54 protein-coding genes and 1 other RNA gene (2 of these 55 running past the window's edge) are annotated in these 57486 nt (G+C 42.7%); 48 read left to right on the forward strand and 7 right to left on the reverse strand.

The features are described from left to right. Both secD and secF read left to right on the forward strand, forming a co-directional pair. Positions 1-1481, forward strand: the 3' portion of a protein-coding gene (gene secD / locus CCS02_RS06310; RefSeq protein ID WP_100636129.1) for a protein translocase subunit SecD. It extends 370 nt beyond the left edge of the window; 1481 of the gene's 1851 nt are visible here — the last part of the coding sequence; its start codon lies off the left edge, out of view; it ends in the stop codon at positions 1479-1481. 9 nt (positions 1482-1490) lie between these two features. Then, positions 1491-2405, forward strand: coding sequence for a protein translocase subunit SecF (secF, locus tag CCS02_RS06315; RefSeq protein WP_100185570.1), 915 nt, complete (start codon positions 1491-1493; stop codon positions 2403-2405). Between the two features lie 72 nt (positions 2406-2477). Here secF and asd read toward each other — a convergent pair whose 3' ends face one another. Further along, a complete protein-coding gene (gene asd, locus CCS02_RS06320; protein ID WP_100636130.1) occupies positions 2478-3338 on the reverse strand; it encodes an archaetidylserine decarboxylase in 861 nt (286 codons plus the stop codon). Positions 3339-3363: 25 nt separating this feature from the next. After that, positions 3364-4842 carry an HDOD domain-containing protein gene (locus CCS02_RS06325; RefSeq protein WP_100636131.1) on the reverse strand — a complete coding sequence of 493 codons (1479 nt, stop codon included), beginning with the start codon at positions 4840-4842 and terminating at the stop codon, positions 3364-3366. 120 nt (positions 4843-4962) lie between these two features. Between CCS02_RS06325 and motA the strand changes: the two genes are divergently transcribed. Together motA and CCS02_RS06335 are read left to right on the forward strand one after the other, a co-directional pair. Beyond that, positions 4963-5817, forward strand: coding sequence for a flagellar motor stator protein MotA (gene motA / locus CCS02_RS06330; RefSeq protein ID WP_072840554.1), 855 nt, complete (start codon positions 4963-4965; stop codon positions 5815-5817). A 39-nt stretch (positions 5818-5856) separates the two neighbouring features. After that, complete coding sequence (locus CCS02_RS06335; RefSeq protein ID WP_100636132.1) at positions 5857-6765, forward strand: flagellar motor protein MotB; 909 nt, start codon at positions 5857-5859, stop codon at positions 6763-6765. On the opposite strand, the gene rsgA is transcribed toward CCS02_RS06335, so the two are convergent. After that, entirely contained in the window at positions 6762-7796 is a 1035-nt protein-coding gene (rsgA, locus tag CCS02_RS06340; RefSeq protein ID WP_100636133.1) for a small ribosomal subunit biogenesis GTPase RsgA, read from the reverse strand. The two genes, CCS02_RS06335 and rsgA, sit on opposite strands and share 4 nt — an antisense overlap. Positions 7797-7870: 74 nt before the next feature. Here rsgA and orn point away from each other — a divergent pair, with 74 nt between their 5' ends. Continuing rightward, on the forward strand, positions 7871-8428 hold the full coding sequence (gene orn / locus CCS02_RS06345; RefSeq protein WP_012070327.1) for an oligoribonuclease: 558 nt from the start codon (positions 7871-7873) through the stop codon (positions 8426-8428). A gap of 105 nt (positions 8429-8533) precedes the next feature. Here orn and CCS02_RS06350 read toward each other — a convergent pair whose 3' ends face one another. Further along, the gene (locus tag CCS02_RS06350; RefSeq protein ID WP_100636134.1) at positions 8534-9283 is read right to left on the reverse strand and encodes a sulfite exporter TauE/SafE family protein; all 750 of its coding nucleotides are present in this window, start codon (positions 9281-9283) and stop codon (positions 8534-8536) included. Positions 9284-9445: 162 nt separating this feature from the next. Between CCS02_RS06350 and tsaE the strand changes: the two genes are divergently transcribed. From tsaE to mutT, 33 genes are all read left to right on the forward strand, one after another. Further along, the gene (tsaE, locus tag CCS02_RS06355) at positions 9446-9916 is read left to right on the forward strand and encodes a tRNA (adenosine(37)-N6)-threonylcarbamoyltransferase complex ATPase subunit type 1 TsaE (RefSeq protein WP_100636135.1); all 471 of its coding nucleotides are present in this window, start codon (positions 9446-9448) and stop codon (positions 9914-9916) included. 86 nt (positions 9917-10002) lie between these two features. Then, positions 10003-11331, forward strand: a complete 1329-nt coding sequence (locus tag CCS02_RS06360) for an N-acetylmuramoyl-L-alanine amidase (RefSeq protein WP_100185563.1) — start codon at positions 10003-10005, stop codon at positions 11329-11331. Between the two features lie 58 nt (positions 11332-11389). Further along, positions 11390-13318, forward strand: a complete 1929-nt coding sequence (gene mutL / locus CCS02_RS06365; protein ID WP_100636136.1) for a DNA mismatch repair endonuclease MutL — start codon at positions 11390-11392, stop codon at positions 13316-13318. Between the two features lies 1 nt (position 13319). Beyond that, positions 13320-14252, forward strand: coding sequence for a tRNA (adenosine(37)-N6)-dimethylallyltransferase MiaA (miaA, locus tag CCS02_RS06370; RefSeq protein ID WP_100185561.1), 933 nt, complete (start codon positions 13320-13322; stop codon positions 14250-14252). Positions 14253-14340: 88 nt separating this feature from the next. Continuing rightward, the gene (hfq, locus tag CCS02_RS06375) at positions 14341-14586 is read left to right on the forward strand and encodes an RNA chaperone Hfq (RefSeq protein WP_012070321.1); all 246 of its coding nucleotides are present in this window, start codon (positions 14341-14343) and stop codon (positions 14584-14586) included. A gap of 35 nt (positions 14587-14621) precedes the next feature. After that, on the forward strand, positions 14622-15911 hold the full coding sequence (gene hflX, locus CCS02_RS06380; RefSeq protein WP_100185560.1) for a ribosome rescue GTPase HflX: 1290 nt from the start codon (positions 14622-14624) through the stop codon (positions 15909-15911). Positions 15912-15951: 40 nt separating this feature from the next. Next, positions 15952-17196, forward strand: coding sequence for an FtsH protease activity modulator HflK (hflK, locus tag CCS02_RS06385; protein WP_100636137.1), 1245 nt, complete (start codon positions 15952-15954; stop codon positions 17194-17196). Further along, entirely contained in the window at positions 17196-18077 is an 882-nt protein-coding gene (gene hflC / locus CCS02_RS06390; RefSeq protein WP_100185558.1) for a protease modulator HflC, read from the forward strand. Before hflK ends, hflC begins: the two co-directional genes overlap by 1 nt. 115 nt (positions 18078-18192) lie before the next feature. Then, positions 18193-18390 (forward strand): DUF2065 domain-containing protein, encoded by a 198-nt coding sequence (locus CCS02_RS06395; RefSeq protein ID WP_012070317.1) that lies wholly within the window; start codon positions 18193-18195, stop codon positions 18388-18390. Between the two features lie 12 nt (positions 18391-18402). Next, positions 18403-19581 (forward strand): ATP phosphoribosyltransferase regulatory subunit, encoded by a 1179-nt coding sequence (locus tag CCS02_RS06400; protein ID WP_100185557.1) that lies wholly within the window; start codon positions 18403-18405, stop codon positions 19579-19581. 38 nt (positions 19582-19619) lie between these two features. Continuing rightward, entirely contained in the window at positions 19620-20918 is a 1299-nt protein-coding gene (locus CCS02_RS06405) for an adenylosuccinate synthase (RefSeq protein ID WP_100185740.1), read from the forward strand. A 208-nt stretch (positions 20919-21126) separates the two neighbouring features. Further along, the gene (locus CCS02_RS06410; protein WP_072840568.1) at positions 21127-21825 is read left to right on the forward strand and encodes a response regulator transcription factor; all 699 of its coding nucleotides are present in this window, start codon (positions 21127-21129) and stop codon (positions 21823-21825) included. A gap of 6 nt (positions 21826-21831) precedes the next feature. Then, a complete protein-coding gene (locus CCS02_RS06415) occupies positions 21832-23139 on the forward strand; it encodes a sensor histidine kinase (protein WP_100185556.1) in 1308 nt (435 codons plus the stop codon). A gap of 95 nt (positions 23140-23234) precedes the next feature. Further along, positions 23235-23583, forward strand: an RNA gene (gene rnpB / locus CCS02_RS06420) — RNase P RNA component class A. Between the two features lie 311 nt (positions 23584-23894). Beyond that, positions 23895-24350, forward strand: coding sequence for a division/cell wall cluster transcriptional repressor MraZ (gene mraZ / locus CCS02_RS06425; RefSeq protein WP_072840605.1), 456 nt, complete (start codon positions 23895-23897; stop codon positions 24348-24350). After that, positions 24347-25285, forward strand: coding sequence for a 16S rRNA (cytosine(1402)-N(4))-methyltransferase RsmH (gene rsmH, locus CCS02_RS06430; protein WP_072840570.1), 939 nt, complete (start codon positions 24347-24349; stop codon positions 25283-25285). Before mraZ ends, rsmH begins: the two co-directional genes overlap by 4 nt. Beyond that, positions 25278-25556 (forward strand): cell division protein FtsL, encoded by a 279-nt coding sequence (gene ftsL / locus CCS02_RS06435; RefSeq protein ID WP_012070310.1) that lies wholly within the window; start codon positions 25278-25280, stop codon positions 25554-25556. The genes rsmH and ftsL overlap by 8 nt, the downstream gene beginning before the upstream one ends. Continuing rightward, positions 25553-27316 (forward strand): peptidoglycan D,D-transpeptidase FtsI family protein, encoded by a 1764-nt coding sequence (locus tag CCS02_RS06440; RefSeq protein ID WP_100185554.1) that lies wholly within the window; start codon positions 25553-25555, stop codon positions 27314-27316. The genes ftsL and CCS02_RS06440 overlap by 4 nt, the downstream gene beginning before the upstream one ends. After that, positions 27317-28783 carry a UDP-N-acetylmuramoyl-L-alanyl-D-glutamate--2,6-diaminopimelate ligase gene (locus CCS02_RS06445; protein ID WP_100636138.1) on the forward strand — a complete coding sequence of 489 codons (1467 nt, stop codon included), beginning with the start codon at positions 27317-27319 and terminating at the stop codon, positions 28781-28783. Then, positions 28773-30119, forward strand: a complete 1347-nt coding sequence (locus tag CCS02_RS06450; protein ID WP_100636139.1) for a UDP-N-acetylmuramoyl-tripeptide--D-alanyl-D-alanine ligase — start codon at positions 28773-28775, stop codon at positions 30117-30119. The genes CCS02_RS06445 and CCS02_RS06450 overlap by 11 nt, the downstream gene beginning before the upstream one ends. 14 nt (positions 30120-30133) lie before the next feature. Beyond that, positions 30134-31216, forward strand: a complete 1083-nt coding sequence (gene mraY / locus CCS02_RS06455) for a phospho-N-acetylmuramoyl-pentapeptide-transferase (protein ID WP_100636140.1) — start codon at positions 30134-30136, stop codon at positions 31214-31216. 9 nt (positions 31217-31225) lie between these two features. Further along, positions 31226-32575, forward strand: a complete 1350-nt coding sequence (gene murD, locus CCS02_RS06460) for a UDP-N-acetylmuramoyl-L-alanine--D-glutamate ligase (RefSeq protein WP_100636141.1) — start codon at positions 31226-31228, stop codon at positions 32573-32575. Continuing rightward, positions 32572-33765, forward strand: a complete 1194-nt coding sequence (ftsW, locus tag CCS02_RS06465; RefSeq protein WP_100185550.1) for a putative lipid II flippase FtsW — start codon at positions 32572-32574, stop codon at positions 33763-33765. Before murD ends, ftsW begins: the two co-directional genes overlap by 4 nt. Next, positions 33762-34835, forward strand: a complete 1074-nt coding sequence (gene murG / locus CCS02_RS06470; protein ID WP_100636142.1) for an undecaprenyldiphospho-muramoylpentapeptide beta-N-acetylglucosaminyltransferase — start codon at positions 33762-33764, stop codon at positions 34833-34835. The genes ftsW and murG overlap by 4 nt, the downstream gene beginning before the upstream one ends. Continuing rightward, the gene (murC, locus tag CCS02_RS06475; protein WP_100636143.1) at positions 34832-36253 is read left to right on the forward strand and encodes a UDP-N-acetylmuramate--L-alanine ligase; all 1422 of its coding nucleotides are present in this window, start codon (positions 34832-34834) and stop codon (positions 36251-36253) included. Before murG ends, murC begins: the two co-directional genes overlap by 4 nt. 1 nt (position 36254) lies before the next feature. After that, positions 36255-37208: a D-alanine--D-alanine ligase gene (locus CCS02_RS06480; RefSeq protein ID WP_100636144.1), complete on the forward strand. Its 954-nt coding sequence runs from the start codon at positions 36255-36257 to the stop codon at positions 37206-37208. A gap of 3 nt (positions 37209-37211) precedes the next feature. After that, positions 37212-37892: a cell division protein FtsQ/DivIB gene (locus CCS02_RS06485; protein ID WP_100185546.1), complete on the forward strand. Its 681-nt coding sequence runs from the start codon at positions 37212-37214 to the stop codon at positions 37890-37892. A 75-nt stretch (positions 37893-37967) separates the two neighbouring features. Then, the gene (ftsA, locus tag CCS02_RS06490) at positions 37968-39242 is read left to right on the forward strand and encodes a cell division protein FtsA (RefSeq protein ID WP_072840582.1); all 1275 of its coding nucleotides are present in this window, start codon (positions 37968-37970) and stop codon (positions 39240-39242) included. Positions 39243-39281: 39 nt separating this feature from the next. Further along, entirely contained in the window at positions 39282-40511 is a 1230-nt protein-coding gene (gene ftsZ, locus CCS02_RS06495) for a cell division protein FtsZ (protein WP_072840583.1), read from the forward strand. A 106-nt stretch (positions 40512-40617) separates the two neighbouring features. Beyond that, positions 40618-41535 (forward strand): UDP-3-O-acyl-N-acetylglucosamine deacetylase, encoded by a 918-nt coding sequence (lpxC, locus tag CCS02_RS06500; RefSeq protein WP_072840584.1) that lies wholly within the window; start codon positions 40618-40620, stop codon positions 41533-41535. 143 nt (positions 41536-41678) lie between these two features. Then, a complete protein-coding gene (gene secA, locus CCS02_RS06505; protein ID WP_100636145.1) occupies positions 41679-44384 on the forward strand; it encodes a preprotein translocase subunit SecA in 2706 nt (901 codons plus the stop codon). A 15-nt stretch (positions 44385-44399) separates the two neighbouring features. Beyond that, positions 44400-45620, forward strand: coding sequence for a bifunctional glutamate N-acetyltransferase/amino-acid acetyltransferase ArgJ (gene argJ / locus CCS02_RS06510; RefSeq protein ID WP_100636146.1), 1221 nt, complete (start codon positions 44400-44402; stop codon positions 45618-45620). Then, complete coding sequence (gene mutT / locus CCS02_RS06515; protein ID WP_100636147.1) at positions 45620-46006, forward strand: 8-oxo-dGTP diphosphatase MutT; 387 nt, start codon at positions 45620-45622, stop codon at positions 46004-46006. The genes argJ and mutT overlap by 1 nt, the downstream gene beginning before the upstream one ends. A gap of 108 nt (positions 46007-46114) precedes the next feature. Here the strand turns inward: mutT and CCS02_RS06520 are convergent, their stop codons facing one another. After that, positions 46115-46912, reverse strand: a complete 798-nt coding sequence (locus CCS02_RS06520; RefSeq protein WP_072840588.1) for a response regulator — start codon at positions 46910-46912, stop codon at positions 46115-46117. Between the two features lie 140 nt (positions 46913-47052). Here CCS02_RS06520 and ppiC point away from each other — a divergent pair, with 140 nt between their 5' ends. Genes ppiC through CCS02_RS06540 form a run of 4 tightly spaced genes read left to right on the forward strand, consistent with a single transcriptional unit; the run spans position 47053 to position 49823 of the window. Continuing rightward, entirely contained in the window at positions 47053-47331 is a 279-nt protein-coding gene (gene ppiC, locus CCS02_RS06525) for a peptidylprolyl isomerase PpiC (RefSeq protein ID WP_072840589.1), read from the forward strand. Between the two features lie 20 nt (positions 47332-47351). After that, positions 47352-47780, forward strand: a complete 429-nt coding sequence (locus CCS02_RS06530; RefSeq protein ID WP_072840590.1) for a TIGR01244 family sulfur transferase — start codon at positions 47352-47354, stop codon at positions 47778-47780. Between the two features lie 41 nt (positions 47781-47821). Then, positions 47822-48433, forward strand: a complete 612-nt coding sequence (locus tag CCS02_RS06535) for a helix-turn-helix domain-containing protein (protein WP_072840591.1) — start codon at positions 47822-47824, stop codon at positions 48431-48433. A gap of 43 nt (positions 48434-48476) precedes the next feature. Next, positions 48477-49823 (forward strand): class II 3-deoxy-7-phosphoheptulonate synthase, encoded by a 1347-nt coding sequence (locus CCS02_RS06540; protein WP_100185543.1) that lies wholly within the window; start codon positions 48477-48479, stop codon positions 49821-49823. 102 nt (positions 49824-49925) lie between these two features. Here CCS02_RS06540 and CCS02_RS06545 read toward each other — a convergent pair whose 3' ends face one another. Together CCS02_RS06545 and CCS02_RS06550 are read right to left on the reverse strand one after the other, a co-directional pair. After that, positions 49926-50627 carry a GIY-YIG nuclease family protein gene (locus CCS02_RS06545; protein ID WP_100185542.1) on the reverse strand — a complete coding sequence of 234 codons (702 nt, stop codon included), beginning with the start codon at positions 50625-50627 and terminating at the stop codon, positions 49926-49928. Positions 50628-50732: 105 nt separating this feature from the next. Then, a complete protein-coding gene (locus CCS02_RS06550; RefSeq protein ID WP_100185541.1) occupies positions 50733-51359 on the reverse strand; it encodes an O-methyltransferase in 627 nt (208 codons plus the stop codon). 238 nt (positions 51360-51597) lie between these two features. Here CCS02_RS06550 and thrS point away from each other — a divergent pair, with 238 nt between their 5' ends. The 6 genes from thrS to pheT all read left to right on the forward strand — a co-directional run. Continuing rightward, complete coding sequence (thrS, locus tag CCS02_RS06555; RefSeq protein ID WP_100636148.1) at positions 51598-53535, forward strand: threonine--tRNA ligase; 1938 nt, start codon at positions 51598-51600, stop codon at positions 53533-53535. An 8-nt stretch (positions 53536-53543) separates the two neighbouring features. After that, positions 53544-54077, forward strand: coding sequence for a translation initiation factor IF-3 (gene infC, locus CCS02_RS06560; protein ID WP_100185539.1), 534 nt, complete (start codon positions 53544-53546; stop codon positions 54075-54077). 93 nt (positions 54078-54170) lie between these two features. Beyond that, the gene (rpmI, locus tag CCS02_RS06565; RefSeq protein WP_012070284.1) at positions 54171-54365 is read left to right on the forward strand and encodes a 50S ribosomal protein L35; all 195 of its coding nucleotides are present in this window, start codon (positions 54171-54173) and stop codon (positions 54363-54365) included. 47 nt (positions 54366-54412) lie between these two features. Continuing rightward, on the forward strand, positions 54413-54769 hold the full coding sequence (gene rplT / locus CCS02_RS06570) for a 50S ribosomal protein L20 (RefSeq protein WP_012070283.1): 357 nt from the start codon (positions 54413-54415) through the stop codon (positions 54767-54769). 129 nt (positions 54770-54898) lie between these two features. Then, on the forward strand, positions 54899-55894 hold the full coding sequence (pheS, locus tag CCS02_RS06575; RefSeq protein ID WP_072840597.1) for a phenylalanine--tRNA ligase subunit alpha: 996 nt from the start codon (positions 54899-54901) through the stop codon (positions 55892-55894). Between the two features lie 22 nt (positions 55895-55916). Then, positions 55917-57486: the 5' portion of a phenylalanine--tRNA ligase subunit beta gene (gene pheT / locus CCS02_RS06580; RefSeq protein WP_100636149.1), read on the forward strand. It continues 815 nt past the right edge of the window; 1570 of the gene's 2385 nt are visible here — the first part of the coding sequence; it begins with the start codon at positions 55917-55919; its stop codon lies off the right edge, out of view.

Raw genomic sequence — 57486 nt, forward strand, 5'->3', positions numbered from 1 at the left:
TAGGTCTTGATTTGCGTGGTGGTGTGCATTTCTTGTTAGAAGTGGATACGCCTGCAGCGTTAAAGCAAAAGCTTGAAGTTAGCGCTAGTGAAATGAAGGCGGCATTGCGAAAAGATCGTGTGCGTTATCGCAGTGTTGATATTGAAGACGGTGTGCTTTCGATTCGCTTCTTGCAGCAGCCTGACTTGGCCACGGCAGAAACCTTGCTGAAGAAAGATTTTTCTGAGTACCGCTATGCTACTCGTGAAGATGGCAGTGATTTTTACTTAGATGTGAGTTTTACTGAAGCTGCTAAGAAAGAAATCGAATCTTATGCGCTACAGCAAAACTTAACGACATTGCGAAACCGTGTAAATGAACTAGGTGTTGCTGAGCCTTTGGTTCAGCGTCAAGGCAGTAACCGTATTGTTGTCGAGCTGCCTGGTGTTCAGGATACTGCGGCAGCGAAACGCATTATCGGTGCAACAGCCAACCTTGAGTTCCATTTGGAAGCGGGTCTGGAGGACAAAGGTGCAGACATTGAAACCTTGTCTTTCCGTGATGGCAGTGGTCGCACAGCGCGTCTAGAGCGTGATCTTATTATCACTGGTGACAGTGTTTCTGATGCAAGTTCTTCTTTTGATGAAAACGGTCGCCCACAGGTAAACATTAGTTTGGATGCCAAAGGTGGTAAGCAGATGAGTAAAGTGACTCGTTCTGCTGTTGGTCGAAATATGGGTGTTGTGTTTATCGAGCATAAGTCTCGTAGTCGTTTTGTCGAGAAAGACGGCAAAATGGAAGAAGTGCGTAGAAGTTACAGTGAGAAAGGCATCATTTCTTTGGCGACAATTCAAACGACGCTGGGGAATTCATTCCGTATTACGGGTCTAGACAGTCCTCGTGAGTCTTCTGAGTTGGCTTTGTTGCTTCGTGCTGGTGCCTTGGCTGCGCCAATTTACTTTGTTGAAGAGCGTACCATTGGGCCTAGTTTGGGTGCAGAGAACATTAAATTAGGTGTTGATTCTGCCCAAATTGGTTTGTTGGTTGTTATGGTGTTTATGCTGCTTTATTACAAGGTGTTTGGTCTTTTTGCCAATATCTCGTTAGCATTAAATATTGTGTTGCTGATGGCGTGTATGTCTTTGCTTTCCGCTACGCTTACCTTGCCAGGTATAGCTGGTATTGTATTGACGATGGGGATGGCGGTGGATGCAAACGTGTTGATTTTCTCGAGGATAAAAGAGGAATTAGCAAGTGGAGTGCCGAATCAGCAAGCGATTCACTCTGGTTTTAACCGCGCATTTACGACTATTTTTGATGCCAATATCACCACTTTGTTGGTTGCTGTGATTTTGTTCGCGGTAGGAACTGGGCCTGTTAAAGGTTTCGCAGTGACATTGTCGCTGGGTATTCTTACTTCTATGTTTACGGCAATCGTTGTAACTCGTGCACAGGTTAATCTTGTGTATGGTGGTCGTAAAAACAAGAAACTGTACATTTAGGAGAACGCCATGAAAGTGACAAATATTCCGTTTATGGCAATGCGTAAGATCGTAGCTGTCTTTTCGCTTACGCTGATACTCATCTCTCTTGGCTCTTTGGCAACAAAGGGACTACAGTTTGGGTTGGATTTTACTGGTGGTACATTGATTGAGGTGTCTTATAAAGAGGCGCCACAGTTAGATGATGTACGTACGCTACTGGGTGATAATGGCTACTCTGATGTCGTTGTGCAGAACTTTGGTTCGCCAACTGATGTTGTGGTTCGTATGGCAAATTCCTACACAGCGACCCTTGGTGATGAAGTGTTATCTACACTTCAAAATAATGGGACGACTGATGTATCTCTACAGCGCTCTGAGTTTGTGGGTGCGCAAGTAGGTGAGGAATTACGTGAGCAGGGTGGTCTGGGTATGTTGCTTGCCTTGGCCATTGTGATGATTTACGTAGCTGTGCGTTTCCAGTTTAAGTTCTCTGTGGCATCCGTTGCGGCTTTGATTCACGACGTAATTATCACGTTAGGGTTCTTTTCTATCTTCGAGGTAGAGTTTGATCTTACAGTACTGGCAGCGTTGCTTGCTGTGGTCGGTTACTCTCTGAACGATACGATAGTGGTGTGTGACCGAATTCGTGAGAATTTCCGTATTATGCGCGATACGAAGCCCTATGATTTGGTGAATGATTCTATCAATCAGACGCTTGATCGTACTTTGATAACATCATTAACAACGTTGTTTGTGTTGGTTGTTTTGTTTGTTATGGGCGGCGAAGCTATTCACAATTTCTCTATGGCGTTGTTGGTAGGGATTGTGATTGGTACTTATTCTTCTATCTTCGTGGCAGCAAATTTACTACTAGCGATGGATGTTAAGCGAGAGGATTTAATCCCCGCGCCAAAGGCGGAATTGGAAGACGATCTGCCTTAGGTGGTGAGTTTATTTTACACATAAAAAAGCCTGCTTCGAGCAGGCTTTTTTATGTGTTTTCTTTTGTGATAGTTATTTATCGGCAATTTTGCCAAAATGCATGCCCATTTTTGTTGGGGTTTCTGCTTGCAGAGATTCCTCCCAATTAACGGCATTTTTTCCAAATAAAACGATAGCTGTTGATCCTAGTTTGAATCGTCCCATTTCTTCGCCTTTTTTGATTTCAATGTTATTTAGTTCTTTGTAGTCCCAAGTAACGACGTTCTTATTGAATGGCGTTACTTGTCCAGCCCATACTGTTTCTATGCTAGCAACTATCATAGCCCCTACTAATATAACGGCCATTGGGCCTGCTTCTGTGTCAAATAGGCATACTGTACGTTCATTGCGTGCGAAGACGCTAGGTATTTGCTCTGCTGTCACTTTGTTGACTGAGAATAGCCTGCCTGGGATGTGGATCATTTTTGTCAGTTTGCCAGTTAGTGGCATGTGGACTCGATGGTAATCTTTTGGAGATAGGTAAACGGTCGCAAAAGAGCCGCCAAGAAATTGATTTGATAGAGAGGCGTCGCCACCCAAAAGGCTTGTTAGGCTATAGTGGTGTCCTTTTGCTTGTAGGATTGTGCCGTGCTCTATTTTGCCAATTTGGCTGATTGCGCCGTCAGCAGGGCAGGCGATGCCGTTATCTTCATCGCAGATTGGGCGTAGCTCTGGGCGAATGGCTCGGGTAAAAAAATCGTTAAAGTTACGGTAAGATAGTGGGTCATTATTGATCGCCTCAGACATATCTACTTGGTATTTTTTTACAAATTGGCCAATAAATGTGTTTTTAACCCAGTTGTTTTCGCATTCGGCTATTTTTCCAATAGCGCGAGACAGTGTTTTTTGCGGGGTGATGTGTTGAGCAAATGCAAAAAGTTGATCTTTAGTCACGTTATTTATCCTGATATTTGTGAATTTATAGTATGTTGTGGCTGATTAAAGACACGATCTGTTTTAGGTTTTTATAATCTATTTCGTTGAATTCGGTGCGGGTTTCTAACCAAAATATCGCTGTTTCATCTTTTGAGGTTTGTGTTGATGCCAGAATAAGGTGGCTATTTGCGTCAATTATTTGATCAGATGTGTGTGGTAAATCTTTTAGTAAATTATCAAGTTTTTGTCCAAATATGTGAATGGCAGAGCGTTTGTCGGACAGTTTTTTAAACACGCTTGATGGTGCGCTCCATTGGATGGCTTTGATGATATCTATATTGTAGCCAAATTGGTACATGGGGGCGGTTTTGTTATTTGAGTGTTTAAAAATAATGCTGTGTTGTGCATTTGGTATAGCTTGCTTGATGGTTTTTAGAGCAAGTCCTGTTTTTTGTTTTGTGTCGTATTCTTTATTTTGCTTGAGTGCTTTTTTGAGTGCTGCAATAGGGGATAAAGATGTTTTAGGTTTTGATCTTGTTTTGCCTAAATATAAATCAGGATCAAGTAATTGTTGCGCAAGTGGGATTTTTCCGCCGTTGTTAAATAAGGTTGCGGCTTCAGTGCTTGCGAAGTGTGCTGTTTTGATGATGTCGCTCAGTCGCTTGTGCATTACCGTGGCAACAACGCGATAGAAAAATGGCAGGTTTTTGGAGTCCCATCGCATTAGGCTGGCTTCATGGGCAACCTTGTTTGCGCAGTACGAAAAAATAAGTGGATTATTTACTAAAATGGTCAGTCTTTTATCTTCGGTGAAACCAGGTAGCTCGTCTGGATGGTTTGCTAGATGTGCCAGTGCTTGTAGCTCCTTTGCGTTCGGTATGTGCTTGGTTAAAAATGATTCTATGACTTTGTTTGGTGTGTGCCAATGGTTGCATAGATGGACGGTGAGCTCATCTATGCGACACCCCAAAATGTTTAGCTCGGCTTGGCTGGCTTTTTCGCCTTGCTGTATTCTTTGCTTTAGGGCTGCCATGGTTGGGTAGGCATAGAACCACAATAGCCACCTTGCAGAATCTCGAAATAGTGTTATCCAGAAAATATCATCTTCTTGGCTGGTTAGTTTTTCAATTGACCAGTGTCTGGCAATGGTTGCTGCTTCATAGCTGGTTTGTATCTCGCTTAAAAAGGCAACTAAATGTGGAGGTTTTTTTTGGGTGTTGAGCTCGTAGGGGGCAAAGTGTGAAAGTAGTTTTGCAATGCCGTTCATTCCCACCATGGCAGCAGCATGAAAAGGCGTTTTTATTTCATTGTTTTTATTCGGTATGATGCGATTTGCTTCATTTAGAATAGCGAAAGCTAGCAGTGGGTCTGAGGCTATATTTGCTTGCATTCCATCAAGAGTGTCTTCTGTTCTTTTAATTTGAGTTTTTAGGCGAGCTAAATTAACTGCTCTAACAGGAAATTTTTTATTTTTAAGAAAATGTAGCCATTCATTTAGGCCAGAAGGTGACTTGTCTATCATAGCTGGTTACATTAGTGACTCGGTTGTAGGTAGTTTTTAAATGCTCTTATATTTTTGATCTCATTAATCATACTGTATATTGAGGTAAGAGCATACTTTGTCGGTATTAAGGAAGAGAATATGTTTGCATTAGCTGGCTTGCTAGTGGTTATTGTTAGTGTGGTATTTGGCTATTTGGCATCTCACGGGAATTTGTTGGCGTTATGGCAGCCTTTTGAAATAGTCATTATTTGTGGTGCTGCTTTAGGTGCTTTTATGGTGGCGAACCCATTTATTGTGCAGAAAAAAGTGTTAACTATGTTGCCCCAAGTTATTTCTGGTAGTCGGCACAATAAGAAATTTTATTTGCAGTTGCTAGGGTTGATGTATTGTTTATTTCAGAAAAGCCGACAGGAAGGTTTTTTGTCCATCGAAGACGATATTGAGTCGCCTTTTACTAGTGAATTATTTAATCGTTTCCCTGATGTGGTTCGTGACCATGAAGTGGTGGATTTTTTGACAGATAACTATCGTATCTTCACATTAACGGGTCTGCCTGCTTATGAAATAGAAGCCATCATGGATAATGAAATTGAGCAAATTCAAGAAGAATTGGTTGCTCCAAGTCATGCTCTAACTCGGGTAGCTGAAGGTTTGCCAGGTTTTGGTATTGTTGCTGCAGTGTTGGGTATTGTTATTACCATGGGATCTATTGGTGGTCCGTTAGAAGAGATTGGGGCGCATGTGGCTGCCGCTTTGGTGGGCACATTCTTGGGTATCTTTTTTGGTTATGGTTTTGTTGGGCCTGCCGCTTCGCACTTAGAGAGCTTGGGGATGCATGAATTGAAAGCCTATTTGTGTATTAAGGCATGCTTGAATTCCATTGTGTCTGGCTATGCGCCGCCTGTAGCTGTCGAGACGGGTCGAAAGTTACTTCCTCCGGAAATGCGTCCAAGTTTTATTGAACTGTCGGATGGTCTTAAGCAATATCGTTAATATGGATGCATCGTGCTGGGTTAATAAGGAGAGTATTGGATGGCCCTAGGTTCTAATGGGTTGGTTATTCGCCGAGTTAAAAAAATCAAAAAAGGCGGTCATCATGGTGGTGCTTGGAAAATAGCGTTGGCCGATTTTGCCTTGGCGATGATGGCATTTTTCTTGGTTTTATGGATTATGAGTGTGGCTTCTCCTGAGGAGTTGAAAAGTATAGAGGGCTATTTTCAAGATCCCATGGGAGCATCTACGGCTGGCTATAGTGCCAATCCTATAGATTTAGGTGGTAGTCCGGCGAAGAGTGCAGATAAGAAATTGGATTTGCAGTTGCCTGAAGCAGGTAGTGCAGATGTTAGGTCAAGAGATAAGCTTCTGGGGAATGGCCCTGATTCTGCGGAGTCTAAGAGCATCAATAATATGCTGCAAGAGGAAATGAGCAAAATGAATGCTTTGATCTCTCAGCAGAAGAATATGCGCATTGAAATTACACCGCTTGGTGTTCGGATTACTCTGTTGGATGACCCTGATAAGCCAATGTTTGAGCGTGGAAGTGCTCGAATGATGCCGGATATTGAGAATACTTTGCTTAGTATGTCACCAATATTTAATAAGGTGACGAATCCGATTGTCATTACTGGTCATACTGATTCTTCTAAGTTTGGTGGTACAGGAAGGGTTGATAACTGGGATTTATCCGCTTTACGAGCGAATGCTGCGCGCCATATTTTGGAAGAAGGAGGGGTTGAAGGTAAGCGTATTGCTCAGGTGATTGGCTTGTCTGATACTATTCCTTACAATAGATTCGATACTGACAGTGCAGAAAATAGGCGTATCAGCATTACCTTGTTAACTGATGATGCTTATAAGAAATTGCTGGATCAGAATCGTAGTAATTTTGGTAATCCTGGCCAGCAATCTGACTTAAATCTCACGCCTGAAACTGTTTTTTAGAATGCTTGATTCTCGCGTATAGAATGCTTGATTCTTAAGAAGCTTTGGAAGCGGTGTTCTGTGATTTCACCTTTTTCTAAGGCTTCTAGAATTGCGCATCCTGGCTCTTTTTCATGGGCGCAATCGCGGAATCGGCAATAGCCAATATGTGGTCGAAATTCTATAAAGCCATTCAACAGCTCGTCTTCCGAAATATGCCACAAACCAAATTCTCGAATCCCCGGGGAGTCAATAAGGTCGCCGCCTTTCGGCATGTGAAATAGTCGAGCTGTGGTCGTGGTGTGTACGCCTTTTTTTCGTTTTTGCGAAAGTTCGCCCACACTAATGTCTATATCAGGAAGTAGTGTACCGATAAGAGAGGATTTTCCTACGCCTGATTGTCCAACAAAAACGCTTGTTTTGTCTTGTAAAAAATCATAAAGCGCTTCCATTCCTGCTTGGTTCTTTATGGATGTTCTGATGATTTTGTAATTCAGATCTTCATAGGTTTTTAGTAACGTGTCTAAATCTGCTTTATTGCTGTCATCAATTAAGTCGCATTTATTGAGCAAAATAACCGGTGGTATGCCAACGGTTTCGGCGGCGACTAAGTAGCGGTCTATTAAGTTAGCGTGTGCGACCGGTTCGGCGGCAATAACAACAATGATATGGTCTATGTTGGCAGCAACAGGTTTTATTCTGCCATGCATGTCAGGCCGAGACAGGGATGTGTGCCTTGGTGTAGTGGCAACAACAACACCACCTTCATTTTGTTTTGGGCGCCAGACAACTTTATCGCCAGTTACTAGTTGACCTAGGTTGGCGCGTAAATTACAGCGTGTAGAGGTGCCAATAAAAGGTTCTTGAGTGCCTTCTACTTCAACTTGTGTGCCGAAGTGAGAAATAATAATGCCTTCAGTTTCAGGTCCGAGATCTGATGACTGCAGGAGCTCTTCGGCGACATCGCCTCGTTTTTGAGTGCGTTCAACGCGCTCTTTGTGAATTCTTTCGATTCGCCAAGTTTGTTGTTTAGTAAGTTTTCGCTTCGACATTAGATTCGTCTGGTCATAAAGTAAGGCGCATAGAGTATAATGCTTGGCATTGATAATAAAGGACTTGGAAGATTATGAGCTTAAATGAAGAGAATTTAGTGTGGATCGATCTTGAAATGACAGGATTGGACCCAGAAACCGATACTATTATTGAGATTGCCACGGTAGTTACGGATAAACATTTGAATGTGTTAGCTAAAGGGCCGAGCCTTGCTATTCATCAAGAAAAAGCGGTGATGGATGCGATGGATGAATGGTGTACGCAGCATCATGGTGATTCAGGGTTAACGGCAAGAGTATTATCTTCAACGATTAGTATGGAGCAGGCAGAAGAAGAGACGATTAAGTTTTTGGCTCAGTATGTTCCGGCTGGTAAGTCGCCAATTTGTGGTAATAGTGTTGGGCAAGATCGCCGTTTTTTATATCGTTATATGCCTAAGTTGGAAGTGTTCTTTCATTATCGCTACTTGGATGTTAGTACCGTTAAAGAACTGGCGAAGCGTTGGAAACCAGAAGCGTTAGAAGGTTTTTCTAAATCAGGTTCGCATCTGGCAATGGATGATATTTTGGAGTCTATTGGTGAGTTGAAGCATTATCGAAAAACTATGTTTGGTTTAGATGATAAGGCTTAAGTAATTTTGCGTTAATTTTTTCTTACGAATTAGCGAGCTTATAAGTTGTTCGAAGCTCGCTAATTGTATTGTTTTTTCGCTCTCTTTTTTTCGTTCGCTTCTTTATTAACTTATTCCTGCTATCCCATCCCATATTAGTTTTATTCCTGTCAAGAAAAGAAAGCTGTACATGGCCTTGAAGAATAATGCGGTAGATATTTTGTAGTGTAACCAAGCACCAAGTTGCACGCCTAAAAAAGCTACCGGTGTGAAGCAAAGTGACAGAAGTATATTTGAACTATTAAGTTGCCCAAGCATCCCGTATGGGATGAGTTTTACATAGTTGATGGCGGTGAAAATAACGGCTGCAGTCGCTACGTATTGTGTCTTATCTAGATTTGCCCTAAGTAAATAAACGCTCATTGGTGGCCCGCCAGCGTGAGCAATAAAGCTTGTAAAGCCGCCAAGTGCACACCAGAATTTTCCTGCAAGAGTACTAAGCGGTTTTTGTTGTGCTGTCCGGCTCTTTTTTGGCCATGAGTTTAGGGTGAAGCCTACCGCAATAATACCTACCATTATTTTCAACCATTCTGCCGAAAACCATGATGCAGTGAGTCCGCCAATAACAACGCCTATTATAGCGGCTGGAATGCATTTGATGAGTTGCTCTGTATTCCATTTTTTCCAGAACTTTTGCACTGTAAATATGTCCATGATGCACAGAATGGGTAACATAATAGCAGCTGCAAGCATAGGTGAAGTTTGCAGTGAAATAAGCGGAACAGCGAGAATGCCAAATGCACCAGAAAAACCACCTTTAGATATGCCTGTAATGAAAACGGCAATGGCAATGAGTGAAATGAAGAGCCAGTCCATATGAGTCCTTTGCTGTGTGATTGTTATTGTGGATTGGGAAGTTGGTTTATTATGAATTATTGGTGCTTGTTTCAAAAGGCTTCTGTATTAGAATTGTCACAAATAAAACGACCGTGTGGTTGGTGTTTGCTCTATTTTGAGTGGAAAAAGGATCGATAGGTAATGCGAATAGAAAAAGATGTTTATGGTGAAGAGGCGATGGAAAATCTAGGTGAGGTTTTTTCATCGGTGTTGAAGTCAGGTGCAGTTGTGTACTTAGAAGGTGATCTTGGAATGGGTAAAACGACTCTAGTAAGGGGGGTTTTACGTGGTTTGGGATATGAAGGGCCAGTAAAAAGCCCAACCTACACTATTGTTGAACCTTATGAATTATCTGATGTTGAGGCTTTTCATTTTGATTTGTATCGAGTGGCGGATGCAGAAGAGCTTGAGTTTATGGGGATTCGCGATTATTTTTCTGATGGAAGTTTGTGTTTAATTGAGTGGGCTGAGATGGGGCGTGGTGTTTTGCCTGAGGCGGATTTACTTGTCTCGCTGAGCTTAATTAGACAAGGTCGTCACGTGTCTTTAGGGGCGCATACAGAAAAGGGTAATGCGGCTCTAAACGTTTTGAAGAGCGCTATAACTTCTTGATGTATAGAAGACTTTACTATAAGTAAGATTGAGATCCATTTAATCAGCAGTTATAGTGTGTCAGATATACTAGCTAGCTGTCTGATATGCATACTAAATTTCATACTTATCTTTTTATTTTTATTAATTTAATCCTGTCTTTGGCGACCTGTAGCGTTTTAGCTGCGGAGGTTCGAGATATTCGCGTTGCTCAGCAAGAGGGGGTGACGCGTTTGGTGTTTGAGCTTTCTGAGGCTGCGGAGCATCGAATTTTCCCTCTTTCAAATCCTGATCGCATTGTTTTAGATATTAGTGGCGTAGATCTGAATGCCTCCGTTGTAAATGGGTTGTCGGCGCTAACTTCTGATGTATTGATGCGCGTGCGCTATGCTCGTCGAGATTCTGGTGTTCGTTTTGTGCTTGATTTGGGTCAGGCTGCAAAGGCTAAAAGCACCGTATTGGCAGCAAATGGTACTTATGGCCCCAGAATACTGGTTGAGCTTGAGTATGGCGTAAGAAAGCCAGCCACGATTGTTAAAAGTTTGGCGAATTTATCTAAAGAGAAGCGCGATATTGTGATTGCAATTGATCCAGGCCACGGTGGTAAAGACCCTGGTGCCTTAGGTCAATATAATGTGCGAGAAAAAGACATTGTGCTCTCTATCGGCAAAGAGTTGGCAAGCCGGATTAATGCTGTAGACGGCTTTAAGGCTGTCTTGACGCGTTCAACAGATACCTATCTTCAGCTTCGAGATCGTTCGCGGGTTGCTCGTGATGCTAATGCGGATTTGATGATTTCTATTCATGCGGATGCGTTTACCAAGTCGAGTGCAAGAGGTGCTTCTGTTTGGGCGTTGTCATTAAGTGGCAAAAGCTCCGAAATGGGGCGTTGGTTAGCGCAGCAAGAAAATTCTGCCGATCTAGTGGGCGGTATTTCACTGGATGATAAGGATCAGCTGCTTGCTGAGGTTCTATTGGATATGTCGATGAACTCTACTATTCAAATGAGTTTGAATATAGGTAAGAGTGTTTTAGGTGAAATGAAGGGGGTTGCTGTTTTGCACAAAGACAGTGTTCAGCAGGCTGGTTTTGTCGTGCTGAAATCGCCAGATATACCTTCTATATTGATTGAGACCGGATTTGTTTCGAATAAAACTGAAGCTAAAAATTTGTCGAGTAAAACTTATCGTGTGAAATTAGCGGACTCTATATCGAGGGGGGTGGTTGAATATTTTACTAAAAATGCCCCAGATGGAACCTTAGTTAATTGGAAGCAAAAGAAAAATTCTGATTATGTTTATACGGTTAGTAAGGGTGATACCTTGTCCGAAATTGCTCGTCGTAACCAGGTGTCTTTGCCCGTTTTGCGACAAGCAAATAGTTTGAGTAATGATGTTATTTGGATTGGTCAGAAGCTTGTTATTCCTGCTGGATAAAATCATATTTGAGTCTCTGTGTTTTTTAAAGAGGCTGTTTTCACATTAAAGGTCGTTCATGCAAAGAATTAATCTTTTATCTCCACGTTTAGCCAACCAAATTGCCGCGGGAGAAGTGGTTGAGCGACCAGCTTCTGTTGTTAAGGAGTTGCTTGAAAATAGCCTTGATGCTGGCGCTTCTCAGCTTGATATAGATGTTGAACAGGGCGGTGTAAGGCGTATCAAAATTCGTGATAACGGCACCGGTATCATGAAAGACGATTTGTCTTTGGCATTAAGTCGTCACGCAACGAGTAAAATTATTACATTGGATGATTTAGAAGCTGTGCGCACGCTGGGGTTTCGTGGTGAGGCACTGGCCAGTATTAGTTCTGTTTCAAGGATGCATCTTACTTCTCAGGCTGAAAACGAAGTGGAAGCTTGGCGTGTTGAAGCGGAAGGGAAAGATATGGCGACTGCCATTCGGCCTGCATCTCATCCGCAAGGCACAACTATCGAAGTGCGAGACTTATTTTTTAACACCCCGGCTCGCCGAAAATTCCTTCGTACTGAAAAAACAGAATTTGTTCACTTGGAAGAAGTGGTAAAGCGTCTGGCGCTGAGTCGTTATGAGACTGGCTTTCGTCTCAGTCATAACGGTAAGCAGGTTTACGATCTTCGTCCCGTTACTGACCAGCTTCATGCCGAGCATAGATTAGCGACTCTGTTGGGTAAAAAGTTTATCGAAAACTCTTTGACGCTAGATGTTGAAGCGGCTGGGTTGCGTCTATGGGGTTGGATTGGTTTACCGACGTTTTCTCGTTCTCAGGCGGATCTACAATATTTCTTTGTGAATGGTCGAGTTGTTAAAGACAAATTAGTCGCTCACGCTGTACGCCAAGCTTATCGTGATGTTTTATACAATGGCCGTCACCCTACTTTTGTATTGTATCTTGAATTGGATCCGTCGACGGTTGATGTGAATGTCCATCCTACTAAACACGAAGTGCGCTTCCGAGATGGGCGTTTGGTACATGATTTCTTATTTAGTCGAATTCATAAAGCGATTGCAGATGTACGGCCTGAGTCTGATGCGGCTCCGACAGGGATGAATAATTCGACGAGCGGTGAACCGGTTGGTTATGGTGCGACGAACATAACAGAGCAATCTGCTTTGCCGTTGTCTAATCGTTCTGCGTCTTCTTCGATGGACTGGATGCGATCTACGTCAAATTCGTTAGGTTCTTCAGAAGTACGTGGACAGCTTGATGGCATGAGTCGTTTGTCTGGTTATGCGCAAGAGTACGTATCTAAAACTGAAGAGGTTGATCCTGAAACGGGCGAAGTAAGAGAGATTTCACCTCCTAGCGCTTTAGGGCAAAGTGAAAGTCCGTTTGTTAGGCCTGAAGGGGATTACCAAGCGGTTCCGCCTTTGGGTTTTGCTGTGGCTCAGTTACACGGCGTGTATATTCTTTCTGAGAGTGAACAGGGACTTATTTTAGTTGATATGCATGCAGCCCATGAGCGAATTGTTTATGAGCGCATGAAAGCGGCATTTTATCAGAAAAATATTTCATCTCAGCCTTTGCTGGTGCCTATTAATATTGCGGTGTCGCAAAGTGAGGCGGATCTCGTTGAAGAGAGTGGTGAGGTTTTTGAAGCTTTCGGTTTCCGTGTAGAAAGAACGGGACTAGAAAGTGCCATGGTTCGCGAAGTTCCCGTTATACTCATTCGAGGTGATGTAGAAGGTCTTGTTCGTGATGTGATTAGTGATCTGTCTGCAAACGGTGTGTCAGATCTTATGGAGTCTCGGGCGAATGAATTGATGGCGTCAATGGCGTGCCATGGTGCTGTTCGTGCAAATCGTAAGCTTACGATTGCGGAGATGAACAGTCTTCTTCGTGATATGGAAGTGACTGAGCGGAGTGGGCAGTGTAATCATGGTCGACCGACTTGGGCACATTTGAGCATGTCCGATTTAGATAAACTCTTCTTGAGAGGGCGTTAATATGGCAAAGCCACACGTTGTTTGTTTGATGGGGCCAACGGCTTCAGGAAAAACTGGCCTGGCCGTTGAGTTAGCTGAGCATCACGATTTTGAAATTATCAGTGTTGATTCCGCTCTTGTTTACAAGGGAATGGATATTGGTACGGCAAAACCTGACGCTGAGTTGCTGGCTAGGGCTCCTCATCGGTTGATTGATATTATTGATCCGCTCGAGTCTTACTCGGCGGCTGATTTTGTATTGGATGCGGTTAAGCAGTCGCAAGAGATTCTTGCCAAAGGTAAAACGCCACTGTTAGTTGGCGGTACTATGATGTATTTCAATGCTTTGCAAAAAGGTTTGGCGGAAATGCCGCAAGCCGATGCGGAGCTTAGGGCCTTAATTGAAGCCGAGGCGGCTGAAAAGGGTTGGGTTGCTATGCATGAACAATTGCAAGCCTTCGATCCTGAGGCGGCGTCTCGCATCCATCCGAATGACCCGCAGCGTTTGCAGCGCGCTATTGAGGTGTATCGGTTGACCGGCAAAACCATGACTCATTTCTGGGCGCAGCAAGAAACTGTTTCTTTGCCATTTGAAATGATCAATATGGCAGTGATGCCTAAAGAGCGCAGTGTGCTGCATGAACGAATTGAGCAGCGTTTTTACGACATGATGGATCAAGGTTTTTTAGCTGAAGTGGAGGGGTTTTATCATCGTGGTGATTTGACGATTGATATGCCCTCCATGCGTTGTGTTGGTTATCGGCAGCTATGGCAATATTTAGACGGTGTTGATTTGCTAGATGATGCTATCTTTAAAGGTGTGGTTGCCTCTCGTCAATTGGCAAAAAGGCAGCTTACTTGGTTGAGAGGGTGGGAGGATTTGATGATTTTTGATAGTTTGTCGAAAGATCTTGTGCCTGAAGCCTTGAATTACATAGAAAGCAGGATTATATAGGGGAAATGGATAAAAATTTGGTGTAGTATCTACAGTATTGTTTTATCAATAATTAATTTAATATTTTTGCTTGTTTAAGGAGATTACAATGTCAAAAGGGCAATCATTACAAGACCCTTATCTAAATATTCTACGTAAAGAAAGAGTGCCAGTATCTATCTTTCTTGTAAATGGAATTAAGCTTCAAGGTCAAATCGAATCATTCGATCAGTTTGTGATTCTATTGAAAAATACTGTTAGTCAAATGGTTTATAAACATGCCATTTCTACAGTTGTGCCTTCCCGTACAATTCGCATCCCGTCTCCTGATCAGCCGGAAGATGACGCTGAATAGTTTGTCTGTAATAAGACAAGCAGAGGAATACTAGATTGTTTTTTGAACGTCCAGATAGTGGTGAAATAGCTGTATTGGTCCATATAGATTTTAACGATCAAAGTGAATCTTATGGGCCGGAAGAGTTTGTTGAGCTTGCTATTTCGGCTGGCGCTGACCCTGTTGCTGTTGTTTCAGGGACTCGCCAGCGTCCAGATGCTAGATACTTTATTGGTACTGGCAAGCTAGCAGAAATTAAAGATATTGTTGATCGAGAAGAGGCGCAAGTCGTTCTTTTTGATCATGCATTATCTCCCTCCCAAGAGCGTAATTTAGAAAGTGTTTTGCAATGTCGTGTACTTGATCGTACAGGGCTTATACTTGATATTTTTGCTCAACGTGCGCGTACCCATGAAGGTAAGTTGCAGGTAGAGTTAGCTCAATTGCAGCATATGTCGACACGTCTTATTCGTGGTTGGACGCACTTAGAACGCCAAAAAGGCGGTATAGGTATGCGTGGGCCTGGTGAGACGCAGCTTGAGACTGACCGTCGGTTACTTAGAGAGCGTATCAAGGCTATTCAGAAAAGATTAGCGAAAGTGGGTTCTCAGCGTGATCAGAATCGTCGATCTCGTGATCGATCTTCTGTGCCAACAGTTTCATTGGTTGGTTATACTAACGCTGGTAAATCTACTTTATTTAATCGTGCGACTGGTGCTGACGTTTATGCGGCTGATCAGTTGTTCGCAACGCTCGATCCAACTTTGAGACGTCTAGATATAGAGCAGATTGGCTCCATAGTGTTGGCTGATACGGTTGGTTTTATTCGTCAATTGCCTCACCGTTTGATTAAGGCATTTCAGGCGACATTGAAAGAGTCGTCTGAGGCAGATTTATTGCTGCATATAGTAGATGCGGCTGATATTTCTCGTGATGAGAATATGAAGCATGTTGACTCTGTATTGGAAGAGATTGGCGCTAACGAAGTGCTAACTTTGACTGTATTTAACAAAATAGATGTATTGCCGACAGCAGAACCTAGAATTGATAGGGATGCTAACGGGAACCCTATTCGAGTTTGGTTGTCTGCTCGTGATGGTCAAGGTATTGATTTACTTAAGCAGGCTATCGCAGAGCTGTTGGCGGAAGATGTCTTTAATGAAACGCTTTGTTTGTCGAGCAAGTATGGGCGTTTAAGGGCCATGTTGTTCGAGCATGGGGCTGTAAAGTCTGAACGCTTTGATGAAGCGGGTCGTTTTGTTCTTGATGTCAAGTTGCCTAAAAAAGATTACTTGCAGATTTTGGCTCGCGCTGGCATGTCTGAGGATCAGATAGAGGCCGTGTAAGTTATACAGGATTATCATTAAAATAAAGTGGAGACGTAGTATGGCCTGGAATGAACCGGGTAATAACGACAATGACCCATGGAATCCAGATAAAAACCGTAATAATGGTGCTGGGCGCCCAGATGGAGATCGTGAGAAAGAGACTAGCAATGACCCTTGGGGTCGTAAGCCTGGAGGTAAGGAGCAAGGTCCTCCAGACTTGGATGAGGCTTTTCAGAAGTTGATGGGGATGCTTGGGGTTAAGAAAACTCGCAAATCCGGCAGCTCTAATGGTGGTGATTCCGGTATGTCTGGCAAATTTGGCGGTGGCATAATTGCCCTTGTTCTGATTGCTTTGCTTGCTTTGTGGGCAGCCACGGGTATTTATCAGGTGGATCAGCAGGAGCGAGGTGTTGTGCTTCGTTTGGGTAAATACCACTCTACTGTTATGCCGGGCCTTCATTGGAATCCGCCGATGATAGATTCTGTTAGCAAGGTGAATGTGACTAAGGTTCGTTCGCATGATCACAAAGCTCTAATGTTGACAGTTGATGATGCCATTGTTGAAGTGGGTGTTTCTGTTCAATATTCTGTTCAAGACCCAAAGGATTTCTTGCTTAATGTTCGTAATCCTGAAGAGTCTCTTGCTCAGGTGACAGAAAGTGCGCTTCGTCATGTGGTTGGTAGCTCTGAAATGGATCAAATCTTAACTGAAGGTCGTGAGTTATTGGCGACAGAAGTTAAGGCGCGTATTCAGGATTACAGTGATGCTTATGGTACTGGCTTGTTGATTTCGAAAGTAAACGTTGAAAATACTCAGGCGCCGACTCAGGTGCAAGAGGCATTTGATGATGTTATTAAGGCGAAAGAAGATGAGTTGAGGGTGCGTAACGAAGCTGAGTCTTATGCAAATGGTATTATTCCTGAGGCTCGTGGTCGTGCTCAACGTATTAGAGAGGAAGCTGAGGCTTACCGATCTGAGATAGTTGCTCGTGCTAGTGGTCAAGCTGATCGTTTTGATCGATTGTATCGTGAGTATACTAAGGCGCCAGATGTAACTCGTCGTCGTTTGTATATCGAGACAATGGAATCCGTTTATAAAGATGTGAACAAGGTTGTTGTTGATACTAAAGGAGGGAATAACATGCTGTATTTACCTTTAGATCAGTTAATGAAGCAGCGTGCGGAATCATCTAAAGGTACTGGATCAGTGAATTCAGGTAATATTGGGGCGTTAACAGATCAAGTTCTTGATGAGATACGTAAGCGCCAAAGTGCAACAGTTCGTAGAGAGGGCAGAAACTAATGAAAGGCTTTTCTTTTTCAGTTTTATTTGTTGTTCTTCTTGGTGTGCTGATTGCTTCCCAGACGCTTTTTGTTGTCAATGAGACAGAGCGTGCAGTGGTGCTTAAGTTTGGTGAAATTGTTCAGGATGATGTTAAGCCTGGCATTCACTTTAAACTTCCGATCATGAATGAAGTTAAGAAGTTTGATGCTCGAATTTTAACAATGGATTCACGTCCTCAGCGTTACTTGACGTTGGAGAAAAAAGCTGTTGTTGTAGATTCTTATGTTAAATGGAAGATAGATTCTGTTTCTAAGTTTTATCAGGCGACGTCTGGTGATGAATTTGTTGCAAATCGCGTATTGTCTTCTCGTGTGGACACTGGACTTAGAAATAAGTTTGGTGAACGAACTATGCATGAGGTTGTCTCTGGGGAGCGTGATCAGTTGATGACTGAGCTACGTGATGACTTGAATAAGGTCGCTCAGAGCGAATTGGGTATCTCTATTGTGGATATTCGAGTTAAGCGAATTGATTTGCCACCAGATGTTAGTGAATCTGTTTACCAGCGTATGAGAACTGAGCGTGAGCGTGAAGCTCGTGAGCATAGGTCGAAAGGTTTAGAGCTTGCTGAAGGTATTCGTGCTGACGCTGATCGTCAGCAAGTTGTACTAGAAGCTGAAGCGCAACGTGATGCTGAAATGATTCGTGGTGATGGTGATGCTAAAGCAGCAGCCATTTACTCTAAGGTTTATAAGCAAGATCCTGAGTTTTACGAGTTTTATCGTAGTCTTCAGGCATACCGTGAAAGCTTCAGCGGTAGCAATGATTTGTTTGTACTTGAGCCTGATAGCGAATTCTTTAAGTATCTGAATAGCTCAACTAGCCGTAGTGCTAAATAGAGTAGATATTCATCAATAATCGTGCATGAAGCCTATTTGTTAAAATGGGAAACATGGTACTATTACACAAACCGGGCCAAGCCCGGTTTTTTAATGGTCAAAATAAAGAGAATCTATGCAGGAATTGTTGCAGTCGCTGCTGGTTGGCGTCAGCCTTTTATTGATCGCCGAAGGTGTTTTGCCTTTTCTCGCTCCAAATATATGGAGAGAAATAATGGTGAAAGCTATCGCGAGCTCGGATTGGAATTTGCGTATTCTGGGCGCGGTTAGTATGTTTCTTGGATTAATGCTTCTTTTGCTGACTCGAAGCTAAGAGGATAATTTAATGACATTAGCAGATCGCTGGTTACTTCCTGAGGGCGTTGACGAGGCGTTGCCTGAGCAGGCCGCTAAGATCGAGCACCTTAGAAGAACTCTGCTTAATCTCCATGAGAGTTGGGGATATCAATTAGTAATACCTCCTCTTTTAGAGTATCTGGATTCCCTTCTTACGGGTGCTGGCTCAGACCTAGAAATTGAAACATTTAAAGTAATTGACCAGTTATCAGGTCGACTTTTAGGTATTCGTGCCGATTTTACATCCCAGGTTGCTCGTATTGATGCTCACTGTCTTAAAGATGATGGTGTGCAGCGTTTGAGTTATTGCGGTAGTGTATTGAGAACAATGCCTGCGGGCTTAGATGGTACTCGTAGCCCTATTCAATTGGGCGCAGAAATTTATGGTCATGGCGGCGTAGAAAGTGATGTTGAAGTTTTGTCTTTGATGTTGCAAACCTTGTCTGTGGCCGGTTTGTCTAACCTTGTTCTTGATCTTGGGCATGTTGATGTTGTTAGTGGTGTGCTTGCTGCTTGTAATCTTAATGCAGATCAAGAAAGTAAATTAATTGAGCTTTACAAGGCAAAAGATTTGCCCGAGCTTGATCGATATGCTGAAGAGCTTGGTTTTCTGAGTGATATTCAAAAGCAATGGCTGGTTGGTTTGCCGCGTTTGTGTGGTGGTAAAGAAGTATTAAAACATGCGACAGATTTGCTTGGTGATGTGAATGAATCAATTCGTGATGCGATTGTATTATTGCAGAAAGTGAGTGATTTCATCTGTAAGCGCTTCCCTCAGGTTGGCCTACATTTCGATCTGAGTGATTTGGTTTCTTATAGTTATCATACGGGTGTGATCTTTGCGGCTTACGTTCCTGGTCATGGTAATGCTATTGCTCGTGGCGGGCGTTATAACAATATTGGGCAAGTGTTTGGTCGGTCTCGTCCGGCTACGGGTTTTAGTACGGATGTAAAGGCCTTGGTTGCTTTGACTGATATTGTGGTCAATAAGCCAAAAACTGTTCTGTCGCCAATTTGCTCAAGTGATGAGCTTTGGCAGAAAGCAAATTCCTTACGTACTGAGGGATATCGAGTGGTAGAGGTCTTGGATGATATTTACGCTGGAGATGCTGATTTTAAGCTGGAATTTGTTGATGAAGCTTGGCAGTTAATGCCGGTTCATAACTAGACTTTTCTTTAAGAACTATCTAAATGAGACCTGAAATTATGGGTAAAAATGTTGTTATTCTAGGCACTCAATGGGGCGATGAAGGTAAAGGCAAGGTTGTAGACCTACTTACTGAAGATGTTGCTGCAGTTGTACGTTTTCAAGGTGGTCATAATGCGGGCCACACCTTGGTTATTGATGGCAAGAAGACGGTTTTGCATTTGATACCTTCTGGTATTTTGCGTGAAGGTGTTCAATGCATTATCGGTAATGGTGTTGTGTTGTCTCCTGCAGCGTTGAAGGCTGAAGTGCTTGAACTGCTTGAGCAAGGTGTTCCAGCAGTTGATCGCTTGAAAATTAGCGCGGCTTGTCCTCTGATTCTTCCTTACCATATTGCTATTGATCAGGCTCGTGAGCTTGCTAGAGGTGAGAAGAAAATTGGTACAACTGGTCGTGGTATTGGGCCAGCTTATGAAGATAAAGTAGCACGACGAGCAATTCGCGTTGGTGATTTATTGGATTCTGAGCGTTTCGCGTCTAAGCTTAAAGAAGTGCTTGAGTATTATAACTTTGTCCTTACTCAGTATCACAAAGTTGAGCCTATCTCTTTTGATGAGGTTTATGCTTCTGGTTTAGAAATGGCAGAATTTCTACGTCCTATGGTGGCTGATACTATTACTTTGTTGCATGACTTGCGTAAAGCGGGTGCGAACATCATGTTTGAGGGTGCGCAAGGTTCATTATTAGATGTCGATCACGGTACTTATCCTTATGTGACGTCTTCAAATACAACGGCCGGTGGTGCTCCAGCGGGTACTGGTTTTGGTCCTTTGTACTTGGATTATGTGCTTGGCATCACGAAAGCCTATACCACCCGTGTTGGCTCTGGTCCTTTCCCAACAGAGCTTTTTGACGAAGATGGTGAGCGTTTAGGTCGTCGTGGTCATGAGTTTGGTGCTACTACTGGTCGTTCGCGTCGTTGTGGTTGGTTTGATTCGGTTGCTTTGCGTCATGCGGTTCAGATTAACTCGGTTTCTGGTATCTGTCTGACTAAATTGGACGTGCTTGATGGTTCTTCTGTCATTAAAGTTTGTGTTTCCTATGCAGATGAAAATGGCAACCCTGTCGCTGGTTCTTTGGTTGATAGTGAAGGGTACGAAAAGGCTAAGCCGGTCTATGTTGAGTTACCTGGTTGGACTGAATCTACGGTAGGTGCTGAAAATTTTGAAGCTTTGCCAAAAAATGCTCAAGATTATATTCGCTTCCTAGAAGAGCAGGTTGGTGTGCCGGTTGATATTATTTCTACTGGGCCAGATCGTAATGAGACAATTGTGATTCGCGATCCTTTTAAACAATAAGTCTAAATTGCTGGATGTATTGTTAAAAAAAGCCGCTTAGTTGCGGCTTTTTTGTTTTTATGGATAGCTAAGTTCATCATATTAGTATTCTTTGTAAATAGAGTGAAAAGAGGGGGAGGAGTTTGTCTGGCGCTAAGGTAATATTTACAATTGAATTTTAGGCGATATAAGTGCCTGCTAAATAATGAAAAAATGAGAGGGAATATTTATGGTTAAGTTATTGCTTGCTGATGATGATGCTCGTTTATCGGATTTAATCAAAGAGTACTTTGATGGCGAGGGTTATGAAGTAGCGCATGCTTGGAATGGTCGTGAGGCATTAGAGCTTATGGCAGCAGACATGCCTGATATTATTATTCTCGATGTAATGATGCCTGAATTAGACGGTTTCGAAACGTTAAAACAGATCCGTAATAAAAGCTCGGTGCCGGTTATTATGTTGACGGCAAAGGGTGACGATATAGATCGTATTCTTGGTTTAGAAATGGGGGCTGATGATTATTTGTCTAAGCCTTTTAATCCGCGTGAATTGTTGGCCCGAATTAAAGCGATTTTGCGTCGAGCTAGCCAAGAGCGTGAAGATGATCCAACAGCAGATATAGATCTTTCTGGTGTTTTATTGCGTCGCAAAGATCGTACTGTGTATCTGGAGGGTGAGTTAGTAGAGTTGACGACATCTGAATATACTTTGCTAGAGTGTATGTTGATGGCGCCAGGTCAGGTACTCACGAAGCAAGAGCTTTCTGAAAAGGCCCTTGGTCGTAAATTAACCATGTACGATCGAAGTTTAGATATGCACATTAGTAATTTACGTAAAAAAATTGGCAATTTAGAAAATGGCGATCCACGAATCAAAACAGTTCGCGGTGTAGGCTATATTTTTGTGTCAAATGAGCAGGGTGCATAGTCTTCTATGAAAAATACTTTTCTACGTGTGTTTCTGGTGGTGTTACTGTCCAATATTGTTGTTGTTAGTATTGGTTTGGCGATGGTTCAGTTTATCCAGAAGCGCAATCAGGTATCAGCTGATTTACTGGGAGATGTCGGTGTTCAGTTGGTGGCTGGGTATGAAAAGTTTGGTATTACTTCATTGCAGGAGGAAACTAAAAAGGCAGAGAAGCGATTGTCCGGAACTATTTATTTGTATCAGGAGAATGGTCGCCCTCTGTTAAAGCCTTTGCCTCGTAATTTTAAGGAGCAAAATACGCCAAGCGTTACTACTCGGCCAGCAGCGGATTTTTTACATAGCCAATTCATTCAGGTTATTGGTGGGAATAATGTTCAGTATCTGCTTATTTTTAAGCCGAATCCTGAAATTAGCTCTCTTGCACCTGAGGCAGTTGTTGGCTTCTCTTTGTTGGGTTTGTTTGTTTCGAGTGGGGTATTGGCGTATTGGTTGCTGGGGCCTTTGCTTAAGTTGCAGCGAGTTGCTCGTTCCTTTGGTCAGGGTGACATGACGGCTAGGGTCGAAAATAAGTTGGCTCGAAGAAGTGATGCTGTTGGTAAATTGGCGCGAGAGTTTAATGAGATGGCGGTCAGGATTGATACGCTACTCTCGTCGAAAGAGAGGTTGATGCGTGATGTTTCTCATGAGTTAAGGACGCCGCTGGCAAGGATTGAAGTAGCACTGACTATAGCGGAAGATAAATATGCAACAGAGGCTCAGAAAGGGTATTTGAGTCGTATTCGTACTGAGCTTCATGAGCTTGATGAGTTGATTGGTCAGGTTCTTACCTTGAGTCGGTTGGAGGCTGCTTCTCTAATAAAAGAGGAGATGGATCTTCAAGAATGGTTAAGTGAAATTGTTGCGGATGTAAGTTTTGAGAGTCAGTTAAAGGGAATTTCCGTTTCTAAAATTGGGCGTGCACCAAAAACAATATTGGGGGATCCTCTACAGTTGCGTCATGCAATCGAAAATGTGCTTCGTAATGCCTGCTTTTATGCGGGTTGTAATGGAGTTATTGAGGTCGAAACTCAAGAAAAAGCCGGAACGGCTTTTATCTATGTGCGTGATAATGGTCCGGGTGTTTCCGATGATAAGTTAGAAAAGATTTTTCACGCTTTTTATCGCTCTTCTGAAGCAAGAGAGGCGAATAGTGGTGGATTTGGTGTTGGCCTTACTATTTCGCAACGTATTATTCGTGCTCATAAGGGGCAGATAATGGCGAGAAATCGGGAGGAAGGTGGTCTTGAGGTGTGTTTTCAGCTGCCTATTGCTTGATTTTTGATCTTTTGGTTTTTTTAATATGCATGAAAATTTTCAGCTTTCGAGAAAGCACTTGTTATTGTCTCTATAGATAAGTAATATGCGCCTCGCAAGTTGGCTAGGCAGTCGCCGCTCAATTTATTGGGGGGAGGAAAGTCCGGGCTTCGCAGGGTAAAGTGCCAGGTAACGCCTGGGGGGCGTGAGCCTACGGAAAGTGCAGCAGAAAATACACCGCCTAAGCAGTTTACTGCCGGTAAGGTTGAAATGGTGCGGTAAGAGCGCACCGCGCGACTGGCAACAGTTCGTGGCTAGGTAAACCCCACTTGAAGCAAGACCAAATAGGAACTCTTTGGCGTGACCCGCGCTGAGTTCGGGTAGGTTGCTAAAGACGTGCAGTGATGTACGTATTAGATGAATGACTGTCCACGACAGAACCCGGCTTATCGGCCAACTTGCAATTTTTTCCTCGCGTTTCGTCTCCTTTTTTATTCTATGAGTGCCATGGTTAGTGGTGCTTTCTGTTTTATTGAATTTCCAAATCTGTTTGCTTCTTCTATCTATCGTTTGTGCTCAATTGCGTGAATGGCTTTTTTTGCCTAAAAAGTGTCGTTTTGTGTTTTTTCTTCTGTTTTAGTCTCTCCATTTGTCTATTTTTTGCCTCTTTACAAAATCATTGCATCTATTTTTGCCTATTTGGTTGGTTTTTTTTTACTCTTTTTCATAAATAGTGTTAAATTGTGGGATAAAGTGTCGATAAGTGGGATATGGCAATGTTTCGTGGGATTCATCAGGTGAGTGTAGATGTGAAGGGGCGAATGTCGCTTCCGGCACGCTTACGCGATGATCTGGCCCAATATGATGACGATGGTGTGGTTGTGACCATTGATCCTGTTTCTCGATGCTTGTTGCTCTATCCCTTATCTGAATGGGAATTGATTCAGCAAAAATTAGATAAGTTGCCCACGTTTCAGCCACAAGCTAGGCGTTTGCAGCGTCTTTTAGTGGGGCATGCGACTGATTTGGAAGTGGATAAAGCGGGTCGGATTTTGTTGCCTGCGCCACTGCGTGAATTTGCTCGGTTGGATAAAAAGTTAACGATTCTTGGCCAAGGTAAGAAGTTAGAAATTTGGAGCCAAGAAGAGTGGGAAGCGCAACGTGAAGATTATTTGTCCCAAGATGCTCTTGCGGACTTACAAACTGAAACCATGATGGATATTTCTTTATGACAAAGACGATGGCAGAACACATAAGCGTCATGCTTAATGAGTCCGTCGATATGCTAGTAACCGATACTAATGGTCTGTATGTCGATGGGACGTTTGGTCGCGGTGGGCATACTCGTTTGGTTTTGGATCGATTAGATAAAGGTCGTTTGCTTGGTTTTGATAAAGACCCTGTGGCGATTGGTCATGGCAAGTTGTTAGAGCAAGAAGATGCACGTTTTTCTATTGTGCAAGATAGCTTTGCAAACATGGCTGAACACATTACGGGTGTGTTTGGTGTTGATAGGGTCGATGGTGTGATGATGGATTTGGGTGTGTCTTCTCCTCAGATCGATGACGCCGAACGCGGTTTTAGTTTTATGAATGACGGTCCGCTTGATATGCGGATGAATCCTGACAAGGGTATAAGTGCTGCCCAGTGGATAGCCACTGTTAGCGAAAAAGATATGGCGGATGTGATGTATCAGTATGGCGAAGAAAGATTCTCTCGTCGTATTGCAAAAGCTATCTGTGAGTATCGTTCTCATACACCAATCTTAACAACGCTCCAGCTATCAAAAATTATTGCTGAAGCGAATCCAGCTTGGGAAAAAGGCAAAAATCCAGCTACTCGGGCGTTCCAAGGTATTCGAATTTACATTAATAATGAATTGGGTGACTTGGAAATTGGTCTTGATGCTGCTGCGCAAGCTCTAAAAGTTGGTGGTCGATTAGCTGTTATCAGTTTTCATTCTCTTGAAGATCGTATCGTTAAACGCTTTATGAAATTGCAAGCGAAAGGGCCTGAATTACCAAGACATTTGCCAATTCGAAATGCTCATCTTGATATTAAGTTTAAAACAGTCGGTAAGGCGATTAAGCCATCTCAATCTGAAGTGAGTGAGAATGTTCGCTCTCGTAGTGCTGTCTTGCGCGTTTTGGAGCGGGTCAGTGATTAAGGCTCGTTTTTCACCGTTAGTATTTGCTATCGGTGTTGTTGTTTTAGCGATTGTTTCAATTGCTGTTGTTATTCAGGTATACGATTTTAGGAAGGATTTCTCTTACCTTCAAACATTGAAGCAAGATGAAGTGGATTATGAAGTGAAATGGGGCCAGTTGCTTCTTGAACAAAGTGCGCTAACCCAGCCAAGTCGCTTAGAGCAAGCGGCTATTAAAGATTTAAAAATGCACGCACCCTCTCAGGATGAATTGATAATAGTGAAACCATGAATATTGAAGACAGTGTTCACACTCCAGGAAAATGGCGCTTTAGATTTGTATATGGCGTCGCTTTGTTATTGTTTCTTATTGCGGGCGGTCGACTATTTTATTTGACTGTTGTTGATAAGGCGTTTCTACAAAACCAAGGCGAGATGAGAGCTGTACGCACAGAAGCCATTCCGGCGACCCGAGGTATGATTCTGGATCGTCGTGGAGAGCCTTTGGCTGTTAGTACGCCAACTTGGACGATAATTGCTAATCCAAGAGCCTTATGGAAGCTTCCTCGAGATCCTTCTTTAAATATTGGCCCAGAGCAAGAGATTAAACGTCTAGCAGAAGTGATGGGGGTTGGTCGTGCTTGGCTACAAGAAAGATTTGAAGCTAATAAGACTCGTTCTTTTATGTATCTTCGACGTCAAATACCGCCTCATGAAGCTGATGCTATTATGGCGGCTAATGTTGTTGGGGTGAGTAAGACTAAAGAATATAAGCGTTTTTATCCTGCTGGTGAAGTGGCTTCTCATGTTGTTGGTTTTACCAATATCGATGACAAAGGCCAGGAGGGTATCGAACTTGCTTATGATCAAGCTTTAGAAGGTCAGCCTGGTCGTCGAAGCTATGTGAAGGATCTTACTGGCAATATCATTCGCGGTGTTGGTGTTGAAGAAGCAGAGCATCCTGGTGAAAATATTGAGCTAAGTATTGATCTTAGATTGCAGTATTTGGCTTATCGAGAGCTTAAAGCTGCAGTGACGGAGCATCGCGCTACGTCTGCATCGGCGGTGATTTTAGACGTTAAGACTGGTGAAATCTTGGCGATGGTTAATCAGCCATCTTATAACCCAAATGACCGTTCTAAACTGGAATATGAAGAGCTGCGCAATCGTGCTGTGATTGATTTGTTTGAACCGGGCTCTACCATGAAGCCGTTCACTATTTCGGCGGCGTTGATGTCTGATCAATATACCACAGAGACAACAATTGATACCTCTCCCGGTTATCTGCGCTTTGGCCGCTTTACTATTCGTGATGCCGCCAATTACGGTGTAATCGATTTTGAAAAATTGCTAATTAAATCGAGTAACGTCGGGGCGTCGAAAATTGCTTTGTCGCTTCCTCAGGATGCGATTTGGAATATGGATTATGAATTAGGTATAGGTTCGCCTGTCGGGATTGGGTTTCCAGGAGAGGCATCCGGTGTTCTTCCGTCTCATCCTAAATGGCACCCATCAGAAATTGCTACCTTGGCTTACGGTTATGGTTTGTCTGTGTCTACGTTGCAGCTAGCTCAAGCCTACATGACATTGGCTAATGGTGGTTATCGAGTTCCTGTTACTATTTTTAAGCAAGATGTGCCTGCAGATGGTAAGCAAGTGATTCCTCAAAAAGTGGCTCATGATGTTGTGAAGATGATGGAGTCTGTTGTGCAGCGAGGTTCTGGTAAAGCTGCGCAAATCCCAGGTTATCGCGTCGCAGGCAAAACGGGTACTGTGCATAAAGTTGGTTCTAAAGGGTACGAATACGATCAATACATTGCCTTGTTTGCGGGGGTTGCGCCTGCGTCAAATCCTAGATTGGCAATGGTGGTAATGATTAATGATCCAAAAGGTCGCGAATATTATGGTGGTGAGGTTGCTGCGCCAGTATTTTCTCGCGTTATGGAAGGAGCGTTAACAACTCTGAATATTTATCCTGATTTGCCAGAAGGGCTCAGAGAAGTTCGTTTAGAGTCTAAAAAAGTTCCTTATCAAGTTGTACAGGGTGGTTAAATGGGGCAAATAACACATGCTCAACTGCTTAATTTGGCGGGTTATTCTTTGGAGGATAACTCGCATTCTGCTTTATATAATTGTCTAGAAACTGACAGTCGCAAAGTAGATCAGGAGAGCGTTTTTTTTGCTTTGCCTGGTGTAACTTCAAATGGCTGGGAATATTTAGATGATGTCATCGAACTAGGTTGTAAAATCGCGGTTGTCCCTTCTGAATTAAATTTGCAGCGTGATGATATTGAACTTGTTTCTGTTGCTAACCCAGCTAAATTGTTAGTCGCTTGTTTGCATGGTTTTTTTGGTCATATGCCACAGCGTATGGTGGCTGTGACTGGAACCAATGGCAAATCCTCTATCTGTTTCTACATTGCTCAACTGGCAAAATATATCGGTTTTTCTAGCGGCTTGGTTGGGACTTTCGGTGTTGGGCCCTTAGATCGTTTGTCTGAAGCTAAACAGACCACGCCAGACCTTCTTTCTTTACATCTCACTTTAATGAAAATGGCTGAAATAGGCGTCGATTTTGTTGCTTTTGAAGCGTCGTCGCACGCTTTAGATCAGGGGCGTATTGAAGGTGTTCCTTTTCAAACCGCTGTATTTTCAAATCTTTCTCGTGATCATCTCGATTATCATGGCGATATGAATTCCTACGCTTTAGCTAAGCAGCGGTTGTTTTCTTTTGATGGTTTGTCTCATTCCATATTTTGTCTTGATGATAGTTATGCTGGTTTTATGGCGGAAGCTGCGGCCGGTTCGAGTCGACATTATTATAGTGAGCAAAACTCGCAAGCTGATTTTTATGTGAAGCAGTTAGTGTTGGAGCCGGCAGGTTGTAGATTTATTTTGTGTCACCCGGAAGGTGAAACTCCTGTATTTTTGCCATTGTTAGGGCGTTTTAATGTGCAGAATGCCCTAGCAGCTTTAGTAAGTCTTTGGTATGAGGTAAGAGATAAATCGACCTTAATAAGTGGTCTGTCTACATTAAGTGGTGCGCCTGGTCGTATGGATAAGGTTGAGTTACCAAATGCCCCTCTTGTCGTTGTTGATTTTGCGCACACTGCCGATGCTTTGGTAGTCGCTTTGCAAGCACTAAAAGAGCATACGAATGGTCGATTAATCTGTGTGTTTGGTTGTGGTGGTGATAGAGATCGAGGTAAACGACCTCTAATGATGGCGGCAGCTATGCAAAATGCTGATTACGTATGGTTAACATCAGATAATCCTCGTACTGAATCCATAGAGCAAATATTTTCTGATGCCTTAGCGCAAACAAACGAGGATGAGGCATTTAGTTTTGAGCCTGATCGTCGAGTGGCTATTCGTCAGGCCGTTTTGTCGGCTGGATCTAATGATGTGGTTCTTATTGCTGGAAAAGGACATGAAACTTATCAGGATGTTCAGGGTGTTAAACACCATTTCAATGATAAAGAAGAGGCGCTGAGAGCGTTGGAGGCTTATGTTAATTAACCTTACTCTTTCAGATATCGCCGAAGCTTGCGGCGGCCAACTTATCGGTGAAAATTGCGTGTTAAATGCAGTTATTACTGATACAAGGAAAATAACTTCAGGCTGTGTCTTTGTTGCCTTAAAAGGTGAGCGTTTTGATGGACATGATTATATAGGGCAAGCGGTTCAAGAAGGTGCTGTTGGTGTTGTCTCTGATCGAGATGTTGATGCGCCTAATTATGTTAAAGTTGTGGACACCACATTGGCTTATGGTGTGATTGCTCGCTTGATTCGGGATGCCTTTAAGGGGCCTGTTGTATGCATTACAGGCAGTAATGGTAAAACAACCGTAAAAGATTGGTTGGCTCAGTCCCTGACGGATGAAAATGTGTTAAAAACACGCGCCAATTTGAACAATCAAATAGGTGTGCCACAAACGCTTCTTGAGTTAGATGCTGATCACGATGTTGCAGTCATTGAGGCGGGGACTAGTTTTACTGGCGAAATTCCTCTGTTGGCTAAGATTGCGTTTCCAGACATCGTTATATTGACGAATGCCAGTGGAAGTCATTTTGAAGGATTGGGTGGTATTGAGGATATTGCAAAAGAAAAAGGAGCGTTGATTTCTGGCTCCTCGCCCAATGCTAGCATAATTCTAAATGCTGATGATGAGTACTTCGATTATTGGTGTGGTTTAGCTGGAGATCGTCAGGTTTATTCTTTTGGATTTACTGAATCTGCCGATCTTTATGTGTCTGATATTGAGTTGAGTGCTGAGTCTAGTTTAGCTGTGTTTCATTACAATGGGGGAGCTCAATCCGTCTCTATTGCTGGTGCTGGAAAGCATCAAATTGCAAACGGTATGGCCGTTGTTTTGGCTATGTTAGTAATGGGGATTGATTTTAAACAAGCGGCTGATAAATTAGCCACCCCTGTGCTAGTTTCTGGACGATTAGAGCGGCTTAAAGCAAAAAATGGCGCTCTATTAATTAATGATTGTTACAATGCCAGCCCAGCGTCTGTTGAGGCGGCTATTGATGTTCTTGCAATTCAGCCAGTAGAAGAAACTTGGTTGATTTTAGGGGCTTTAGCTGAGCTTGGTGCTCAAAGAGATGGCATTCATCATGGCTTAGGGGTATATGCTAAAAACAAAGGGATTTCGTGTTTGATTTGTGTCGGTCCCGTAGCGAGTATTGCTGGTGCTGCTTTTAGAAGTGAAGGTGGTAACGCTATTTTTTGTAATACTCATAATGAAGCGGCGACAGTAGTTCGTCCGCTAGATAAAAAACACGCTATTTTAGTCAAAGGTTCTCGTTCGGCTAAAATGGAAAATGTCATTGAAGCACTAATTAATTAGGATATTCCTTACCAATGTTACTTCTGTTAACGGCTTATTTAAGTAAATATCATACATTTTTTACGGTATTTAATTACTTGTCTCTGCGCGCCATTTTAGGTGTTCTCACTGCATTGGCTATTTCTCTATTAGTTGGCAATAAGGTTATTGTTTTGTTGCAGCGCTTGCAAATTGGTCAGGCGGTTCGCAGCGATGGGCCTCAAACGCATTTAGCGAAAGCTGGAACGCCAACTATGGGTGGCGCGCTTATTATTTTTTCGATTTCTGTTAGCACTCTTTTGTGGGGTGATTTGCGTAATCAATACGTTTGGGTTGTTTTATTGGTTATGTTGGCATTCGGTGTTGTTGGCTGGGTTGATGATTATCGGAAAGTGGTGGAGAAAAATCCACGAGGTCTTCCTGGTCGATGGAAATATTTTTGGCAGAGCGTGTTTGGTTTAGCTGCTGCGTTTTATTTGTATTACACCGCGAGCACGCCTGCTGAAACAGCCTTAATTGTGCCTCTTTTTAAAGATGTTGCGATCCCTTTGGGTATGCTTTTTATTGTGCTGACTTATTTCGTTATTGTCGGTACAAGTAATGCAGTAAATTTAACCGATGGACTGGATGGTTTGGCGATTCTACCAACCGTGTTGGTAGGTGGTGCTCTTGGTGTGTTTGCTTATTTGACCGGTAATATTCGATTTGCTGATTATCTGCTTATCCCTTATGTACATGGTTCCGGTGAGTTGCTGGTGTTTTGTGCCGCTCTTGCTGGGGCTGGTTTGGGTTTTTTATGGTTTAACACTTACCCTGCACAAATTTTTATGGGTGATGTGGGGTCTTTGGCTTTAGGTGCTGCGTTGGGAACAATTGCGGTTATTGTTCGCCAAGAATTAGTTTTGTTTATTATGGGCGGCGTTTTTGTAATGGAAACGGTGTCGGTTATTTTGCAGGTTGCTTCTTACAAGTTAACTAAGCGAAGAATATTTAGAATGGCGCCGATTCATCATCATTTTGAATTAAAAGGTTGGGCTGAACCTAAAGTGATTGTGCGTTTTTGGATCATCACTGTTTGTCTTGTTTTAGTAGGTTTTGCCACCTTAAAAGTACGTTAGGAGTTTTGCATGTCGTTGATCGGGTCAGATCGGGTAAGAGCCGTTGTAGGCTTGGGTGCGACAGGCTTGTCTTGCGTACGCTTTTTAGCTAGCAAGGGAATTGAGTTTTATGTGGTGGATTCTCGTGAGAATCCACCGGGATTGGAGCAGGCGAAAGAGTTTTGTTCGCAAGAGCGGATTTTCACGGGCAATTTAGAAGTGCTTGAAACCCTTGGTGTAACGGAGTTGTTCGTTAGTCCTGGGATTGCTTTGCGCACACCTGTTCTGGCTCGCTTGGCTGAACGTGGTGTTGCGATGCGCGGCGATATCGATTTGTTTCGTGATTATGTCAATGCGCCTTTTGTTGCGATTACCGGATCTAATGCCAAAAGTACAGTCACAACATTGGTAGCTTTGTTACTTCAGGCTTGCGGAAAAAATGCCATAGCGGGCGGTAATTTAGGCTTGCCTGCATTGGATCTACTTTCTCCAAATGCTGATTTGTATGTGCTTGAGTTATCTAGCTTTCAGCTTGAAACAACACACGCACTACAGGCCGATCTGGCCTGTCTTCTTAATGTCTCCGAAGATCATATGGATCGTTACAAAGATCTTTATGAGTATCAACGCGTCAAGCAAAAAGTCTATCGAGGTTGTAAAGCTGCCGTTTGTAACAAGCAAGACATCTTAACGGCGCCATTGCTGGCTGAAGGTGTTCCTGTTCGTGCATTTACAACAAAAAGTCCTGATTTAAAAGAGTATGGCATGCTCAAAGATGGTGATGGGGCTTGGTTGTGTAAGGGTGTTGAGCGGCTTTATCACACGTCACAAATTGCTTTGAAGGGCTCTCATAATCACGCCAATGTGTTGGCGGCTCTAGCTATGCTTGAATTGCTGGGAGTGGATGTTCTGTCTGAGGCAGTAGGAAAGGTACTGAAAGAGTTTGGTGGTTTGCCTCATCGTTGTGAAACGGTTCGGGTTCTTAATGGCGTGACTTATATTAATGATTCAAAAGGCACCAATGTTGGCGCGACGTTAGCCGCGCTTCAGGGGCTTGGATCGGCTGCTAATAAAAATATTTTACTTATTGCTGGCGGTGAAGGGAAAGGCGCGGATTTTCGTGCTCTTGCTAAACCCGTAAAGGATCTAGTGCGCACTGTTTATTTGTTTGGAAAAGATGCCGATCGTATTGCTGAAATTTTGCCTTCTGACACTGAAGTTAAGCACTTTGATACGTTAGACCAAATTGTGGCTAGTATTGGGCAGGATAGTAAAGAGGGGGAGATCATTTTATTTTCGCCAGCTTGTGCCAGTTTAGATATGTATAAAAACTATGAAATGCGCGGCGCGCATTTTGCCAGTTTGGTTGCTGAGTTATGACATGGTTGAAAATATTTGACCGAGTGTCTCTTCGTGAATTTGCTCAAGTTGATGCTGTTTTTGTTGCTGCTGTTGTTTCTATTTTGGCGCTAGGGATGGTGATGGTCTCTAGTGCGTCTATCTCTATTTCTGAAACTATCCATGGTCAACCCTATTTTTTTATGGTGAGGCAGGGTTTATATCTCGCTATTGGGCTGGTATTTGGTTGGGTGTTATTGTCTCTGCCAACGCATCAACTGCAAAAATGGGGTATTTTGATGATGGGCTTGTCTCTCATCTTACTTATTCTTGTGCTTATGCCTGGAATTGGAAAAAGTGTTAATGGTAGTCGTCGTTGGATTAATTTGGTGGTATTTAACCTTCAGGCCTCGGAAGTCGCAAAAGTTTGTATGGTGGTTTATGTTTCTGGTTATCTAGTGCGAAGAGCTGACCGTGTTAGAGAGGGTTGGGTCGGCTTCGTTCTTCCGCTCTGCCTTTGTAGTATTTTTCTTTTGTTTTTGCTTTTTGAACCAGATTTTGGTGCGTCTGTAGTATTGCTAGGTACAGTGATGGTGTTGCTGTTTTTGGGCGGCGCACCCTTGTATCAGTTTTTACTTTTAATGGTTGGTGCCGTTTCAATGTTGGGCGTTGTTGCCATTTCTGAAAGTTATCGCTTAAAGCGTTTGATGAATTTTATAGACCCGTGGGCAGATCCTTTTAATGAAGGGTATCAGCTTAGTCAGGCTTTAATCGCTTATGGTCGTGGCGAGTGGTTTGGTTTGGGGCTGGGAAACAGTGTTCAAAAGCTATCTTATCTGCCTGAAGCCCATACAGACTTTGTGTTTTCTATTTGGGTTGAAGAAACGGGCATGTTTGGCGGTTTGTTGTTGATATGTTTGTTTGCGCTAATGGTTGCTCGCGCCTTTAAGATTGGTCGTCAAGCCATGACGTTATCTCGACCTTTTGCTGCTTATATGTGCTTTGGTTTTTCAATTCTTATTTTGGCTCAAGTTATTATCAATATAGGTGTAAATACCGGCTTTTTGCCTACTAAAGGGCTAACTTTGCCATTAATTAGTTATGGCGGCAGTAGCTTGATAATTACCTTGGGGAGTTTGTTTGTTGTAGCGCGTGTCGATATTGAGAATAGACGGGCTGAGAAAGGTGATGGCTCTGGTGAGTCGATTAAAATGAAAGAGAGTACAAAATGAGCGATGTCAAAAGAGTCGTTATAATGGCTGGTGGAACAGGTGGTCATATCTATCCAGCATTGGCTTGTGCTCAAAGTTTTAAGAATAAAGGTGCCGATGTTCAATGGCTTGGCTCTAAAGGTGGGATGGAGGAAACTCTTGTGCCTAAACATGACATAGCATTGCATTCTTTATCTATCAAAGGAGTGAGAGGCAAAGGGGTTTTAGGTCTATTGGTCGCTCCTTTTAGGATCTTGCATGCTATTGGGCAGGCGGTGGCTGTTTTGCAAAAAATTAAGCCCGATGTCGTTCTAGGTATGGGTGGGTTTGTTGCAGGTCCTGGTGGCGTGGCTGCTAAAATTTTAGGTATTCCATTAGTTGTGCATGAGCAGAACGCCGTTGCTGGTACTACCAATAGGTTACTTTCTAAAGTAGCAAGTTTAAGGTTGCAGGCTTTTGATGGTGCACTACCTAACGCTATTAGCGTTGGTAATCCAATTAGAAGCGATATTTTGAAGCAGCGTGTTCGAGTATCAAGAAGCGGTGCTGCAAGGCCTTTGCGATTGCTTGTTGTAGGTGGGAGTTTGGGCGCAAAAGCGATTAACGATGTCATTCCTCAGGTTTTAGCAGAATGGCCTTTCACTCAGCGTTTAGATGTATGGCATCAGACTGGTATTCGTAATTTTGAAGCGGTATCAGAACTTTATAAAGAGGCAAAGGTTGACGCTCGTGTTGAGGCCTATTTGGATAATATGGATCAAGCATATTATTGGGCTGATATTGTGTTGTGCCGAGCTGGCGCTATGACGGTGAGTGAGCTTGCTGTTGCCGGCTTGCCTTCCATTTTAGTGCCTTATCCGCATGCTATAGATGATCACCAAACGGCAAATGCGTGTTATTTAGAAAAAGTTGGGGCTGCATATCTTTTGCCGCAACCACAGCTAGGTTGTGAAAAAATCATTTCTTTGCTTTCTGGTTTTGTAGAAAGTGAAGAGACATTATTGAAAATGGGTGAGCAGGCCAAGCTGGTTGCTCGTCCAAATGCGACACAAGAAGTTGTTGCACACTGTTTAAGGTTAATAAAATCATGATTGATATTAAAGCTCAGTACGATATTCCTACGATGCGCCGTATTCAAAATATCCACTTTATTGGTATTGGTGGTGTTGGTATGTGTGGTATTGCAGAGGTATTGCATAACCAAGGCTATCAAGTTTCAGGGTCTGATCTTAAAGCGTCGTCTACCACGGAGCGTTTAGAAGAATTAGGTATCAAGATTTATCTAGGGCATTTAGAGGAAAACGTTTATGACGCCCATGTGATTGTGGTATCTACCGCGATAAATGAACAAAACCCAGAAATTATCTGGGGTAAAGAGCATAGAATTCCGATTGTTCGAAGAGCAGAAATGCTGGCTGAATTAATGCGTTATCGCCATGGTATTGCTGTAGCGGGTACTCATGGCAAAACAACGACAACGAGCTTGATGGCATCTATATTAGCGGCTACTGGTGAAGCGCCAACATTTGTTATTGGTGGGCGTTTAACTAGCGCTGGGGCAAATGCACAATTGGGTAGTAGTGCTTATCTTGTTGCTGAGGCAGATGAAAGTGATGCGTCATTCCTGCATTTGCAACCACAGACGGTGATAGTGACTAATATCGATGAAGATCACATGGACACTTATGATGGTGACTTTGAAAAGGTTAAACATACTTTCATTGAGTTTGTGCATAACTTGCCTTTTTATGGTTTAGCTGTTTTATGTGTTGATGACGAAAATGTTCGTGAAATTCTACCTTCTTTGAGTCGCCCAGTTTTAACGTATGGTATTGATCAAGAGGCGGACTTTTATGCGACTGAGATTGTGCAAACTGGCCGTTATTGTGAGTTTTTGGCGCATCGCCCTGAAGGTGAGCCCTTGAAAATTCGCTTGCCGATGCCAGGTCGTCACAACGTACTTAATGCTCTTGCAACGATTGCTGTTGCCACCGATTTGGGTGTTGAAGCAATAGCTATCCAAGCTGGCCTAATGGGCTTTGAAGGTGTCGGGCGCCGTTTTCAAGAGCAGAAACCGTTAGAGCTTCCAAATGGTTCGAGTGTTATGTTTGTTGATGACTATGGTCATCACCCGAGTGAAGTATTAGCAACTATTAAGGCGATCCGTGCAGGTTGGCCTGAGAAGCGCTTAGTCATGGTTTATCAGCCGCATCGTTATACTCGAACCCGTGATCTTTATGAAGATTTTGTGCGAGTTCTGTCTCAAGTGGATGTTTTGCTCTTGCTGGATGTTTATTCCGCTGGCGAAGCGCCTATCAACGGTGCTGACAGTCGTTCTTTGTGCGGTAGTATTCGTCAGCGGGGTAATGTTGATCCTATTCATGTTGGTAGTGAGGCGGATTTACGTTCTATTTTGAGTAATGTTTTGCGCGAAGGTGATTTGTTGATTACGCAAGGTGCTGGTGATATCGGTATGGTTTCTAAAAACTTATCAGTGAGCGGAATTTAATATGTCTAAAACACTAAAAGAATCAGTTATTGCCGTCATTTATGGCGGCCGTTCTGCGGAGCGTGAAGTTTCAATGCAAAGTGGTCCTTTGGTTGCTGAGGGGTTGCGTTCAAAAGGTTTTCAAGTTGTAGAGCTTGATCTTTATGGTCCTGATGCCGCGCTTGATCCTATTGTTCAATTGCAGGCTATTAAGTTTGATCTTGCTTTCATTGCCTTGCATGGTGGGGAGGGTGAAGATGGTCGAGTTCAGGCTTTACTTGAAATGTTTGGTAAGCCGTATACAGGTAGTTCGCCCTTAGCTTGTGGTTTGGCTATGGATAAAGTCTTAACTAAGCGTTTTTGGAATGGTATTGGTATTCCGACTCCCGCTTATTTATCTTTTGTCGATCATGCTAATGCGGATGTAATCGAGGAGCAGATGTCTTATCCAATGATTGTTAAGCCTTCTAGAGAGGGTTCTACCATTGGGATTAACAAGGCTATGAATAGAGCTGAGCTTGATGATGCTCTTCTAAAGGCGCTTGAGTATGACTCTGATATATTGGTCGAAGAGTTTGTCGATGGGCCTGAATTTACTATTACGGTTATCGATGATGTCGCTTATCCGCCAATAGGTTTGAAGCCTGCTCATAATCATAAGCTTTATGATTATGAGGCTAAATATATAGCGGATGATACTGAATATTTGTTGCCTTGTGGTTTAGATGAAGATGATGAAAATGAGTTGCAAATGCTGGCTCTGGATGCTTATCGTTCATTAGGTTGCTCTGGTTGGGGGCGTGTCGATGTCATGCGAGATCAAGCTGGTGTGTTTTGGGTGTTGGAAGTTAACACTGCACCAGGTATGACGTCTCATAGCTTAGTGCCTATGGCGGCTAAATATGTGGGCATTGATTATGCGTCACTTGTGGAGAAAATTGCGCAAAATGCTTGGGATAAAGTAGGGCGTAATTGATTTATGAGGATAGCGGCACTAATCGGGGCAGTTTTATTGATATTGGTGGCTGTTTTTCAGGGAAATGATTCATCTGAAACTTGGTTTGCTATTCAGAAGATCGAGATTAAAGGTGATTTGAAATACGCAACTGAAGATGAGTTGCGATCTGATTATTCTTCTTTGCTTGGTCAGAGTCTTCTGAGTGTCTCTTTGTCTGATGCTTTGGCTACTGTTTTGTCATCTGAATGGGTAGCAAGTGCAGAGATTCGTAAAGTTTGGCCAAATACGTTGCAGGTGCTTGTTCATGAACATACGCCTCTTGCATACTGGGGGGATGGGCAATTGATATCCACCTCGGCGGTAGTTATTACGCCGCCTAAGGTGCCTAATTTGCCGCTTACTAGATTGTATGGTCCCGAAGACTCAAGTGATGTTGTGTTAGAGCAGTTTGGGTTGGTTAGTCAGGTGCTTGCTTCAACGTCTCTACGTGTTTCTACTCTTACCTTAGAGCCAAGGGGAGCGTGGAGTATTATTTTTACCAATGGTGTAGCGGTCAAGTTGGGTAGGGAGGAGATTTTAGAAAGATTGCAGCGCTTTATAGCTGTGTATAAAAGTGATTTATCGGGTAGAATAGACCAGATAACGTCAGTCGACGCTCGCTATCCTCATGGGGTGGCTGTAGGTTGGAAAAAAAATAAATGATATTGGCCTGTTTGTTGCTTTTTTATACAGCAAAGAAGGTCTTTTCAAAACAACACGTAATGCCGGGAAGGTGAAATGATAGTCGGTTTGGATGTAGGCACATCGAAAGTTATCTGTTTGGTTGGCGAAGTTCTAGCTGATGGTAGTTTGGAAATTGTCGGTATTGGCTCTCATAGTTCAAAAGGTATGAAGCGTGGTGTTGTAATCAACATTGAGTCAACGGTTCAGTCAATTCAGCGTGCTGTCGAAGAAGCTGAGTTGATGGCTGGGTGTAATATACATTCAGTTTATGTCAGTGTTGCTGGTAGTCATATTCGGAGTTTGAATTCTCACGGTATAGTTGCCGTCAAAAATGGTGAGGTTCAAAAAGAAGATATAGATCGAGTAATTGATGCTGCACAGGCTGTGCCGATATCTTCTGATCAGCGAGTGCTTCATATTTTGCCTCAGGAGTATCACATTGATTCCCAAGAAGGTATTAAAGACCCTCTTGGCATGTCTGGTGTTCGACTTGAAGCGAATGTGCATTTGATTTCTGGTGCTGTTAACGCTGTGATGAATGTTGAGAAGTGCATTAAACGATGTGGGTTGGGGGTAGATGGTGTCATCTTATCTCAACTTGCTTCTAGTGAATCTTCACTTAGTGAGGATGAAAAAGATTTAGGTGTTTGCTTGATTGATATCGGTGCGGGAACATCTGATATTGCTGTTTGGATTGATGGTGCTTTGCATCATACAGCAGTGGTTCCGGTTGCTGGTGATCAGGTTACAAATGATATTTCGATGGCTTTACGCACGCCAACTCAGCATGCGGAAGAAATCAAAGTGAAATATGCATGTGCCATGTCTTCTATGGCATCCGCGGATCAGGTTCTTCAGGTGCCAAGTGTTGGTGATCGTCAGCCAAGATCAATCACCCGTCATGCTTTGACAGAGGTTGTTGAGGCAAGATATGAAGAAATTTATAATTTAATTCTGGATGAATTAAGGCGTAGTGGTTATGCGGAGCGTATCCCTGCAGGTATTGTAATTACTGGTGGTACGTCGCTTATGGAAGGTGCGGCGGAGTTGGCTGAGAAGGTATTTCAGATGCCAATTCGATTATCTTTACCAGATTGCACTAAAGGAATGTCTGACATTGTCGATAACCCTATATATTCAACAAGTGTTGGATTATTGGCTTATGGTAGTAAAGAGGCTGAAGTAACCGAGATCTCGAAGCGGATGATGTCTAAGACGCAAACTAAACGAGAATCATCAGTTCTGGTTCCTAAAAAAGAAATCGGGCCATCCTTCAGTGCAACGAAGGCATGGCAGAAATTAAAGCACTGGTTTCAGAGTTATATTTAGTCAGAATTGATTGTGAATTTATTGAGGAGCGATAAGCCCATGAATGTCTTTGATTTAGCCGAAGATAATTTATCAGATAATGCTGTTATTAAAGTTATCGGTGTTGGTGGTGGTGGCGGTAATGCTGTACGTCACATGCTTGAAAATCGATTGGAAGGTGTTGAGTTCATTTGTGCTAACACTGACTCTAAAGCGCTGATAGGTTTTGAGACTGGAGTCTCTTTGCAGTTAGGCTCAACCATTACTAAAGGGTTGGGTGCTGGGGCAAATCCAGAAGTGGGTAGAGATTCAGCCTTAGAAGATCAAGAAAAAATCACCCAGTTGCTGACTGGTGCAGATATGGTGTTCATCACTGCTGGTATGGGCGGTGGAACGGGTACAGGTGCTGCGCCAGTTATTGCCAAAGTCGCGCGTGAATTAGGTATTTTGACGGTGGCGGTTGTGACTAAGCCTTTTCCTTTTGAAGGTCGTCGCCGCGCAAGAGTTGCTGAGGAAGGTGTTAAGGAGTTGCGTGAAAATGTCGATTCCTTGATTACTGTTCCAAATGAGCGTCTTTTGCCAGTATTGGGTAAGAATATTTCATTGCTGAAGGCATTTGGTGAAGCAAATAATGTTTTGTTTAATGCGGTTCAGGGTATTACAGATTTGATTATGCGACCTGGTTTAATCAACGTCGACTTTGCAGATGTAAGAACAGTTATGTCTGAAATGGGGATGGCGATGATGGGTACTGGATCTGCATCTGGTGAGGATAGAGCTAGAGTAGCTGCTGAGGCTGCAATACATAATCCATTGCTTGAAGATATTAACCTTAGAGGTGCGCGTGGCGTGCTGGTGAACATTACAGCAAACGAAGAAGTTGGTTTGTCTGAGTTTACTGAGGTTGGTAGCATTATTGAAGAATATGCATCGGAAGATGCTACTGTCGTGATTGGTTGTGCAATTGATCCTAGTGTAGGAGATGAAATGCGAGTCACGGTAGTTGCCACTGGTTTAGAGGGTCGCTCTGCAGTTGAAATGAAGTCTGCTGTTGGTGAATCTGTTGTCTCTCAACCAGTTGTTGCAAAGGTCGAGCAGGTTATTGAAAGTGAAAACGCTAAAATGACTGTTGCTCAATCTGTGCCGAAGCCTTCACAGCATGTGAAAGCAGAAGTGGTAGAGAAAAACTTGGATGAAAAGAAGGGGTCTGTTGATTCTGCCTCTATTTCAAGTGGCGATAAGTTATCGTATTTGGACATTCCAGCATTTTTGCGTCGTCAAGCTGACTAGTTTGAGTAAAAACGATGCAATATCAAGGCGTTGGATTGTATAAAAAATGTGTTATTGATACTATTTTTCAAAGAATAGTATCCAGTCATAAAAATGTAGGAATATAATGGTACGCCAACACACACTTAAAAACATTATTCGAGCAACTGGAGTGGGATTGCACTCTGGCGAGAAAGTGTATTTGACACTAAAGCCTGCGCCTGTGAATACAGGTATTGTATTTGTTCGTACAGATTTGGATCCAGTTGTAGAGATTCATGGTGATGCGCGAGCAGTCGGATCAACAAATTTTGCTACAGCTTTATGTCAGGGTGATGTGAAGGTAAGTACTGTAGAGCATTTGTTGTCTGCAATGGCTGGTTTGGGTGTAGATAACGCTTATGTAGAAGTGAGTGCTAGTGAAATTCCTCTTATGGATGGAAGTGCTAGCCCTTTTGTTTTTCTTCTGCAATCGGCAGGCCTAGAGGCTCAGAATGCACCAAAAAGATTTATTCGAGTTAAGAAACCTATTCGAGTAGATGAAGGTGATAAGTTTGCTTCTCTTGAGCCTCATTCGGGATTTCGGTTGTCTTTCACAATTGACTTTCAACATCCGGCTATTGGTGAGGATGTTCAAAGTACATCATTTGATTTTTCAACGACCACTTTTGTAAAAGAGATTAGTCGTGCGAGAACATTTGGTTTTATGAAAGATCTTGAATATTTTAAGAATAACAACCTTGCTCGTGGTGCAAACATGGAAAATGCCATCGTACTAGATGACTACCGTGTGCTAAATGATGAAGGTTTACGCTACCGAGATGAATTGGTGCGTCATAAAATTTTGGATGCGATCGGTGATCTATATCTTCTTGGTCATAGTTTGATTGGTGAGTATAAGGCTTACAAGTCAGGTCATGCTTTGAATAATAAGCTATTGCTTGCTCTGCTTGAGCATCAGGATGCTTGGGAATATGTTGTTTTCGAAGATGAAGCGCAAACGACACCAATTTCTTATGTGGAACCTGCTTTTGTTGGTGCTTAGTAAGTGATTAATTCTTGATCGAATCTTTAAAAACCAGACTATATGTCTGGTTTTTTTGTATTTAGGTCCTTGATATTTCATGTTTTGTCACACATTACCATGATAGACTGTCTTTATTACTAATTGGCTACGATGAGTTCAAGATGTTAGGAACTGTAATTAAAAAAATTGTCGGCACAAAGAATGACCGAGAAGTTAAACGATATAGAAAAGTCGTTGCACAGATAAACCAGCTTGAAGAATCTTTCCACAAATTATCTGATGATGATTTGTCAGGGAAAACAAGCGAGTTTCGTGATCGTCTCGCAAAGGGTGAGTCTTTAGAATCTATTTTGCCTGAGGCTTTTGCGGTGGTACGAGAAGGCAGTAGCCGTGTTATGGGCATGCGTCATTTCGATGTGCAGCTCATTGGTGGCATGGTTCTTAATGAAGGTAAAATTGCTGAAATGCGTACAGGTGAAGGGAAAACGCTTGTAGCAACACTGGCTGTTTACTTAAATGCTTTGTCTTCCAAAGGTGTTCACGTTGTTACGGTGAATGATTATCTGGCTAAGCGTGATGCTAACTGGATGCGACCTTTATATGAATTTTTAGACATGAGTGTTGGTGTGGTTTTCTCGGGTCAAGATCGTGACGAGAAGAAAGCAGCATACTTGTGTGATATTACTTATGGTACCAATAACGAGTTCGGTTTTGACTATCTTCGCGACAATATGGTTTTTCGTTTAGAAGATCGTGTTCAGCGTGATTTAAACTTCTCTGTAGTGGATGAAGTGGACTCCATTCTGATAGATGAGGCTAGAACGCCTCTCATTATCTCGGGTGCGGTTGAGGATAGCTCTGAGCAGTACCGTAAAATTAATCAACTTGCTCCTTTATTGGTTAAGCAGGAAGATATTGAAGGTGAAGAGCCAACAGGTCATTACGTTTTTGATGAGTCTCAGCGCAGTATTGAATTGACGGAAGATGGTCATTCTTTTGTTGAGGATTGGCTGGTTGAGCAGGGTTTGTTGGGTGAGGGTGAAAGTCTTTATGCGGCTGGGAACCTTTCTCTATTGCATCATGTTCATGCTTGTTTGAAAGCGCATGTTATTTTTAAGAAGAATGTTGATTATGTGATTCAGGGAGACCAAATCGTCATTGTTGATGAGCATACAGGTCGAACTATGGCTGGTCGTCGTTGGTCTGAAGGTATTCATCAGGCGGTAGAAGCTAAAGAGGGTGTGACTATTCAAGCAGAAAGTCAGACGTTGGCTTCGACAACTTTCCAGAATTACTTCCGTTTATATGAAAAGCTATCTGGTATGACCGGTACAGCTGATACGGAAGCGTTTGAGTTTCAGCAAATTTACGGGTTATCCGTTATTGTTATTCCTACAAACCGCCAGGTTCAGCGTAAAGACTTCAATGATTTAATTTATATGTCTACTGAAGACAAATTTGAAGCGATTGTGTTGGATATTGAAGAGATTGTTAAGCAGGGTCGTCCAGTGTTGGTTGGTACTGCATCTATTGAATATTCAGAGCTTTTATCAAATTACCTGCTTGAAAAAGACGTGAAGCATAATGTTCTTAATGCTAAGCAGCATGAGCGTGAGGCTGAAATTGTTGCTGATGCTGGTCGACCTGGTGCGGTAACAATTGCTACTAACATGGCCGGTCGTGGTACAGATATTGTATTGGGTGGTAATTTGCAAGTTGAGTTAGCTCAACTAGGTGAAAATGCTAGCCAAGAAAGTATTGATGCGCTTAAGGCTGATTGGAAGTCTCGTAATGAGTCAGTTTTGGCAGCAGGTGGTTTGCATATTATAGGTACTGAGCGTCACGAGTCGCGTCGTATTGATAACCAGTTGCGTGGTCGTGCTGGCCGTCAAGGTGATGTTGGTTCTTCACGCTTTTATTTGTCTTTAGAAGATAATCTAATGCGTATCTTCATGTCTGATCGTATCAAGAAAATGATGATGGCGCTTGGGATGGATAAGGGTGAGGCCATTGAGCATAAGATGGTTTCAAATGCGATTGAAAAAGCGCAGCGTAAAGTTGAAGGTCGTAACTTTGATATTCGTAAGCAATTGCTTGAATATGATGATGTGGCAAACGATCAGCGCCAAGTAATTTATCGTCAGCGTTTTGATATGATGGTATCTGAAGATCTCTCTGAAGCTATTTCTGCAATGCGAGAAGAGGTTGTTACCAGTTTGATTGATGAATTTATTCCGCCTCAAAGTATCTTTGATATGTGGGATCTTGAGGGATTGGAAGATAAGTCTCGTAATGAGTTTGGTCTGGAGCTGCCTGTTGCTAAGTGGGTTGAAGAAGATAAGAAACTATATGAAGAGCCTCTGCGCCAGAAAATACTAGATACATTTGTCAGTGATTATCAGGCTAAAGAAGAAATTGCTGGTGCGCAGTCATTTAGGGCTTTTGAAAAACAAGTGCTATTACAGGTTCTTGATACTTTATGGAAAGAGCATCTTCAGACAATGGATATGCTTAGGCAAGGCATCCACTTACGTGGTTACGCACAAAAGAATCCTAAGCAGGAATATAAGCGTGAGTCGTTTGAGTTATTTCAAGGTTTGCTAGAACAAATCAAATATGAAGTGATTCAAATTATTACTCGTGTAAAAGTTCAGTCTGCTGAAGAGGCTGAGAAAATAGAAGAAGCCCGTAGAAAGCAAGAAGAGAAAACGACTGTTAATATGATTCATGATTCATTGAATTCATTGGCTGAAGATTCTTTATTGTCTACAGATGGTGCTCAAGAGTTCCCTAAAGTGGGTCGAAATGAGCCTTGCCCATGTGGTTCAGGTAAAAAATACAAACAGTGTCACGGTAGTCTTATTTAACTGGAGAAAGCTTAAATGGCTGTAGGGTTACATGATTTTCCTCTTATTCCAGAAATAAAAGGAATTAGAATTGGTGTTGCGGAAGCTGGAATTAAAAAGCCTAACAAGAAAGATGTTGTGATTTTTGAAATATGTGAAGGCGCATCTGTTACTGGTGTTTTTACTCAGAATGCTTTTTGTGCAGCGCCTGTGCGTATTTGTCAAAAGCATTTAGGTTTGGTAGGTAGTCGTTATTTGCTGATCAATACAGGTAACGCTAATGCTGGTACTGGAAAATCTGGTCTTGAGACAGCTCTAAAGACTTGTGAAGCTTTGGCTAATGAAACAGGTGTAAGTGTAGAGGCTATTTTGCCTTTCTCAACTGGTGTTATTGGTGAGCCTTTGCCAGTGGCGAAAATTGTTGCGGCGATTCCTTCAGCTCTTGCCAATTTATCTGCTGATAATTGGCGTTCTGCAGGTGTTGGTATCATGACGACTGATACTTTACCAAAAGGCTCTATTCGCACTTTCGAATTTGACGGTCTAACTTATAGTATCGCCGGTATTTCGAAGGGTGCTGGTATGATTCGCCCTAACATGGCAACTATGTTGGGTTATGTTTGCAGTGATATCGCAATGGATGTGGATGTTCTTCAGTCGATATTGAAAGATGTTGTAAATAAGAGCTTTAACCGTATTACTGTTGATAGCGATACATCTACGAACGATTCTTGTATTGCTGTGGCAACTGGTATGGCTGGAAATACGAAGGTGACTTCTGTTGATGAGCCTTTGGCCCAAGCTTTTATAGTTGCCTTTACAGAAGTTATGCAAGAGTTGGCTCATGCTATTGTTCGCGATGGTGAAGGTGCGACTAAGTTTGTTACGGTAGAAGTGGTTGGCGCTGTTATTGAATCTGATGCCACGAAAGTTGCGTTTGAAATTGCACACTCGCCTCTAGTTAAGACTGCATTGTTTGCTTCTGATCCAAATTGGGGGCGAATTTTAGCGGTTGTTGGTCGTGCAGGTGTTGAAGGTTTGGATGTTGATCACGTACAGCTTCATATAAATGGTTTTGAAGTTGCTCGTGATGGTGGTCGTTCTCCTGATTATCTTGAAGAGCACGGTAAGCAGGCTATGGCGCCTCAAGAAATCCATATTGTGCTTGATTTGGGTATGGGTGCTGAGTCTGATATTGTTTGGACGACAGATTTTTCTCATGAGTATGTCACTATTAATGCTGAGTATCGTACCTAATGTTGGTTAGAGTTGCTGTTGGTATTATTCTTCGTGGTGGTGAGGTTTTCATTGCTCTTCGTAACTCAAATCAGCATCAAGGTGGTTTGTGGGAGTTTCCGGGGGGGAAGTGCGAGTCTTCTGAGTCTGCTGAGACAGCTTTAGCTAGAGAGTTGAAAGAAGAATGTGGTATTGCTGTAACTGAGAGTTCTTTCTATAAAACGATATCTCATGATTATGGTGATAAGCAGGTCGAGCTTTGCTTCTATAAGGTAACAGGTTTTGATGGTGAGCCAGAGGGGAGTGAAGGTCAGGCGGTAAGTTGGGTGGCTATTTCTAATTTGTCGACGTATCGTTTTCCTGAGGCTAATCAGCAAATTGTTTCTGAGTTGATGGCGGCGGTCTGATTTAAGATTGCCAATGTTTGGTTTAAAAAAAGAGCTTCATTTTGAAGCTCTTTTTTTGTTTTTAATCTTTGAATTGAGCTTTGATAAAAAGGTTAAGCGATTTGGTTGTTAATTTAGGATTTTCGCTAATAGCTTTCTTACTACGCTTGGTTCAAAGGGCTTTCCGCAGATCGCATCAACACCTTCTTGGGCGATATTTGATAGTTGGCTATCTTCTGAGTTTGAGCTCACCATTAGTATGGGGATGTGTGCTAATGCAGGGTCTAATCTAACTGCTTCGGTTAGTTCTCTGCCATCCATTTCTGGCATGTTGTAGTCTGTAACAATAAGGTCAAACTCCATTTCGTTAAGGAGTGCAATTGCTTCTTTGCCATTTTCTGCGAATTGTATATCCTCAATTCCCATTGTGTTTAGTGTTTTGCTTACATGCTTTCGTGCCATCCGGCTGTCATCTGTAACCAGTACGCGAAGGCTTTTTGGGTCGAACATTTCTAAGTCAATTTCTTCCTCAACGATAAGGTCTAAGGTCGCGTGAATGGCGCGAGTTAGGTCTTTTTGGTTGAATGGCTTGGGGAGGATAGCGAGTACGCCAGATTGTCTTAGGTGTTCTAAATGATCTCTATTTCTTTCGCTAGAGATTAGCATAAAGCACTGATTTTCAGTTTCTTCATTGTTTCTGATTCGATCAATGAGGTCATTGGCTGAGCCATCAGGGAGATACATTGAAGATATTACAAGGTCGGGTGGAAAAGAAGAGAGTGACTCGATAGTTTCTTGGATGTTGTTTGCGTATGCAATTTGCTTTATTCCGGCTTCTTCAAGTGCTTTGGTGATAACTTTCCTTTGCATGTCTGATGGTTCTACGAGAAGAAAGGAGAGGTCGCTTATTGCTGCATAAGTACTCATATTGTAAAGCCGCCTATATATTTTGTGTTGATACTACTTTTGCCAAGAATATTTAAGGTTAGTGATTGCTTATAGTTAATTCTATTATACTAAATAGGTTAACATGTTTTATCTAGTTTATTTGAGTGATAGGGGTGTGAATGTCGACGGCGAGTGCGTGTCATATTTTGGTTAAGACGAAAGCAGAAGCGGAATCCTTAAAATTGAAATTGGATAAAGGTGCTGACTTTCATAAATTGGCCAAGCAATTTTCTACTTGTCCTTCTGGTAAGAAGGGTGGAGATCTTGGTGAATTTCGTAAAGGGGATATGGTGCCGGCTTTTGATAAGGCGGTTTTCGGTGGCCCTTTATATAAGATTCAAGGGCCTATTAAAACGCAATTTGGTTTCCATCTTATAAAAGTGTTGTATCGTTCTTAAATGTATTTAAGGAGAGATTTATGAGTAATGTTATTCAACTTGATGACTCTTATTTTGTTGCGCCTCAATTAGTCGAGGCTGATTTGGCCTCACTTAAATCGCAAGGCTTTGAGCGAATTATTAATAATCGGCCAGAAGCGGAATCTGCTGATCAGCCTTCTGGTGAAAGTATTCGTGCTGCTGCTGAAGCGTTGGGTATGGAGTATGTGAGTAACTCAATAGATTTGTCTAAATTATCTCAAGAGCAAGTTGATTTTCAAAGTGCTGCTTTGCTTGAGGATAAGAAGACGCTGGCTTTTTGTCGGACTGGTACTCGATCTTCAGTGTTATGGGTGTTGTTAGAGAATGGTAAGGGCGGTAACTCTAGTGATTTGATATCTTACGTATCGGGTAAGGGCTTTGATCTCTCTCGTTGCTCCATGGCTATGGCGCCTTTGTTAAAAGTATAGATTCTATTCGGTTTCTTGTATAAAAGTAGTATTGGTAAATTATGGTTAGTCGTCCATCGTTAGAAACTGCCACAGCGTCAGATCCTGATCGGTTTGTTGAGCCACTGGAGCTTGGTAAACGTGTGAAGGAAATTCGTTTAGCGAAAGGCTGGACGCTGGAAGAGGTGGGAAAAAGAACAGGAATAGCTCGGTCAACGTTATCGAAAATCGAGAATGATCAAGTTTCGCCAAGCTTCACTATCGTGCAGAAGTTGATTAATGGTTTGGAAATGGATCTGCCACAGCTTTTTGTTGAGGCGAGTGAGCATTCTATTGCAGGGCGTCGAGATATTACTCGCAAAGGGAAAGGGGAGCCACATCCAACGGCAACTTATGAGCATGAGCTGTTAAATTATTCTATTAGCCGTAAGAAAATGGTTCCTTTTAAGACAACTGTAAGAGCTCGATCCTTTGCTGAATTTAAAGAATGGGTTCGTCATGATGGCGAGGAGTTTTTATTGGTTTTGCAAGGTAAAATTAATTTTTTCTCTGAACTCTATGAGCCGATTGAATTAAAAGAAGGTGATAGTGTGTATTATGATGCCACTATGGGGCACGCGGTCGTTTCCTTGTCGCTAAAAGACGCGGAAATCCTTTGGGTTGTTGCTCGTTAATATATATTAAAAAATAATGAATAGAATAAGGTTGTAGAAAATTATGTCACAGTGGAACGTAACAAGTTGGAGAGAAAAAACGGCGCTACAACAGCCTGTTTATCCTAATGCAGAGCATTTGGCTCAAGTTGAAAATACATTAGGAAAAATGCCTCCTCTTGTTTTTGCGGGTGAGGCGCGCCAGCTTAAAAAAGCTTTAGCGCAAGTGGCCAATAGGCAGTCATTTTTGCTGCAAGGTGGTGATTGTGCTGAAAGTTTTGCTGAGTTTCACGCTAATAATATTCGCGATACGTTTAAAGTTATGCTGCAAATGGCGGTTGTGTTGACTTATGCGGGTAAATGCCCCGTTGTAAAGGTTGGGCGCATGGCTGGGCAGTTTGCTAAGCCGAGATCGTCAGGTAGTGAAGTAATTGGTGGTATTGAATTGCCAAGTTACCGTGGTGATATCATCAATGGTATTGATTTTACTGAGCAGGCAAGGGTTCCAGATCCTGAGCGTTTGGTGCAAGTTTACAATCAAAGTGCTTCAACAATGAACTTGCTTCGAGCTTTTGCTCAGGGTGGATTTGCAGATTTACATCAAGTGCATCAATGGAATTTGGACTTTTTGAATGCGAGTCCAGCGGGTAGTCGTTTCCAGGGCGTGGCTGACAAAATTGATGATGCACTTCAATTCATGGAGGCGTGTGGCATTGGTCCTGGTTTAGCTCAGTTAAAAGAGACAGATTTTTATACTTCCCATGAGGCGTTGTTGTTGCCTTATGAGCAGGCTTTGACTCGTAAAGATAGCTTGACTGGTGACTGGTATGATTGTTCTGCGCATATGTTATGGATTGGAGATCGTACTCGTCAATTGGATGGTGCTCACGTAGAGTTTTTACGTGGTGTACAAAACCCAATTGGTGTAAAGGCTGGTCCTACTATGGATCCAGAAGATTTGCTAAGATTGTGTGATGTGTTGAATCCAAATAATGAAGCAGGTCGTTTGAATATTATTGTGCGTATGGGTGCAGATAAGGTTGAAGACGGCATGCCTAAGCTCATTCAAGCAATTCAGCGTGAAGGTAAGCAGGTTGTGTGGAGTAGTGACCCGATGCACGGTAATACTGTCAAAGCGTCTACGGGTTATAAGACTCGACGTGTTGATGACGTGTTGAGAGAAGTTCAGCAATTCTTCCAGGTTCATAATGCTGAGGGGAGTTATGCGGGTGGTGTTCACTTTGAAATGACAGGGCAGAATGTTACCGAGTGTGTTGGTGGTGCGTTTGAGGTGACTGAGGCGGACTTAGCTGACAGATACCATACTCATTGCGATCCACGCTTAAATGCCGATCAGTCTTTGGAGTTGGCGTTTATGATTTCAGAGACGCTTAAGAAAGCTAGGGCTTAATTTCTGCTCATTTGTTTTGTAAAATTTAAATAGACAAGATTTAGATATTAAAAAAGCTCAGTTATTAATTTAACTGAGCTTTTTTGTATCTAATTTTTCAGATTAACTTTTACGGCGACGAAATGCGGATGAGGCAGATTTGGATGTCACATCAATTTTTGCCATGATGAGAGCCATTTCTTCTGCTTCTGCTTGCTGCTGTGATTTTAATTTTTCTTCACGTTCTTTTTTTGATGCTTTCTCAGCTTCGCTTAGCATCTTCTGGATGCTGGCCTTGCTTTTGGTGCGAGCTGGTGCTTTTTTCTTTTCTGTGGCTGCTGCAGCGAGTGGGGTGCCTAATCTGTCTTCACCGATGAGTTCGCCAAAGAATGATTTTGTTGTTGGGGCTGGCTCAAGTGTTTTTTTTGGGAGTTCAACAGTCTTTTTTGTGGCTACTTTTCTTGTTTTCTTGGGCTGTTCTGCTGTCGATACGCCATTCGCATCAAATAATGCTTTTTTGCCTAGATTTAGATTTGTGGCTTTTTCCGCTGTCTGTGCAATCTTATAGCCGCGTAAGCTCTCACCGTTATAAATAGAAATGTAGTCTGTTTCTAATTCATACAGTTCTTCTTTGTCGCTTGTTTCAAATAGTTCTTCAACTGTAAAAGCTTCAACGCCATTCTCCCTAATGTCGTTGTATAAAGGGAAGTCTAAACCTTCGCTAGTTGCTTCTACGTATTGTTCGAAACGTTGAAAGCCACTATTGAAAGACGTTCCAATGTAGTGTTTGCCGGAGATGTTATTTGTGATTTTAAAAACGACCAAAATCGCTGCCTCTTACGTAATATCTTTTTAATAGCACATAAACCCCATTCACCAGAGGTGACCCAAAGGTGACCCAAAGGTGAATGGGGTTTATAAGAAATAGGGTTAGTGTTTTACGACGATGTTAAGACCGTCACGAACGTTCAGATGAACGTTTTCAACTCGATTGTCTTGCGCGATTAGGCGGTTGACTTGGTTGACAGCAATATCGCTGTTTTCTTTCGGGTCTAGAACTCTTCCTTGCCATAGGGAGTTATCAATAATGATAAGGCCACCAGATCTAACAAGCGGTAGTACTGCTTCGTAGTAATTTAGGTAGTTACGTTTATCGGCATCAATAAAGACAAAGTCGAATTCCCCTTCAAGGGATTCGATCGTATCGAGAGCGGGTCCAAAAATCGCTTTGATTTTTTTACCATGCTCGCTGCGATCAAAAAAAGACTGAGCGAATTCAATTGCTCTGGGATTGGTTTCACAACAAATAAGCTCACCACTTGCAGGCATGCCTTCTGCGATAGACAATGCTGAATATCCAGTAAACATGCCAATTTCTAACGCGCGCTTGGGTTGTGCTATTTTTGCCAGAAGCTTCAGCGTACGGCCGATGGTTTTTCCTGATAACTTATTTGGGTAGCCCATATCAGAGTAGGTTTTTTCAACCAGCTCAACTAATAGGTCAGGTTCTGCTTGAGTCGTCTCAATGCAGTAGTCGTCAAGATTATTGAGATCCATAGTGCCTTTTGATAAATGAAGTCTGTGTGAAACGGATGCTAATTTTACTCCGCATGCTGAGAATGTCTATGGCTTAATGATAGAAAAAGGGCTTGATTTTTGTCGATGGCCGTTACACGGTGAAAAAGAGGGTATTTAAATTAGATTCGCATGAATAATCGAAAAATGATAATTTATGCGCTGAAATTTACATGTGCTCTTTGGTATGGAGCACCACTGACTCCGATAGGGGAATAAAATGCCTGTAATTACTTTGCCAGATGGCAGCCAACGTTCTTTTTCAAACCCAGTAACTGTTATGCAAGTCGCCGAGGATATTGGTCCTGGTTTGGCTAAAGCAACGGTGGCGGGGCGCATAGACGGTCAACTTGTTGATGCGTGCGAACTTATTTCAGACGACGCTAAGTTAAGCATCATTACAGGGAAAGACCCTGAAGGTGTTGAGATTATTCGTCACTCTTTTGCTCATCTTGTTGGTCATGCTGTTAAGCAGTTGTATCCGACTGCACAAATGGCGATCGGACCTGTTATCGATGAAGGTTTCTACTACGACATAGCATACGAGCGTCCTTTTACGCCTGATGATTTGGCGGCCATTGAAAAGCGCATCGGTGAATTGGTTAAGACGGATTACGATGTTGTTAAAAGAATGACGCCAATAGCGGAAGCTCGCCAGCAATTTGTTGACCGTGGTGAAGGCTATAAAGTGGCATTGATTGATGATATGGATGAGTCAACGAAAGAAGTTGGTTTGTATCATCACGAAGAATACATGGATATGTGTCGTGGTCCACATGTGCCAAATACCCGTGTGTTACGTCATTTCAAATTGATGAAGCTTGCTGGTGCTTACTGGCGCGGTGATTCCAATAATGAGATGCTGCAGCGTATTTACGGTACTGCCTGGAACGATAAGAAAGAATTAAAAGGTTATTTGACACGCATTGAAGAAGCGGAGAAACGTGACCACCGTAAGTTAGGTAAGAAGCTAGACCTTTTTCATCTTCAAGAAGAAGCTCCAGGCATGGTGTTCTGGCATCCTAAAGGATGGCGTTTATATCAAGCTGTTGAGCAATATATGCGTCAGAAGCAGCTTGATAATAATTACCAAGAAGTAAAAACACCTCAGATCGTAGATCGTGTGCTTTGGGAAAAGTCAGGGCATTGGGGTAAGTATCATGAAAACATGTTTACCACGCATTCTGAAAACCGTGATTACGCAGTTAAGCCGATGAACTGTCCTTGTCATATACAAGTGTACAACCAAGGACTTAAGAGTTACCGTGATCTGCCGTTCCGTATGGCTGAATTTGGTTCATGCCACCGTAATGAGCCTTCAGGTGCATTGCATGGTATTATGCGTGTACGTAACTTTGTTCAAGATGATGGGCATATCTTTGTAACAGAAGGGCAGATTCAGCAAGAAGTATCTGAGTTTATCGATCTGTTGCATGAGGTTTATGCAGATTTCGGTTTTGATAATATTGTTTATCGCTTGTCTACTCGTCCTGAGCAGCGCGTTGGCTCTGATGACGTTTGGGATAAGGCTGAAAAGGCGTTGTCTGAAGCGTTGGACTCTGCAGGGCTGGATTGGGAGGAGTTGCCAGGGGAGGGGGCGTTTTATGGTCCTAAAATCGAGTTTTCTCTGAAAGATGCCATTGGTCGAGTGTGGCAATGTGGTACTATTCAGGTTGATTTCTCGATGCCTACTCGCTTAGGTGCGCAATATGTATCGGAAGATGGCTCTCGTCAAACACCGGTTATGTTGCATCGTGCTATTGTTGGATCGCTTGAACGTTTCATTGGTATTTTGATCGAAGATACAGAAGGTGCCTTTCCGGTCTGGCTTGCGCCCGAACAAGTTGTTATCATGAACATTACTGATCGCCAGGCAGACTATTGTTCTGTTTTGGAAAAAAGATTGAATTCAAATGGCTTTAGAGCAAAACTTGACTTGAGAAACGAGAAGATCGGGTTTAAAATCCGCGAGCATACTCTTCAACGAGTGCCGTATATGATTGTCGTTGGTGATAAAGAAGTGGAGCAGCAACAGGTTGCTGTTCGTACTCGCACCGGCGAAGACCTTGGAGTGATGAGTATTTCCGATTTTGAAGGTTTGCTTCAACAAGAGATTGCTCGCCGTAGCCGTAAACAAGAAGTGGAGATAGTACTATAAAAGGTAATATGAATCGTGGGCGTGCAGCTAGTAAGCAGCGCCCTCAAATCAACGAGAACATTCGAGCAACTGAAGTGCGTTTAATCGCAGCTGATGGTGAACAAGTTGGCGTTGTCTCTCTAGAAGAGGCACTAAAAGCAGCTCAAGAAGCTACTTTAGATCTAGTGCAAATTGCTGATTCAGATCCGATTGTTTGCAAAATCATGGACTACGGTAAGCATATTTTCGAAGCGAAGAAAGCGAAAGCTGCTCAAAAGAAAAATGCGAAGCAGATCCAAGTTAAAGAAATGAAATTCCGTCCAGGGACGGAGGAAGGGGATTATCAGGTAAAACTCCGCAACCTGATACGTTTCCTTGAAGGCGGGGATAAGGCCAAAGTATCACTACGATACCGCGGTCGTGAAATGGCCCATCAGGAGCTTGGCATGCAGCTTATGAATCGAGTCGCAGTAGACTTAGAGGATTACGGTGTAGTAGAACAAGCCGCGAAAATGGAAGGTCGTCAATTGACGATGGTGCTAGGCCCCAAAAAGAAGAAGTAATTTTAAATAACTTAGCTTTAAGGGTTTCGGCTCTTAAAGACTAAATTATTAAGAAATTACACTAACATTAACGAATGCGAGAGTGGTTTTATCATGTCCAAAATTAAGTCACACAGTGGCGCAGCTAAGCGCTTCAAACGTACCGCGAATGGTTTTAAGCATAAGCAGTCTCATACTAGTCACATTTTGACTAAAAAATCGACTAAGCGTAAGCGTCATCTTCGTTCTATGAACCAGATTGCGCAAAGCGACAAAGCGTTAATTGTACGCATGTTGCCATACATCTAAGTCTAGATTTTTTTAGTTCATTAATTTATTAGTATAAGGTTTATATTATGCCTCGCGTAAAACGTGGTGTTCAGGCTCGTCGCCGTCACAAGAAGATTTTAAAGCAAGCTAAAGGCTACTACGGTGCACGTAGTCGTGTATTTCGTGTAGCAAAACAAGCTGTTATCAAAGCTGGTCAGTATCAGTACCGTGACCGTCGTCAGCGTAAACGTCAATTCCGCGCATTGTGGATTGCTCGTATTAACGCTGCTGCACGTATCAATGGTCTATCTTACAGCCGTTTTATTGCTGGCTTGAAACAAGCTGCAATTGAAATCGACCGTAAGGTTTTGGCTGACCTAGCTGTGTACGAGAAAGAAGTTTTTGCTGCTATCGTTGAAAAAGCGAAAGTAAGCTTGGCTTAATTTCTGACGTAGCCTTAGGGTGATTCGATCTTGAAAGATTTCGTCTTAAAAGAAAGAATTACTCAATGCAGTCTTTGATAGGGGAAGAGCCAATGGTTCTTCCCCTATTTTATTTTTTGGAGTGTGTAAATGGAGAACCTAAAGCAGATTCTTGCTGATGCGCTAAGCGCAGTAGCTGCGTCTGAGAGTGAGTCCGCACTGGATGATGTACGTGTGCATTATTTAGGTAAGAAGGGCGCTCTGACTGCTTTGTTGAAGCAACTTGGTAATGTTTCTGCAGAGGAACGACCAAAATTTGGTCAGCTGGTCAATGAAGCAAAAGATCAAGTTCAGGAAAAAATTACTGAGCGTAAATCATCTCTTGCGAAAGCGGCGTTAGACGCCAAGCTTGCGACTGAGACGATTGATATCTCCTTATCTGGTAAGGGTCAAGAAGTGGGTGGTTTGCATCCAGTGACTCGTACAATGGAGCGTATTGAAACCTTTTTTCGTGGTATTGGCTTTGATGTGGCTTCAGGGCCAGAAATTGAAGACGATTATCATAACTTTGAAGCTCTAAACATTCCTGCGCATCATCCTGCGCGAGCAATGCAAGATACCTTCTACTTTAATCCGTCAACCGTACTAAGAACGCATACATCTCCTGTTCAAGTTCGCACAATGGAAACGACGCAGCCGCCAATTCGAATCATTTGTCCTGGTCGTGTTTATCGTTGTGATTCAGATCAAACTCATACTCCTATGTTTCATCAGGTTGAAGGTTTGTTAATTGACGAAAATATTTCCTTTGCTGATCTAAAGGGTATTTTGCAACAGTTTTTAAACGTCTTCTTTGAGGATGATTTAAAAGTGCGCTTCCGTCCTAGCTATTTCCCATTCACTGAGCCTTCAATCGAAGTAGACATTATGCGCACAAACAGCAAGGGCGAAGAGTCTTGGCTGGAAGTGTTGGGTTGTGGCATGGTTCACCCGAAAGTGCTTGAAATGTCAGGAATTGATTCCGAGAAATATACAGGTTTTGCTTTTGGTATGGGCGTAGAGCGTTTTGCTATGCTGCGCTATAAAGTAGACGACCTTCGTATGTTCTTCGAGAACGATTTGCGCTTCCTTAAACAGTTCAAGTAACCAGTCGACCTAGGATGTTTTTATGAAAATTAGTGAGAATTGGCTAAGAGAGTGGGTCAATCCAGACATCAGTAGCGATGATTTGGTTGCTCAGATAACGTTAGCTGGCCTTGAAGTGGATGAGGTTTTACCTGCTGCCTCTGAATTTTCGGGTGTAGTAGTGGGTGAGATTATCGGTGCAGAACCTCATCCGAACGCTGATAAATTGCAGGTATGTCAGGTGTCTGATGGCATAGAGACCTTTCAGGTGGTTTGTGGTGCGCCAAATGCGCGTCCAGGCATCAAAATTCCTTTTGCTAAAATTGGCGCAGTGTTAGGTGCTGATTTTAAAATTAAAAAAGCCAAGCTTCGCCAAGTAGAGTCTTTTGGTATGTTGTGTTCTGCCTCTGAATTGGGGTTGAGTGATGATCATGACGGTATTATGGAATTGCCTGCCGTTGCTAAAGCGGGCGAAGACTTTCGTGCTTTTTTAGGTCTTGATGATCAGATAATTGATGTTGATCTGACGCCTAATCGCAGTGACTGTCTAAGTGTTGCTGGTTTGGCTCGCGAAGTGGGTGTTTTAAATAAAGCTGATGTGACACCGGTTAGCGTCACTCCGGCCGACATTGCTATTGATGATGCTTTCCCAGTGCGAGTAGAAGCGGCAGATGCTTGTCCCCGTTATTTGGGGCGTGTTGTGCGTGGTGTTGATGTTAAAGCTCAGACTCCTTTATGGATGGTTGAGAAGCTCCGTCGCAGTGGTATTCGCTCAATTGATCCAATTGTAGATATCACTAATTATGTGATGCTTGAGTTGGGTCAGCCGATGCATGCCTTTGACTTGGCAAATTTGTCAGGTTCGATTGTTGTGCGAATGGCCAAAAAAGATGAAAAAATCGTCTTGCTTGACGGTCAGGAAGTGACACTTCGTGATGATACTTTGGTTATTGCTGATGAAAAATCACCACTAGCTATTGCTGGCATTATGGGTGGCGAAGGGTCTGGGGTTAACGAAGAGACGAAAGATATCTTTTTAGAGAGTGCTTTCTTTGCGCCATTGTCTTTGGCTGGTAAAGCGCGTTCTTATGGTTTGCATACAGATTCCTCTCATCGATTTGAGCGTGGCGTAGATGCAACTCTGCAAGAGCGAGCAATTGAACGAGCTACTGCGCTAGTTGTAGAAATAGCTGGCGGTCAAGTTGGTCCAATTACGCATGCTGTTAATGAGGCTTCTTTGCCTGAAGCGGCATTAGTAACCCTGCGTCGTAAAAAGCTTGATCAGTATTTAGCAATGTCTATCGACAAAGATCTTGTGACAGATATTTTGACTCGTCTCGGTTTGGAGATGGTTGAAGTCACTGAGGAAGCTTGGACGACAAAAGCACCATCTCATCGCTTTGATATCGCCATAGAAGCTGATTTGATCGAAGAGGTTGCCCGCATCTACGGTTACGACAATCTTCCTTCTTCTATGCCTCAGGCTGCGGTCAACTTTACGCCTTTGTCAGAGACTAAAACTCAGATTCAAGTATTGCGTTCGATCTTGGTTTCACAGGGCTATCAAGAAGCGGTTACTTATAGCTTTATTGATCCTGTGTTGAGCAAGCAAT

The organism is Marinomonas sp. ef1 (assembly GCF_002806845.1).
GTDB classification, from domain to species: Bacteria; Pseudomonadota; Gammaproteobacteria; order Pseudomonadales; family Marinomonadaceae; genus Marinomonas; species Marinomonas polaris.

What these genes read in the sequence shown, in the direction of transcription:
- secF (WP_100185570.1), top strand. Translation starts at nt 1,491, where the DNA reads ATGAAAGTGACAAATATTCCGTTTATGGCAATGCGTAAGATCGTAGCT.
- CCS02_RS06325 (WP_100636131.1), bottom strand. Translation starts at nt 4,842, where the DNA reads ATGATAGACAAGTCACCTTCTGGCCTAAATGAATGGCTACATTTTCTT.
- motA (WP_072840554.1), top strand. Translation starts at nt 4,963, where the DNA reads ATGTTTGCATTAGCTGGCTTGCTAGTGGTTATTGTTAGTGTGGTATTT.
- CCS02_RS06335 (WP_100636132.1), top strand. Translation starts at nt 5,857, where the DNA reads ATGGCCCTAGGTTCTAATGGGTTGGTTATTCGCCGAGTTAAAAAAATC.
- rsgA (WP_100636133.1), bottom strand. Translation starts at nt 7,796, where the DNA reads ATGTCGAAGCGAAAACTTACTAAACAACAAACTTGGCGAATCGAAAGA.
- orn (WP_012070327.1), top strand. Translation starts at nt 7,871, where the DNA reads ATGAGCTTAAATGAAGAGAATTTAGTGTGGATCGATCTTGAAATGACA.
- CCS02_RS06350 (WP_100636134.1), bottom strand. Translation starts at nt 9,283, where the DNA reads ATGGACTGGCTCTTCATTTCACTCATTGCCATTGCCGTTTTCATTACA.
- tsaE (WP_100636135.1), top strand. Translation starts at nt 9,446, where the DNA reads ATGCGAATAGAAAAAGATGTTTATGGTGAAGAGGCGATGGAAAATCTA.
- CCS02_RS06360 (WP_100185563.1), top strand. Translation starts at nt 10,003, where the DNA reads ATGCATACTAAATTTCATACTTATCTTTTTATTTTTATTAATTTAATC.
- mutL (WP_100636136.1), top strand. Translation starts at nt 11,390, where the DNA reads ATGCAAAGAATTAATCTTTTATCTCCACGTTTAGCCAACCAAATTGCC.
- miaA (WP_100185561.1), top strand. Translation starts at nt 13,320, where the DNA reads ATGGCAAAGCCACACGTTGTTTGTTTGATGGGGCCAACGGCTTCAGGA.
- hfq (WP_012070321.1), top strand. Translation starts at nt 14,341, where the DNA reads ATGTCAAAAGGGCAATCATTACAAGACCCTTATCTAAATATTCTACGT.
- hflK (WP_100636137.1), top strand. Translation starts at nt 15,952, where the DNA reads ATGGCCTGGAATGAACCGGGTAATAACGACAATGACCCATGGAATCCA.
- hflC (WP_100185558.1), top strand. Translation starts at nt 17,196, where the DNA reads ATGAAAGGCTTTTCTTTTTCAGTTTTATTTGTTGTTCTTCTTGGTGTG.
- CCS02_RS06395 (WP_012070317.1), top strand. Translation starts at nt 18,193, where the DNA reads ATGCAGGAATTGTTGCAGTCGCTGCTGGTTGGCGTCAGCCTTTTATTG.
- CCS02_RS06400 (WP_100185557.1), top strand. Translation starts at nt 18,403, where the DNA reads ATGACATTAGCAGATCGCTGGTTACTTCCTGAGGGCGTTGACGAGGCG.
- CCS02_RS06405 (WP_100185740.1), top strand. Translation starts at nt 19,620, where the DNA reads ATGGGTAAAAATGTTGTTATTCTAGGCACTCAATGGGGCGATGAAGGT.
- CCS02_RS06410 (WP_072840568.1), top strand. Translation starts at nt 21,127, where the DNA reads ATGGTTAAGTTATTGCTTGCTGATGATGATGCTCGTTTATCGGATTTA.
- CCS02_RS06415 (WP_100185556.1), top strand. Translation starts at nt 21,832, where the DNA reads ATGAAAAATACTTTTCTACGTGTGTTTCTGGTGGTGTTACTGTCCAAT.
- mraZ (WP_072840605.1), top strand. Translation starts at nt 23,895, where the DNA reads ATGTTTCGTGGGATTCATCAGGTGAGTGTAGATGTGAAGGGGCGAATG.
- rsmH (WP_072840570.1), top strand. Translation starts at nt 24,347, where the DNA reads ATGACAAAGACGATGGCAGAACACATAAGCGTCATGCTTAATGAGTCC.
- CCS02_RS06440 (WP_100185554.1), top strand. Translation starts at nt 25,553, where the DNA reads ATGAATATTGAAGACAGTGTTCACACTCCAGGAAAATGGCGCTTTAGA.
- CCS02_RS06445 (WP_100636138.1), top strand. Translation starts at nt 27,317, where the DNA reads ATGGGGCAAATAACACATGCTCAACTGCTTAATTTGGCGGGTTATTCT.
- CCS02_RS06450 (WP_100636139.1), top strand. Translation starts at nt 28,773, where the DNA reads ATGTTAATTAACCTTACTCTTTCAGATATCGCCGAAGCTTGCGGCGGC.
- mraY (WP_100636140.1), top strand. Translation starts at nt 30,134, where the DNA reads ATGTTACTTCTGTTAACGGCTTATTTAAGTAAATATCATACATTTTTT.
- murD (WP_100636141.1), top strand. Translation starts at nt 31,226, where the DNA reads ATGTCGTTGATCGGGTCAGATCGGGTAAGAGCCGTTGTAGGCTTGGGT.
- ftsW (WP_100185550.1), top strand. Translation starts at nt 32,572, where the DNA reads ATGACATGGTTGAAAATATTTGACCGAGTGTCTCTTCGTGAATTTGCT.
- murG (WP_100636142.1), top strand. Translation starts at nt 33,762, where the DNA reads ATGAGCGATGTCAAAAGAGTCGTTATAATGGCTGGTGGAACAGGTGGT.
- murC (WP_100636143.1), top strand. Translation starts at nt 34,832, where the DNA reads ATGATTGATATTAAAGCTCAGTACGATATTCCTACGATGCGCCGTATT.
- CCS02_RS06480 (WP_100636144.1), top strand. Translation starts at nt 36,255, where the DNA reads ATGTCTAAAACACTAAAAGAATCAGTTATTGCCGTCATTTATGGCGGC.
- CCS02_RS06485 (WP_100185546.1), top strand. Translation starts at nt 37,212, where the DNA reads ATGAGGATAGCGGCACTAATCGGGGCAGTTTTATTGATATTGGTGGCT.
- ftsA (WP_072840582.1), top strand. Translation starts at nt 37,968, where the DNA reads ATGATAGTCGGTTTGGATGTAGGCACATCGAAAGTTATCTGTTTGGTT.
- ftsZ (WP_072840583.1), top strand. Translation starts at nt 39,282, where the DNA reads ATGAATGTCTTTGATTTAGCCGAAGATAATTTATCAGATAATGCTGTT.
- lpxC (WP_072840584.1), top strand. Translation starts at nt 40,618, where the DNA reads ATGGTACGCCAACACACACTTAAAAACATTATTCGAGCAACTGGAGTG.
- secA (WP_100636145.1), top strand. Translation starts at nt 41,679, where the DNA reads ATGTTAGGAACTGTAATTAAAAAAATTGTCGGCACAAAGAATGACCGA.
- argJ (WP_100636146.1), top strand. Translation starts at nt 44,400, where the DNA reads ATGGCTGTAGGGTTACATGATTTTCCTCTTATTCCAGAAATAAAAGGA.
- mutT (WP_100636147.1), top strand. Translation starts at nt 45,620, where the DNA reads ATGTTGGTTAGAGTTGCTGTTGGTATTATTCTTCGTGGTGGTGAGGTT.
- CCS02_RS06520 (WP_072840588.1), bottom strand. Translation starts at nt 46,912, where the DNA reads ATGAGTACTTATGCAGCAATAAGCGACCTCTCCTTTCTTCTCGTAGAA.
- ppiC (WP_072840589.1), top strand. Translation starts at nt 47,053, where the DNA reads ATGTCGACGGCGAGTGCGTGTCATATTTTGGTTAAGACGAAAGCAGAA.
- CCS02_RS06530 (WP_072840590.1), top strand. Translation starts at nt 47,352, where the DNA reads ATGAGTAATGTTATTCAACTTGATGACTCTTATTTTGTTGCGCCTCAA.
- CCS02_RS06535 (WP_072840591.1), top strand. Translation starts at nt 47,822, where the DNA reads ATGGTTAGTCGTCCATCGTTAGAAACTGCCACAGCGTCAGATCCTGAT.
- CCS02_RS06540 (WP_100185543.1), top strand. Translation starts at nt 48,477, where the DNA reads ATGTCACAGTGGAACGTAACAAGTTGGAGAGAAAAAACGGCGCTACAA.
- CCS02_RS06550 (WP_100185541.1), bottom strand. Translation starts at nt 51,359, where the DNA reads ATGGATCTCAATAATCTTGACGACTACTGCATTGAGACGACTCAAGCA.
- thrS (WP_100636148.1), top strand. Translation starts at nt 51,598, where the DNA reads ATGCCTGTAATTACTTTGCCAGATGGCAGCCAACGTTCTTTTTCAAAC.
- infC (WP_100185539.1), top strand. Translation starts at nt 53,544, where the DNA reads ATGAATCGTGGGCGTGCAGCTAGTAAGCAGCGCCCTCAAATCAACGAG.
- rpmI (WP_012070284.1), top strand. Translation starts at nt 54,171, where the DNA reads ATGTCCAAAATTAAGTCACACAGTGGCGCAGCTAAGCGCTTCAAACGT.
- rplT (WP_012070283.1), top strand. Translation starts at nt 54,413, where the DNA reads ATGCCTCGCGTAAAACGTGGTGTTCAGGCTCGTCGCCGTCACAAGAAG.
- pheS (WP_072840597.1), top strand. Translation starts at nt 54,899, where the DNA reads ATGGAGAACCTAAAGCAGATTCTTGCTGATGCGCTAAGCGCAGTAGCT.